Source organism: Streptomyces sp. NPDC090741 (genome assembly GCF_044769045.1).
Taxonomy (GTDB): Bacteria; Actinomycetota; Actinomycetes; order Streptomycetales; family Streptomycetaceae; genus Streptomyces.
The window spans coordinates 625,884-683,554 of sequence record NZ_JBIVXF010000002.1; the positions used below are offsets into that span (position 1 = coordinate 625,884).

Below are 57,671 nucleotides of genomic sequence, written 5' to 3' on the forward strand. Positions count from 1 at the left end.
GCGCTTGTTCTCGACGTGGCGCGTGACGCGCTGCGCCAGGTTGGTCTCGAAGCCGGCGCTCTCGACGGGATACGCGCCACCGTGGGTTCGGCGGACGAGCCCCCGGCGCTCCAGTTCGCTCAGGTCCCGGCGGATCGTCTCCGGAGCCACCCCGAGGTCCACCGCGACACCGGCGACCTCCAGTCGACCCTGCTGCCGGGCCAGGGTGAGCAGCCGCTGGTGGCGTTCCTCTGACCGCATCGGACGTACCTGCCCTTCCCCAGCCCGTTCGGGCACCGGCGGCCCGAACGGGCCCGCCAGAGATTTATACCGCCGGGCGTGAGTCGTGCACCGGCCCGTTCAGGGCATGAGATGGCCTGGATGCGCCCGTTCCGGAAGGGGCCGAACAGCACGTCACAGACGTGTACTTGGTCATTCCGGGCGCCGGAGGTGCCCGTTTGGCGCGTTGGGGTGCCGGATCGGGTGCGGGCCCGGCCCCGCGTTGAACCAGTTGCGGGTTCCGCACGTCAGCCAGGCGTCGTACACCCACCCACCGGCCGGACCCCTGGAGAGACTCATGACGCGCAGATGGTCGCTCATCGCTGTGATCGTGGCGTTGGCAGCCGCACTCGCCTTTGTGATCATCGACATGAGCGGTGACGGATCGGCCGGTGGCGAGAACAAGTCCGCCTCCGGCCCCAAGCTGTCGTCCCCCACGCCCAAGACGCCCCCGCCCGGCAAGAAGAACCCCCCGGCGAAGGGAACCGGACGGGACCTGAAGGGGGTGGGCTGGTGGACCACCGACGACAAGGCCGGCACGGTGGCCGCGGACGTGGTCGGCAAGCACGACGGGGTGCTCAAGGGCAACGTGACCTGGTCGAACGCGCCGCACGGCGGGGCCCTGCAGTTCGACGGCTCCACCGGGTACGCGGACACGGGCGCACCCGTCCTGGACACGGTCGGCAAGGACTACTCGGTCGCGGCGGCGGTCCGCCTCGACGCCGACGGCTTCCGCACCGCCGTGTCCCTGGACGGCGCCCAGGCCAGCGTCTTCTTCCTCCAGTACGTGGCCGACCAGAAGCGGTTCTCCTTCAGCTTCTCCAACGCGCGGGCCATGGCCGACTCCCTCGGCGTCCCCCAGTTCGGCCGCTGGTACCACCTGGTCGGCACGTACGGCCACGAGGACAAGACGCTGCGGATCTACGTGGACGGCAAACTGGCGGGCCAGGCCTCGGCGCCGGTCAATCCTGAGCAGCCCGCCGGAAATCTGGTGATCGGCCGCGGCAAGTACCAGGGGAACCAGGTGGACTTCTGGCCCGGAGGGATCGGCAACGTCCACGTCTACGACCGGGCGCTGACCGCCCCCGAGATCGCCTCCCTCGCCGCCAACGAGCCTTCCGTTTGATCCGGTTCGGGCGGCCGGGCCCGACTCCCGGGCGCGGCCGCCCGGACCGGCGGATCCCTATCGGAAAGAAATGCCCGTACCGGACACGGATCCGCAACCCCGCGGGTCTCAATCGGATCGGCGAAACCCGCCGTTCGGGCACCCGGTACCGCCGCCAGGTCCCGCGTACCCGCTCCGAACTGGTGATTCGCTCCCGTCCGGGCGGTCGGACTCGGGCGCGATCCGCCCCGTAACGGGCCCGGTCCGGCTGTCCGTTCGGGACTACAACTGCATCAGAGATCAGCTACGGCAGCCTCTTCTGCCGGTGCCGGACCGGAGGGAACCGTCTTGCACGACTTACTGATATCGAGCCCACAGGCAGCCCGGAACCATTCCGCGGAGCCGAGCGACGAATTCCTGAGAGCGCTCTACGAAAAGCACGGATACGTGCTGATGCGTTTCGCGGCCCGACTGCTCGGCGGCGACTGGCACCGGGCCGAGGACGTGTTCCAGGAAGCGGCCATCCGCGCCTGGCAGCACGCCTCGGAGCTCGATCCGAGCGCCGAGGCGCTGCGCCCCTGGCTGTTCGCCGTGGTCCGCAACCTGGTCATCGACGGCTACCGGGTCCGCCAGGCGCGCCCGCCCGAGGCCGACGACGAGGGCCTGCGCCGGCTGCCCGTACCGGACGGGGTCGACCGCGCCCTCACCACCCAGGTCGTGGTCGACGCCATGCGCGACCTCGCGCCGTTCCAGCGGGAGGTGCTGCTGCACATGTACTACATGGGGCGCAGCGTGAGCCAGACCGCGAAAGTGCTGGGCGTGCCGCCGGGCACGGTCAAATCGCGGACGCACTACGCGATGCGCGCCCTGCGGGAAGGCCTCAGCAGCCGGGGCCTCCACGCGGCCTGACCCCGCCGCCTGCGCGCCGCCGGCGTGTCGCCGACGCGGAGCCGAAGTGCCGTTGCCCCGCCGGAGCCGGCTGCTCCGGCGGGACGGCCGCCGGGTGGGGGAGACGCCCGGGAGCCAGGCGGAGTCAGGCAGGGTCTGCGAGGGACCGTCAGGACATCCGGCCCGCGTGCGTGTCGACGCGCAGCCCCAGCGCCCCGGTGTCGAGCGAGCCGTCCGCCCCGACGGTGAAACGCCAGCCGAATCCGGGGGCGTCCCCCAGCACCACCACCGCGTCTGCCGCGTGCAGTCCGGCCATCGCGGGCTCCTCCTCCGGGAACTGCGCCGCGTCGAGCACGAACAGCCGCGGGGTACGGCCCTGCAGCCCGACCGGGCCGCCGCCCTCGATCATCCGGAACACCTGGGTCGCCTGGGAGGCCGGCGCCGACCCGGTGGCCCCCCGCCACGCCTCCATCGCGCCGTCGATCAGGGCCTCCTCCAGCGTGGCGACCGTGTGCAGCCGGGCCGACATCAGACCCAGCCCCACCGTCATCTCGGCCCGGGCGGCCGAGCCCACCAGCGTCACCTCGGCACGCCGCCCCACCGGCCCGGTGACCAGCTCGGTGATCAGGGCCCGGACCAGCTGGTCGACGCCGTCCCGGCCACCGGTCACCGCGATCGCCGCGGAGGCCCGGGACAGGTCGACCAGGACCCGTTCGCCCTGGTCCAGTCCGATGGTGACGGCCAGCGGGTAGGGCTGCGCCGGCGCGGCGGCGTCGGCGGAAGCGCCGCCCAGCCGGGCCACTTCCGCCGTCCACTCCTCGCCGGACTCGTCCGCCTCCCAGGGGGTGGGGGCGCTGCGGTCCACGCCGGCCAGCCGCAGCCGCAGCCGCTCCCCGGCATGGACGACGGCGTACACGTCGGGCAGGTCGCGGCCGATCCGCAGGCACTCGGCGGCCAGCCGCCGCAGGGCCAGGTCGACGGTGTCCAGGGCCTCGCGGCCGGTCGTACCGGTGGGGCGGGCGGCCGGCGGCGCGGACTTGGAGCGCAGCTCGGTGCGGACCAGCACGGCGACGGCGCCGATCAGTGCCAGGCCGAGCACCACGGCCAGGACGACGGACGAGTTCATGGCGACCACCTCTGTCAGGTCACGGAAGTGCGGGAAGTTGCCGGAAAGGGGCGAGCGCCTGCTACGGGCCCGGGGCCCGGATGGTTCACGGCGCCCGTGCACGGCCGGCCCGCGCGGCGTCGGCGCAGGGCGGCCGGCGTCGGGTCGGCGTCGGGTCGGCGTCGGGTCCGTGACCGGTCCGCGCCACCGGCCGTGAACCGTACCGGCGGCTTTCCCGTAGGCCCGGGGCAGGCGGTGCGGCCGTACGCGCGCCGGCCGCCCCCTCCCCCGTCGTCCTCGTCCCGTCTGGAGAGTCCCGTGCCACTGATATTCACCGTGGTCGACGATGTCGGCACCGCCTTCGACGTCCACCTCGACGCCGATCCGGACACGCCCGTCGGCGCCATCGCACAAGCCCTCGCGGAGAGCGCCGGCACCGCACTGCCGCTGGCCGGCTCCGGACTCCAGGTCGACGGAGCCGACCTGCCCGAGGACATGCTGCTGCGGGACTCCCCGCTGCGCGACGCCGTCGTCGTGGGGCTCGGCCGGCCCGTCGAGGCGGCCACCGAGGAGCCGCGCGGGCTGGTGGAGGTCCGCGCGGTCGGCGGCCGGGGCGCCGGATCCGTACACCGGCTGGACATCGGGGAGTACCGGATCGGCCTCACCGACGACGGGCTGCCGCAGATCCTGCGCGGCGCCCCCGCCCGGCTGTACGCGCTGCTCCGCGTCGGGCCCGGCGGCCGCTGCGTCCTGACCCCGCAGGCCACCGCCGGGCAGGGCTCCGGCGTGGCGCTGCGGCTGGACCACGAGGACGTGGAGGAGGAGCGGACCTGGCCGCTCGGGGGCCAGCTCCTGGTGGGCGGCTGCCTGCTGGAACTCGTCCGGCCCGAAGCCCCCGACGCTGCCGTTCAGCGCTCCGAGGACGGGGCCGGCTGGGACTACAACCGCCCGCCCCGGCTGCTGCCGCCGGAGTCCGTCACCAAGTTCCGGATCCCCACGCCGCCCGTGAAGCCGGCCAAGCGGCCGCTGCCCTACATCGCCGCGATCACCCCGCTGGTCATGGCGGCGGCCGGAGTGCTCGTCTTCCACCGGCTCTACGCCCTCCTGTTCGGCCTGCTGTCGCCCGTCGCGATCTTCGGCAACTACCTCGTCAACCGCCGCGCGGGCCGCGACACGTATGCCGAGTCGCTGAAGAAGTACGAGGAGAAGAAGGAGCGGATCGAGACCGAGGCGGAGGAGGCCGTGGTCGCCGAGCGCATCGCCCGCAGGCAGGGCTTCCCCGACCCGGCCGCCGTCCTGCTCACCGCCGTCGGCCCGCGCCGCAGGCTGTGGGAGCGGCGCCGCTCGGACGCCGACTTCCTCGAACTGCGCGTCGGCACCGCCGACCAGCCCTCCGCGGTCGTCCTCGAGGACCCGACCCGCGACGAGCACCGGCGTACGTTCACCCGCGCGGCCTTCGACGTACCGGTCACGGTGGCGCTGCGCGAGCACAAGGTCCTCGGCATCGCCGGCGGCGGCCCGGCCGCCCGGTCGGTGGCGCGCTGGGCGCTCGCCCAGGCGGCCGTCCTGCACAGCCCCCGCGACCTGCAGATCTACGTGCTCAGCGCCGGACACGAGGCCGAGGCCGCCTGGACCTGGATCCGCTGGCTGCCGCACGTACGCCAGCAGAGCGGCGACACCCCGGCCAACATAGGTACCGACACCGAGAGTTCCGCCCGACGCGTGGCCGAGCTGACCGGGCTGATCGCCGCCCGCGCGGCCGCTGCCCGGGACCACCGGACCTCCCGCGACCCGGACGTCCTGGTCGTCCTCGACGGCGCCCGCAGGCTGCGCTCCCTGCCCGGCGTCGTACAGATCCTGCGCGACGGGCCCGCCGTCGGTGTGCACGCCATCTGCCTCGACAGCGAGCAGCGCCTGCTGCCCGAGGAGTGCCAGGCCGTGGTCACCGAGGAGCCGGGCGGCACCCTGCGCGTGGGGCTCTCCCGCTCGGGGACGCTGACGGGGGTCCGCACGGACGCCGTCTCCCCGGAGTACTGCCGCTCGCTGGCCCGGGCCCTGGGCCCCCTGCGCGACTCCGGCGGCGCCGACGAGGAGGGCGCCGTCCTGCCGTCCTCGGCCCGGCTGCTCGACGTACTGGCCCTCGATCCGCCGACCGCGGAAGGCGTCGCGGCCCGCTGGAAGGCCGGCGGCCGCAGCACCTCCGCCGTGGTCGGGGTCTCCCTGGACGGCCCGTTCGCCCTGGACATCCGCCGGGACGGGCCGCACGGCCTGGTCGCCGGTACCACCGGTTCCGGAAAGTCCGAGCTGCTCCAGACCCTCGTCGCCTCGCTCGCCGTCGCGAACCGGCCCGACGCGATGACCTTCGTCCTCGTCGACTACAAGGGCGGCTCCGCCTTCAAGGACTGCGTGGACCTGCCCCACACGGTCGGCATGGTCACCGACCTCGACGCGCATCTGGTGGAGCGCGCGCTGACCTCCCTGTCGGCGGAGCTCAAGCGCCGTGAGCACATCCTCGCCGAGGCCGGAGCGAAGGACATCGAGGACTACGTCGACCTGCTGCGCCGCGAGCCGCGGCGCACACCCATGCCCCGACTCCTCATCGTCATCGACGAGTTCGCCTCGATGGTCCGTGACCTGCCCGACTTCGTGAAGGGCCTCGTCAACATCGCGCAACGGGGCCGTTCCCTCGGCATCCACCTCATCCTGGCGACCCAGCGCCCCGGTGGCGTGGTCTCACCGGAGATCCGCGCCAACACCAACCTGCGCATCGCGCTGCGCGTCACCGACGCCGGCGAGAGCCAGGACGTGCTGACCTCGCCCGAGGCCGCCGGGATCTCCAAGAACCACCCGGGGCGGGCCTACGTACGGCTCGGACAGTCCTCGCTCGTGCCCTTCCAGGCGGGCAGGGTCGGCGGGCGCAGGCCCGGCGCCGTGGCAGCCTCCGTCCCGGCGCCCTGGGTGGTGCCGCTCGGCTGGGATCAGCTGGGGCGGCCGCTGCCCGCGCGCCCGCGGGCCGTACGGCACGACGGCGACGAGGCGGTCACCGACCTGCGCGACCTGGTCGAGGCGGTCCGCGCGGCCAACACCGACCTGGACATCGCACCCCAGCACAGTCCCTGGCTGCCCGCCCTGCCCGTGAGCATCGTCCTGGACGACCTGCCCGCCGTCGCACCCGGCGGCTACGACCTCGCCCCGGTCGCCTACGCCCTGGTCGACCTGCCCGCGGACCAGGCGCAGCGGCCCCTCGCGCTGGACCTGGCCACCCTCAACCACCTGCACGTCGTCGGCGCACCGCGCGCCGGACGCTCGCAGACCCTGCGCACGATCGCGGGGGCCCTCGCCCGCGCCCACTCAAGCGCCGATCTCCACCTGTACGGGATCGACTGCGGCAACGGCGCCCTCCTCGCCCTCGACGCGCTCCCGCACTGCGGGGCGGTGGTCCAGCGCACCCAGCCCGAGCGGCTCGCCCGGCTGCTGTCCCGCCTGACCGCTGAGGTGACGAGGCGCCAGGAACTGCTGGCGGCACGGGGCTTCGCCGACCTGCCGGAGCTGCGCTCCGCCCTGCCCGCGGCGCAGCGGCCGCCGCACATCATGGTGCTGCTGGACCGGTGGGAGGTCTTCGAGAAGACCCTCGGAGAATACGACGGCGGGAACCTGCTGGCCGGGGTGCTCGCCCTGCTGCGCGACGGCGCGAGCGTCGGCATCCACCTGGTGCTCGCCGGAGACCGGTCGCTGTTCTCCACCCGGATCAGCTCCAGCACCGAGGACAAGCTGGTCCTGCGCCTCAACGACAAATCCGAGTACAGCATGATCGGCGTCAACTCCCGCTCGGTTCCCGACGACATCCCCTCCGGACGGGCCCTGCGAGCCGGCGACAAGGCCGAGGTGCACATCGCCCTCCTCGGCCCCGACGGCAGCGGACAGGCTCAGGCCGGTGAACTCCAGAGGATCGGCGCGATGTGCGCCGAACGGGACGCTCATGTGGCGGGCAGTGCACGGCCGTTCCGCGTGGACGTCCTGCCCGACCGGCTGGGCTACGAGGAGGCGCTGGAGCGGCTGCCGCAGCCGCACCCCGGGCCGCTGTGGGCGATGGCCGGCGTCGGCGGGGACGAACTCACCGCCCTCGGGCCGGACTTCGCGATGAACCCGACCTTCATCGTGGGCGGACCGCCGCGCTCGGGCCGCAGTACGGCGCTCCTCACCATGGCGCTCTCCCTGCTGTCCTGCGGGACCGCGGTGGTCGTCGGTGCCCCGCGCCGCTCCCCGCTGCGGGGCCTGGCCGGGACGCCCGGGGTGCTTGCCGTGTTCGACGGGCCCGACATCGGGCACGAGGAACTGACGGAGGTGCTCGCCCAGGCCCCCGAGCGGGTGGTCGTGTTCCTGGACGACGCGGACCTGCTGCTGAAGACCAACGCGGAGGCCGTGCTCAACGGCATCGCGCGCTCCGGCGCCGAGACGGGCCAGGGGCTGGTGCTGTCGGGCCAGATCGAGCGGCTGTCCTCCGGCTACTCGGGGTGGCACACCGACGCGCGGCGCAACCGCCAGGGCATGCTGCTGAGTCCGCAGAGCGTGGGCGACGGGGAGCTCATCGGGGTCAGGATCCCGCGCAGCCGGCTGGGCGGCGGCCGGGCCGGCCGGGCGATGGTGCACCTGGCGGACGGGGTGCTGCGTACGGTGCAGGTGCCGGAAACCGCGGTTCCGCCGGCGCCCGTTCCGCCGGCGCCCGAAGCGCAGGATCCCGCGCCCGAGGCCGTCGTACCCGAGGCCGTCGTACCCGAGGCCGCCGAGGCCGCCGCTCCCGCCGCACCGGGGGACTGAGTACAGGTACGGCGGAGGGCTCCTGCGCCGGACGGTTCGGCGCGGGAGCCCTCCGCCGTACGGGGCCGGGCCCGGTCGGTCAGGTGCCGTCGGTGTTGGTGTTCCCGACCAGCGGCTGCCCGTGCACCACGGCCCCCGGCGCCTGGCCCGCGGTCGCGATCGGCCCGTAGAACGTACCGGCGAAGGCACAGAGGGCGCCGATCGCCCCGGCCGTCCCGTTGCGGACCGCGTCCACCAGGCTCTGGAGGTACGCGCTGACCGCGCCCGGGTTGTTCGCCAGTGCGGCCGCCGGCGGCGGGACCGGCAGCGGCGGGGGCGTGGGCGGCGGCGGGGAGCCGGGCGGCGTGGGCGGCCGGGAGCCGGGGCCCAGGTGCGGGATGTCGTCCAGGAGGTTGCCGGTGGACGGGATCTCGACGTCGATCCGCGGCGGGCCGTCCGGGACGCTGGAGGCGCCCGAGCCCCGGGAGGGCGGCAGGGGCGGGAGGTCCCGCAGCGGGATGTCGTCCGCGGCGCCGCCGATACCGCCGCCCCCGCCGCCGGTGGGTTTGGGCCCTTTCAGGATGCCGCTCAGCGCGGAGCCCGCCCCCTTGATGATGGAGAACCCGCCGAAGGCGGTGCCCACCACACCGAGCACGATGCCGACCACGTCCCAGTCGCCCGTGACCACGCCTCTGGCGATGTTGATGCCGAGCGGTACGAGGCCGGTGACCAGGCTGATGCCGCCCAGGATCAGGCCGAGCGGCTGGAGCCCGGGGATCAGGAAGGAGATGACCCCGAGGACGGCGCTGATGATTCCGAAGATCGAGCCGATGGTGTCCCAGAGCTTGTCCCAGAAGTTCTTCTTCTTGACCGCCTCGTCCTCGGCCAGGCCGATCGCGGTGGCGGCGGTGGAAGCGTCCGTCTCCCGCAGGGACTTCGCGTCCATGGCCATCTTGCGCGCCGCGTCCAGATCGGAGCGGGCCGAGTCCACGGCGGCCTGGGCGGTGCGCTCGGCGGCCTTCGCGTCGTCCATGGCCTGCCGGGCGTTGCGCCTGGCGGTCTCGTCGTCGGGCGGCGGCGGGGCGGCCCGGTCCAGATCCGATACCGCGGCCGAGGCGCCGCCGGCGGTCGCGATGGCGCTCGCGAGCCGGGACGCCGCCGCCTTGCCGTTGGCCAGGGCGATATCGGCCGTATTCTGATGATCCCTCAGCTTCGGTATGTAGTCCTTGACCGCCTGCGTCGCCATCTCGTACGAGTCGCGCAGCGCGCCGATCTGTTTCGGCAGCTCGTCGAGGGTCTCCTTCAGCTTCTCCATCGACTTGCCCGCGCCCGCCTCCTGGTTCTGCACGCGGGTGACGACGCCGAGCGCGGATTCCGCGTCGTCGGAGATCGTCTGGTACTCGTCGGCCAGTCTCTGGAGGATGTCGGGCTCGCCGGGGGTGGGGTCCTCGGTGAGGTCCAGGGTCTCCCACTCGGTCAGTGCCGGCCGCGTCATCGCGGAGACCTCGCTTTCTCGGAGGGGGGATTCACGACGGGAACCGCAGCGTGCCGCTGATGGCGTCGAAAACGTCGAAGAACTCCGTCAGCAGGCTCAGGTTGGGAGTCGCACTCGAAATCACAAGGAAATCCCGGGTGTTCGGCAACGGCACGACGGTATGCATGATCGCGGTGCGCACGGTGCCCCGGCCGGAGTAGTCGAGGTCCTCGATCACCGTGACCCGTCCCGCCGGACCCACCCCGGGCAGGTCGATGACGGCGGCGGTGTTCGCCTCGGTGCCGCGCCCCAGCGGGTTGTTCGCGTTCTTCATGGCGACCGGGATCATCAGCTCGGCCAGGTCGGCCGAGGAGTCCTCCGGGGTGTTCACCCGCAGCACGACCGTGGTGGCGCTGAGCGAGGAGCCGCTGTCGGTGAACTGGACCATGCCCGCCGCCTGGAGCGCGCCGCGAGCCGCGGCCTCGCGGGCGATCTTGCGGGTCGTGCGGACCAGGGCGTCGAGCTCCTCGCGCCCGACCGCCTCGTTCCCGTACGCCTGGGCCTCGATCAGCCGGCGGATCGTCACATCCAGTGAGCTGGAACCGAGTTCGAGATGCCACCAGGAGTCCGGGATCCGCAGGGTGTACCGCTCGGGCGCCGCCGCGGGTGCTGCCGTACCGGCCGGGTGCGTCATGGAACGCCTCCCCTTTCCTCAGGTTTCCTCGGAATCGAGCCTCGGGATCGAGTCGGGTGACTCGGTGGTCGGGGTGACTCAGTGGTTCAGCGCGTTGCCGAGCTCTTCGTCCGTCCCCTGGAAGTTGTCGACGATCCCCTGCGCGGCATCCCGGAATGTGTCCACGTTCTCCTGCACCCGCTCATGGCCGCCCTGCCAGGCCGAGTCGAAGCTCTGGATCGCGTCGACCAGGGTGGAGTCCCCGACGTCGCTCCCGGTGCCGACCTTCTCCAGCCCCGTCCTGTTCTCGATGCGGCTGCGGATGTCGGCGAGCATCGCCAGGGTGTTCTTGAGGTCCTCGATCGGGATGCTGATCTCGGCCATGTGCTCCTCCGTCGCGTCATGGGAGGGCGGCGGCCGGGTTCCGGACCTGCGTACGGGCCCGGAACCCGGCCGCTGCGCCGGTGGGTCAGCCGATCCCGCTGGTGGTCTGGTCGTCGGTGTCGACGAACGCGGCGGCCACCTTGTCCAGGAACTCGCTGACGCCCTGGAGGCCCTCGATCGCGTCGCCGGTGCCCTTCTTGTACTCCTCCCAGAACGGCTTGAACTTCGTCTCGGAGCCGGGAGTCGCGTAGGCCGCGGCGACGACCTCGTCCATCTTGGTGTTCGCCTCCTGGAGGCTCTGCTGCATCATTTCCTTCTGATTGCGCAGCCAGTTGGCGGCTTCCTCGATCTCGCTCGGATCGATGTTGATGGTGCCGTTGGGCATGTCGGTGCCTTCCGTCCGTAGGAGTGCGCGACGGGCTCTGCCGGCGTCGTGCAAGTGGCCCTACGGAGCCCCCGCCTGAACGGTTCACCGAGCCCGGTGGTGGTGATCGTTCCGCCTGATCTCCCCACCGCTGTCCGACAGTTGGCCTATCCTTCCCTCCGTGGACCAGCTGATCGCCGAAGACCCGACCCGTATCGGCCCGTACCGACTCATCGCCCGGCTGGGCGCCGGCGGGATGGGCCTGGTCTATCTGGGGCGCTCCGAGGCCGGCCGTACCGTCGCCGTGAAAGTCGTGCAGGCCGAGTACGCCGGCCACCCCGAGTTCCGCAGGCGCTTCGCCCGCGAAGTGGCCGCCGCGCGGCGGGTGGGCGGCGCTTGTACGGCGGCCGTGCTCGACGCCGATCCCGAGGCCGCGATCCCCTGGGTGGCGACCCAGTACATCCCCGGCCCCGACCTGCACGCCGTCGTCGCCGAGCACTTCGGGCCGCTGCCCGAGCACTCCGTCCACACCCTGGCCAACCGCCTCGCCCTCGCCCTCCAGGCCGTGCACGAGGCGGGCCTGATCCACCGCGACCTCAAGCCGTCCAACGTCCTCGTCACCGTCGACGGCCCCCGCGTCATCGACTTCGGGATCGCCCGGGCGATGGACAGCCTGGCCGAGGAGCACAGCCTGCACACCCGCACCGGCATGCTGATCGGTTCCCCCGGTTTCATGTCGCCGGAGCAGGTCCGCGGGCTCGAACTCACCCCTGCCAGCGACGTCTTCTGCCTGGGCGCCGTCCTCGTCTACGCCGCCACCGGACGCCTCCTCTTCGGCGCCACGGACACCGGTCTGAACGCCCACCTCTTCCGGGTCGCCGAGGAGGAGGCGGACCTGACCGGCGTACCGGAGGCGCTGGTCGACCTCGTACGGGCATGCCTGCACAAGGACCCGGCGCAGCGGCCGAGTCCCCGGGAGGTGGCCGAGCGTACGGCTACGGAAAAGGCAGGGGAGTGGCTGCCGGGCGCCGTGCTGGCGCAACTCGGCCGCCATGCCGCCGAGTTGCTCGACTACGCCCCGGTGATCCCCGCCCAGGCCACGGCCCCCGCCGAGCCGTCCGCTCCGCGGGACCAGCCCCGGGACCAGCCGCCGCCCCTGCCGCCCGCCTATGCCCCGGCGCCTGCGGCGCCCTTCGATCCCGCGCAGGGATTCGGACCGCCCCCGGGCGCGCCCGCGAGCGCCTGGCCGCTGACCCCGCCCGTGGCCTCCCTCCCCGACCCGGCGCCCGCGCACCCCAAGCGCTGGTGGGGCCTGGTGGTGATCGCCCTGGTGCAGCTGATGGTGTTGCTCCAGGCGGCGAACTTCAGCGTCGCGCTTCCGGCCGTTCAGGCCGCCCTGGACCTGCCCGCCGACGGCCTGCGGACGATGTCCGACGCCTACGTCATCGCCTTCGGCGCGGTGCTGCTGATCGGCGGGCACATCGCGGACCTCGTGGGACGCAAACAGATACTGATCGTCGGCCTGCTCGGCTGCGCGGCCGCCTCCGCGCTCGGCGGATCGGCCGGCGACTCCGGCACGCTCGTCTGGGCCCGCGTCCTCCAGGGCGTCTTCGGCGGGCTGCTGACACCGGCCGCGCTGTCCCTGGTTGCCACCGGCTTCACCGACCCGAAGGAGCGGGGCAGGGCCTTCGGGATCTACGCCGCGATCGCGGCCGGAGGTACGGCGCTCGGGACCGCCGAGGGCGGATGGCTGGTCGATTCCCTGAGCTGGCGCGGCTCGCTGTACGTCGGCACCCCCCTCGCCGTGATCGCCCTGATCGGAACGCTCGCCCTGGTGCACGAGCGCCCGGGCCGCACCGCGGGCCACTTCGACGTACCGGGCGTGCTGCTCGGCTCCGGCGGGGTCGCCGCCCTGATCTACGGACTGGGCGAGGCCCGGCCGCACGGCTGGGCCACCCCCTTGGTGCTGGTCCTGCTCGTGGGGGGCGTCCTCCTGCTCGTCGGATTCCTGTGGTGGCAGTCGGCGGCATCGAACCCGCTCCTCCCCGCGTACGTCTTCACGGACCCGAACCGCGCCGGCAGCCTCCTCGGCATGCTCCTGGCCGGCGCCGGCGTCTTCGCCCTGTACCCGGTCGTGGGCTACTACCTCCAGGTCGTCCTGCGCTACGACCCGGCCATGGCCGGAGAGGCCTTCCTCCCCATGGTCGCCGCGATCCTGATCGGCTCCACCCAGGTCTCCGCCCGACTGCTGCGCCGGGTCGCGCCGCGCGTCCCGATGCTGGCGGGCCTGGCGCTCACGGCCCTCGGGCTGTTCCTGCTGACCGGCCTGAGCTTCGAAAGCCCGTACGCGACCGGGGTGTTGCCCGGCATGCTCCTCGTCGGCCTCGGTGTCGGCCTGGCCTTCGTGCCGATCTTCGCCACCGTGACCGGCGGAGTCGCGGCGGAGCATTCCGGTGGAGCCGCGGCGGCCGTCTTCACGGCCCAGGCGCTGGGTACGGCGATCGGCGCGGCAGTGCTCGACACGGTGCTCTCCGGCCCCGTGGACCGCCTGCGCGCCGGGTCGGTGATGCCGCAGATGATCGAGAAGGAGCTGCTGCGCGCCCAGACCGCCGGCTTCTGGTGGGCGGCCGGCAGCGTGCTGCTCGCGGGCCTGATCGCCGGTCTGACGGTCCGGTCCCGCGCGCCCCGGGACAGCGCACAGCCGGCCCCCGCGGCAGGCGGGTGATCCGGCCCGCGTTCACCCACGCGGTGGAGGTGGCCGGACTTCCGGTGGAGGGGGGGACTTACCAGGACGTCCAACATGTGTTCGTGACCGAGCCCGCGGTGCAGGGCAAGGCGATGGAACTCTGCCTGACCGGACGGACCATGGACGCCGTCGAGGCCGAACGGGCCGGCCTGGTCTGCCGTATCGTCCCGGCGGACGAGCTGCTCGCCGAGGCCCTCGCCGTCGCCGGAACGGTGGCCGCCATGTCCGCCCCCGTCGCCATGATGGCCAAGGAAGCCGTGAACCGGGCCTTCGAGACCACCCTGGCCGAGGGCGTCCGCTTCGAACGCCGGCTGTTCCACGCCGTGTTCGCCACCGCAGACCAGAAGGAGGGCATGAGCGCCTTCGTGGACAAGCGCGCCGCGGACTTCACCCACCGCTGAGCCGACTGTGATCCCTCCCTCGCCCGGCCGGATCCCGACCCCCCGCGCGGCTCGTCGACGTACCGTGTGATCAAGGAGTCGGCATGCCCACGCGGGCCGGGAGGGGGAGGAGCGGGAGCCATGGTTCCGGGGACGGTACAGCAGCTCGCGATCCTGCTGATCCTGGTGCTGCCCGGGGTCTTCTACCAGGCGGTCCGGGAGCACCTGCGCGGCGCCGTCGCGGCCGAGCAGGAACCGCAGAACCGCCTCGTGCGCGCGATCGCTGCCGGGGCGCTGCTCGACACCGTGTACGCGCTCGCCGCCGGGCCGTGGCTGGTCGGCCTGCTCGCCGGTGACGGAGCCGGGCCGCTCGCCGGGGTGATGCGGCGCCCCCGGCAGGCGGGCCTCGCCGCGCTGCTCCTGGTGGTCGTGGTGCCGGCGGGCATCGCCTGGGTGGAGGCCGCCTGGGGGAGGCGGCGCAGGAGGGCCCGGTACGAGCCGACGCCGACGGCCTGGGACGCGCTGTTCCGCGACCGCGGGTCGTGCTTCGTCCGGGCCCGCCTCAAGAGCGGGCTGTGGGTGGGCGGTTGGCTGGGCCCGCAGTCGGCCGTGTCCGCCTTCCCCCAGCAGGGGGACCTCTACCTGCAGTCCCAGTACCGGATGGCACCCGATGGCCGGTTCCTCGGCCGGGTGGCCGACACCGGCGGGGTCTATCTCCGGGCCGCCGACATCGACGTACTGGAAGTCCTGCTGCCGCCCGCACCGCAACAGCCGCAGACACCCACCGACGAAGGGGAAGCCGTAGATGACACCGCATCGTGACGGGGCGTCCGACGAGGAACTGGAAGCCCTCGTGGAGGAGTTCTCCGATCGCCGGGTCTACCGGCCGACCGGCGACGCGGCCGAACCGGAGGACCTGCCCCAGGAGGGGTCGGGCACCGCGCAGGCCGAGCCGACCCCGTCCGCCGAACCGCCCGCAGGCTGAAAGGGCAGGTCAGGGACCCGCATGGATGTGCGCGGCCCACAGGTGCGGGGCGCGGGCGAGGCGCCCGCGCAGGGCCCGGACCGGCCGGTGCAGGGCCGCCGCCGGATCGATGGGCCGGCCGTGGGCGATGTCGTCGGCGAGCGCCGTGTAGAACTCCTCCGCCAGCCGCGTCGCCAGCTTGTCGGAGACCGGCCACAGCGTCCCCACCACATGGGGATATCCGGCCAGTTGGAACGACGCCGACAGGTGCACCGCCTCGTCGGGCAGCAGGAACCCGCCCTGGGACGTGGAACAGGCCGACAGGACGGCGAGGACCGCCGCGCCCGGGTGCTGCGCCGCGACGTCGAGCGCCGTGAGCCGCCCGTCGTGGAGGATCAGGCCGCTCTCGAAGAGGGACATCGGGTCGCTCACGCCGTGACAGCTGAAGTGGACCCACGGGTGGTCGGGCAGCGCCCGCCGGACCGCGTCGACGGTCGCCGCGGCGCCCGCGAGTTCGACCCCCGCCGGGAACAGCTCCCGTAGCAGCCGAGCCTCGCGCGAGGCTCCGGGCAGGGGCGCGGCGCCGGGCGTCTCGGCGAGCGCGACCACCAGCGGGGCAGGGGAGGACTGCGGCCCGGGAGCGGTGCCGGACGCCTGACGGGCGCGGACGAGCGCGCCCAGCGTCGGCGTGTACGAGGAGATGGCACGGTCCATGACGTTCTCGGCGGAACGGCCCTCCCGGCGGCCCGCGGCGTGCAGCGGCAGGAACGACAGCCAGCCCGTGGGACACCACCACAGCCGCGTCCACGGTTCGCCGTCGATCGGGACGGTACGCAGCCCCAGCCGGTCGAGGACCGGCCCGGCGACGGAGTCCCACAGCCACTCCAGCGTGTCGGAGAGCATCCGCATGGCGCTCACGGCCTCCTCGGCGCCCAGGTCTCCGTACGCCGCGTCGACCCCCGTGGCGAAGGTGACGGCGTGTTCCAGGACGGCGTCCGGGGTGAGGGCCGGGAGCGGGACCACCTCGACGCCCCCGCCGGCGGTGACGACGAGGGCATCGGAGCGGTACCGGCTGACGTTCACCACGACCACCGGTCCGGCGGACGCCGCGGCGATCAGGTCCGCGACCCGCGGCGGACGCAGGAAGTCCTCCAGCCCGGGCAGTTCCCGGATCCGGACCAGCAGCTCCTCCCAGCTCCGCGCCAGGGCGTACCGTGACTCGGCCAGGAGACCGGCATCCTGCTCGGTGGCCGGTGCGGCCGGTGACCCGAGGTCGGTACGGATGACCGCGGCCGGCGCCGGATCGGTGCTCAGCGCCTCCCGGATCCGCTCGAACTCGGCGGCCAGGGCCGCGGACGCCGCGCGCAGCCGGGAGAGGTCGCCGCGCATCTCCAGACCCTGGGCGAGCAGTACCCCGCGGCCCTGCTCAAGGAGGGTGAGGGCCGATTCCGGGTCGCCCACGCGCAGCGCCATTGCGGCGGCGTCGCAGGCGAGGCCCAGCCCGGCGCCGAGCCGGGCCGCCCGGTCGGCGCGCCCGAGGGTGTGCGGGGCGAGCCGGGGCAGCAGGCCGACGGCGTACGCGTATCCGGTGCGGGCCTCGGCGTCCCGGCCCGCGGTCGCCGCGACATCGCCCCAGGTCCGGGCGGCGAGCACCCGCACGGAGAGCGATGCCGCCTCGTTCCGTGCGGACCGCCGGGCCAGCCGGGTCGCCTCGGCCAGGTCGACGCTCTCGCCGAGCAGGGCGCGCCGCCACTGTGCCCGGGCCAGGACCCACTGGGTGCGGGCCCGGACGCGATGGCCCTCGGGCGTGAGGTCGAGCGCCTCCCGGGCGGCGGACACCGCGCGTTCGAGCGCCGCGCGGACCGCCGGTCCGGATTCCTCCTCGGCCTGCTCCGCGGTTTCCACGGCGGCGCCGGCCAGATTCGCCAGGGCGAGGGGCCGCAGCGGGTCGCGATCGCCGAGGCGGGCGACGGCCTCCTCCAGGGCCTGCCACGATGCGGCGAGGGTGCCCGGGTCCGGTTCCCCGTCCGGTCCCGGCTCCAGGGCGAGGTCGTGCAAGAGGACGCCGAGGTTGACGCGGGCCAGGTCCGGACCGTGCCGCACACCGTGCTCCAGCGTGCTCGCCTCACGCAGCAGCGCGACCGCCTCCTCGGCCGCGGCCCGGTCCTCCGTGACCCCGTACCAGGCGCGCAGCGCCTCGGCGAGGTTGGAGAGCAGGCCGGCGCGCTCGAAGACGCGCGGCGGGCTTTCGTCGACCGCGCGGCGCAGTACGGTCACGGCCTCGGCGAGCCAGACGCGGTCACCGGTGATCCTGGCCCGCTGCATCAGCACGGAACCCAGGTTCGTGAGCACCATGCCGAGCTGCGCGTGGCGTGCGGGCGCGGTGGCGACGGCCTCGCGCAGTGTGCCGACCGCGGTGTCCATACGGGCCTCGTCGCCGGTGTCGACGGCAGCGCTCCACAGCATGTGGCCGTAACTGCTGAGCATGGCATGGCGCTCGCCGGAGACCCGGGGAGCCGCCGCCAGGGCCGCCCGGTAGTGCTGCAGGGCCTCCTCGCGGACCGTTTCGTCGTGCGTGAGGCGGAAGCGCTCACCGAGGACGTTCGCCAGCCCCAGCAGGGCGCCGGGGAGGCTGAGGGCCTCGTCGCCCGTGCCGTGCCCGCCCGTGCCGTTCCCGCCCGTGCCGTTCCCGTCCGTTCGGGACAACGCGGCGACGGCTCTGCGGTGCCACGAGACGGCCTCTTCGAGGGGAGCGCCGTCTCCGGTGAAACGGGTGAGTGAGCGCAGCGCGTTGCCCAGGCGGCTGTAGCTCGCCGCGCTGCCGGGCACGGTGGGCGCACCGGCCCGGGCCGCCTCGCGCAGCACCTCCACGGCCTCCACGACGAGGGTCGCGTCGGAGCGGAACTGTGCGAGCTGTTGCAGGGCGTCCCCGAGATTGCCGAGCCGGTGCGGCCGGTAGTGGTCGTCCGGGGCGCTCACGGCCACCGCGTCCCGGTGCGCTTGAACCCCCTCGGCCAGCAGTTCCTCGTCGACGGCCAGGGAGGCGAGCCCCACGAGGGCGACGCCGAGGTTGGAGCGGCTCACCGCCTCCTGGCGCGCGTCCCCCTCCGCGGCCGAGGCCACCGCCTGGCGCAGGAGGCGTACCGCCTCGGAGTACTCGGCCGGATCGTTCTCCTCACGGGCGCGGTCCAAGTGCACGCCGGCGAAGTCGGACAGGTACTCCGAGCGGCGCGCATCGTCGGCGCCGAGCAGGTCGACTCCCTGCCGCATCAGGGAGACACCCTCGGTCCACTGCCTGTGCCGGGCCACCACGGCACCGAGGGCGAACCGCACCGTGGCCTCGTAACCGGTGCTCTCGCCCGGCAGCGTGAGGCACTCCCGGAACACCCGTACGGCCTCGTCGGTGGCGGCCTCCGCGACCGCACCCGTGCCGTGCCCCACGGCCGCGAGCGCCCGGGCCAGCTTGAGCAGCACCTCGGCCCGCTGCGGAGAGCCGGGCGGCGTGGCGGCGGCCAGAGCGCGCAGCATGGCGAGCGCTTCCGCGAGCGCCTCGGGCGCGGCGACGGCGTCGGCGTGCAGACGCAGCAGGTCGGCGAGGTCCACGGTCCGGGTGACATGCGGCGGGGTGTCGGGCGCGGTCGCCTCCAGTGCGCGTCGGGCGCAGTCGACCGCGGCCTCCAGGTCGTCGAGGCGGCCCCGCTCGACGTAGCGGGAGCGCAGGACCTGGCTCAGCACGTACTGCGCCTGGGTGTGCGCGGGATGCCCGGGAGGGGCGGCCTCCATGGCCTCGCGCGCGGCGGTGTACGCGCCGTCGAGGGCACGGGGATCTGCCGTGTTCACGTTGCGGCCGCTGAGCACGAGGGCGAGATGGCCGAGGTACACGGCCCGTTCGAGGGGGTTGAGGGCCGTGGCGGACGCCTGGCGGAGGGCGTCGACCCCCTCCTCGAAGAGGGCGGTGCGCTCGCCCGGCTGCAGGGGCCGGTCCGCCCGCCCCGGTGGCGCGAGCGAGAGGGAGACCAGTGCCATGCCCAGGTCGGAGAGGTACGCGGCGGACGGCTGACCGGATCCGGACGCGGCCGCCACGGCGCGGCGCAGGAGTCCGACGCCCTCGGACAGCAGTGCGGGCTCGACGAGCGGGACCGCCGCCGAGGCGAGGGCGGCACCGAGCGCGGCGAGGTGCAGTACGTAGTGCGGGTCTTCCGGTTCGCTGGTACGGGTCGCCAGCCGCAGCTCGGCCACGCTCTCCCGTGCGGCCGCCGGGTCGCCCGTCGCCTCCGCCCAGTTCCTCAGGACGAACCCCAGGTTGCCGTGCCGGCGTGCCTGCTCGGCCCGGTCGCCGGGTGCGGCGGCCACCGCGGTGCGGCTGCGCTGCACGGCGTCGGCCAGGAACTCCCGGCCCGCGCCTTCCCGGAACGCGTACAGGAGCACGAGGCCGAAATCGGAGAGAGCGGCGCCCTGTTCGAGGCTGCCCGCGGGGAAGGCGTCGACCGCGTGGCGCAGCAGGATGCCCCCCGCCTGGAGCTGCACGGGATTGCGCTCCTGCTGGTACAGGGTGAGAACCGCAGTGCCGGTCAGGTACACGTCACCGGGATCGGTGTCCGCCCCCGCGGGCTCGCCCGCGAGGATCGCGACGACCGGCCCCAGCGGTGCCGGGACGCTCTCGGGATCGGCGCGGTGCACGTCGTGGAAGCAGAGCACGGCGCGGCCCAGAGCCGCCGGATCCGTTTCTCCACTGGCGAGATAGCGGCAGAAGCTGTGCCATGCGAAGGCGTGGACCGCGATCAGCAGGACGCTGCCGTCCGGCCGCAGGGCGGCCCGGCGCAACTCGTCGGCGGCTTCCGCGGCCGCGTCCGACAGGAACCAGCTCATTGCCTCCGGGTCGTGGGACTCCTGAGGGACGTGGGCGAGGATCCCGTTCGCCAAGTCCTCCACCGTCATGCCTGTGCGCCTTTCGCCTTGGCTCCGGGTGCTAACGCTCGCCCGGAATGTCGTCCGCGAGCAGCAGGACGAGCTCCTCGCGCGTCGGCTGCTCGTGCGCGGCCAGCCGCCCCGCCTGCCGTTCGACCATGCCCTCGAACAGGGTCCGTGCGTCCCGCCCGTTGACCGGCTCACCGCGCCGCGCACGCCGCTCGAAGCGTTCCGTGAGCAGCTCGCTGACCTCCGGGGCGAGCACGTACGCGAGGGCCCGTGCCTGGAGTTCGACCATCCGGGTCAGCTCATCGGGCTCGTACGCGACGAACTCGATGGTGCGCGAGAAGCGTGAGCGCAGACCGGGGTTGGAGTTCAGGAACGTCCGCATTTCCTCCGTGTAGCCGGCCGCGATCACCACGACGTCGTCGCGCTGGTCCTCCATGAGCTTGGTCAGCACGTCGATGGCCTCCTGGCCGAAGTCGGACCCGGCGCCGAACCGCCGCGACAGGCTGTACGCCTCGTCGATGAACAGGACGCCGCCCCGGGCCCGTTCGAAGACCCGCTGCGTCTTCTGCGCGGTCTGCCCGAGGTATTCGCCGACCAGATCGCCACGGGCCACCTCGACGAGGTGTCCCTTCTTCAATGTGCCGAGTGCGGCCAGGAGTTGTCCGTACAACCGGGCGACGGTCGTCTTCCCGGTGCCGGGCGGACCGGAGAAGACCAGGTGGTGCGCGAGGGGCGGAGCGGGCAGGCCCGCCTCCTTGCGCCACTTGGCCAGCCGGATCAGGTCCGCCTGGACACCGACCTGCTGTTTGGCCGCATCGAGGCCGATCATGGCGTGGAGCGCGGCGAGCGGGCCTGCTCCGGGCCGCTCGACGTCCGCGTCAGTGGCGCCCGTACGGACGTCGACGAGGGGGACGCGGTCGTTCCCGGAGACGGCCTCGCCGCGGAAACCGGTCACCTCGCAGTCCTCGAACCGGCCGATGACCGACTCCGCGAGCCGGATGCCGTCCTGCCCGCCCCCGCGCAGTACGGCATGGGCGACGGTCACCCGACTGTTGCCGTTCGCGATGACGGCGCATTTGGCCGAATCGGTGACCGTGAGCCGCTCGGCGTCCACGGTGGCGTTCGACACCGCCAGTACGCCGGCTTCCCCGGCGCCGGTCACGGCACAGTCCTGCGCCGAAAGGTTGGTGTTGTCACGGCAGTTGAAACCGAACAGGCCGGCCCGTTCGATGGTGCAACGCTCCGCCCGCAGCCGTGCCTTGCCCTCCAGGCAGACTCCGGAGGCGGCCAGGTCGACGATGGTCGCCCCGGCGAGGGTGACGGAGACCGCGTCGCCCCGGATCACCAGTCCGTCGTCACACTTCTCCAGGTGCACGTCGCTCAGCTCGGCCGTCGATTCATCGCGGATCAGGATCGCGGTCGCGCTCTGGTCGCTGATCCGCAGCCCGGTGAAACGTCCCTGTGCCTTCTCCGTGAGCAGCCCGACCCTCCCGCCCCGGACCACGCAGTCCTCCAGGACGGGAGCGCCGCCGTCCGACACGCTGATGCCGGTGTCACCGGTGGCCTCCCATGCGCAGCCGACGAACCGGCCGCGCCCCTGCTCACCCACGCTCACCCCGGTGACGCGGCAGTCGCGGAACCGGACCCGGCGCACGACGGGGCCGGCGCCGCGGGCCACGTACATCCCGTGCTTGGCGCCGGAGACGGTGGTGTCCTCGACGGTTCCGCGGGCCTGATCGACGTACGAAAGGGCCGTCGACGCGATGTCGCGGATCTGGCAGCGCGCCATGTCGACCTCCGCGTGATCGCGGGCGAGCACCGCGTGGCTGCCGGCGCCGTACAGCTCGCAGTCCTCGATGACGGCGGAGGACGCGATGACGCTCACGGCCGAGCCCCGGGCATCGGACACCTGGCAGTCACGGAGCTCGGCGCGGGCTCCCTCGGTCAGGGCGATCGCGTCGGCCTTCGCTTCTTGGAACCGGCTCCGGCGGACGATGGCGCGGGCCCCGGCCAGTGCGGTGCGGCCCACCCGGACCTCGCAGTCCTCGACGGTCAACTCGGCGCCGTTCACCGCCTGTACGGCGTCCTCGGCCCACCCTTCGACGGCGCAGCCGCTCAGCCGCAGCCGGCCGTCCGCCCGTACGGCGGCCATCGCCCGGCCGACGATGCGCAGCCCGGTGAGGGTGACGTGCCCGGAGCAGTCGACGGCCGCCGCGCCCGCCGTCCCGGCCGGCACGTCGATCACCACGGTGTGCCCGCCCTGGGCGGCGCACAGTTCGACGGTGCCCGACGGCCGGAGGGCCTGCGGGTAGGTGCCGGGTTCGATCACGACCCGTACCGGCCGGGCCCCCGCCTCGACCCTCAGGGCGGAGGCGATGGTGCGGTGGGCGCCCGGCGCGGTCGGCGAGACGTACAGGGTGAGCGTCTCTCCGGTGGCGGCGGCGGATGCCGACCCGCCGTGCGCGGCGCCACCGCCACCGCCACCGTCACCACCCCCGTCCCCGTCCCCGTCGGATCGGACCCGGTCGAGCGCTGCGGCCAACTGCTGCGGGAACACGTCGAGTCCGTGCCAGTACTGCAGGCCGGGGGAGTGCAGCGGCGCGATCTCGACGAGCCGCGGATCGGTCCGTACGGGGAAGGCCCGGCCCGCCAGCGGTGCGGGCGGCGCGGCGTGGGGCGCCGGCCGCGCCAGGACCGCGGTGGCCGATCCCGGGGACCCGCCGCGCCGGCTCAGGGCCGGACCGATCGTGACCTCGCTCAACTCGCCCCAGTTCACCAGGCGTTCGGCGCCGCCCACGCCGAGTCGCAGCCCTTCGCCGTCCAGGCGCAGCCGACAGCGCCGGCACAGACGCCGGGCCAGCCACCCCGTACCCGCCACGGCGCAGACGACCCCCGCTGCCGCGGTGGCGGCCCGCGTCGGGAACCCGACTCCGTGGCCCGCCGACCCCGCACCCGCGGCGAGCATGCCGGCCACGATCACCAGCCACCGCACCCGCAACACGAGGACCGCCGGCCAGGTCAGCAGCCGCCCCGGTACGGTCACTCCACCGGTCCGGTCGAAGGGGAGCGCGGCGGACCCGTGCCAGCGGCTTCCCGCGTACGGAACGAATAGCTGCTCCAAGCGCGACGGAGCCTGCTCCGAAGTCCCCACCTCCACGTGCCGGAGGTCGAAGGAGACGGCCTGCCAGTGCCGGTCCCACTTCGGCGAACCGCGCAGCGCGAGCCCTGCCGGACTGCCCGCACGCGGCCGGATCACGAGTCGCCCCTGAAAGGCCGCGACCGCGGCCGCCGCGGCGGAGGTGCCGACCGCGGAAGCCCCTTGGGCGGCCGGACCGGTCTTCCGCGAGGGCAGCAGGAACAGCGCCTCCACGTCGTCCCACGCAAGCCGCACCCGGCGCCGCCCGCGCCGCAGTTCGACGCCACCCGGCCCCACGGTGAGGACGTCCGGGGACAATGCCTCCACGAGCAGCGGCACCAGCACCACGGCCCACACGGCGGCGCCGGCCCCCAGTACGGCCCGCTGCGCCGGACTGCCGGCGCTCCGCACGGCACCGAACGCACAGAGCGCGAGCGCCACGGCCGCAAGCACGCCCAGGGCAACCACCGCCGGCCGGGCCCCGGTCGAGGCCCCGAGGCGGGTGGCCTCGGGAGGCCCCCCGTCCTGGACATCGGACCCCACAGACTGCGTCGCCATCACACCCCCGTCGGCATGCGTTCGCATGTCCGTTCAAGCTAATGCAGGGGTGCGAGGGCGACGTCAGTGATGATTTCCTCAGCGACCGGTTTCGGCCAGGGCGATCGTGGTCAGAGTGTCGTGGTCAGGCAGTCAGATCCCCAGGGCCCTGCGGAGGCCGAGGCGGTCGGTGCCGAGCTTGGTGAAGACCGCAGAGAGGAGTTCGGAGACCGCCTGGGGGTTGCTGTGCATCTTCGCCGCGATCGCCGCGTTGTCGAGGCCCAGCGCGGCGTGCTCGGCCGCCGCGCTCTCGGTCACGGTCAACGTGTCCTGCTCGAAGGTGTGCAGCCGGCGCGGGCGCAGTCCGGCCGACACCAGCTGGGAGCGGGCGCGGCGCGCGAGGCCGTCGGCGCCGCAGGCCGCGGCGGTCTCCATGCCCCGGTAGAGCTGCTGCGCCGCCCGGTGGGGGTCACCGAGGATGTGCAGGGCCGTGCCGTGATCGACGAGCGCGTGGGCGAGTTCGCAGGCGGCCGGGGACTGTTCGAGGTGGCCCACCGCCTCCTGCAGCAGGACGGCCGCCTGCGCCGGATCCGTGACCGCCGCCGACACGCGCAGGGCGTGGCCGATGGCGCTGGACGTACCGAACGCGTTCGCCCGGGCCACCGCTTCTGCCGCCGTGGCACGCGCCTGCTCGGGCGCGCGGGAGAACTGTGCCAGCGCCAGGTCCAGTTGCCACGGACTCCACGACGGATTGCGCGTGCCGCGCAGATCGAGCCGCTTGCCCGCCGCGGCCAGGTGCCGCAGCGCCTCGTCGGTCCGGCCCTGGGCCAGCAGCAGCTTGCCCCACACGGCCTGCGGGTCGGGATAGACGACGGCGTTCGGGAAGCCCTCGCCCAGCTTGTAGGCGTCGGCGACCCGCTGCGCCTCCTCGGTGTTCCCGCGGGCGAGCAGTGTCTCGATGAGCGTTCCGATCGCGTACCACTGCGCCGGGATCCCCTGTCCGACACGGTCGGCGATCTGCAGGCCGTTGCGTACGAAGTCCTCCGCCTCGGCGAGCCGCCCGCGCCGGTAGCGGACGTACCCGAGCAGGGTGTACACGAACGACAGGTGCGCGCCGCGCCAGCCCTTCGCCTCGAACTCGACGATGCCGGTGTTGAACAGGTCCTCGGCGCGGCCCGGCTGGTCGCAGTACATCAGCGTGACCGCGATGACCGCCGGCACTTCGAACCCGAAGTCCTGGTCGGTCCAGCTCATCCCGCCGTCCAGCGCCTGTTCCGCGAAGTCCAGGGCCGTGGTGGCGGGCTCGCCGCGCATGGCGGCGTCCCAGGCCCGCAGGCCCAGGATGTGCCGCTCGGCCAGACCGCGGCCGGTGATCCGCTTGGCGAACTGGGCGAGGAGCCGGGAGCGGGCGGGCGAGTTCTCCTCGTCGACCCGGACCGAGTTCCACTTGAACTGCTCGGCCTGCATGCGCAGCCGGGTGCGGGAGCTGGTGGCCTGCTTGGCCTCTTCCTGGAGGAGCCCGGCGGCCTCCGCCAGCTGACCCGTGTGGGCGAGGGCCTGGGCCAGCCGGTACGTGATCGCCTCCCGCAGGCTCTGTTCGGCCTTGGGCTCTTCCAGCGCGGCTCTGAGCTGGTTGATGGTGGTCGCGGGATCGTGCAGGAGGTTCGCGGAGCCGAGCTCGAACAGCACCTCGGCCCGGTCCTCCGTGTCCGGAGGCTCGCGCAGCGCACGGGCCAGATAGCGGCGTGCGGCGTCGGGCGCTCCCGCGGAGAAGCTGTCGCGCGCGGCCTGGCGCAGCTGCTGTACGACCCAGGGGTCGCCGTCGGGGTGCATCTCCAGCAGGTGACGGGCCGCGGCCGCGGCTCCCTGCCCGTCGTCGACCAGGGCCTGCGCGGCCATGCCGTGCATCGCGACGCGCACACCGGGCGGAATCGACCGGTACACGGCGGTGGCCACGAGCGGATGGAAGAACTCGACGACCTCCTTGCGGCGCAGGCCCGTGAGGACGGTCAGGATGCGCGCGGACCGCAGCTGGGTGATGGCGTCGGCGACCTGTGCGTCACCGAGGGCCGCCACGCTTCCGACGATGCCGGTCGGGACGGCGGTGCCGAGAACCGCTGCGGCCCAGGCGAGCCGGACGATGGACGGACCGAGCTGTTCGAGGCGGTCGATCAGGCCGCTGCCCTTGACGGCGGAGGCCAGATCGCGCAGCTCGGGAATGCTGTCCTGGTGCGGCTTCAGCTCGCGGTCGCGGCCCTTCATCGCCAGTTCGACGACCTCGAAGGGGTTTCCGCCGGTGATCGCCCAGCATTCGCGGCAGAACACGTCATCGGCGCTCTGGCCGAGGGCCGCACTATGCGGGCCACCGCGGTCGTGGTGAGCGGAGCGAGCTCGTGCGGACGGGTCCCCTGCCGGCTCATCAGGGCGCGCAGCGCTCCCGCGCCGGCGGGGATCTCGTCCGGTCGGCAGGCCACCATGATGAGCATGGCGAGCTCCTCGGCCCGCGCCGCGAACGCGGTCAGCCAGGCCAGGGACTCGGCGTCCGCCCAGTGCGCGTCGTCCAGGATCAGGACGACGGGCGCGCTGCGCACCGTCAGGTGGGTGACGACCCAGTCCAGGCCGTCGCGCACGCCCTGCGGGTCGGGTGCCGTCGGGCCTTCCGGGGCGGCGGTGAGTCCGAGCGCCGGGGCGACGATGCTATACCAGGTGCCGAGGACGTCACGGCGTTCGTCCTCGGTCATGGCGGCGAAGGCCGGCTGGATGAGCTGCCGCATGACGTGGAACGGAACCTGCTTCTCCTGCTCGCCGCCGCGGGCGAACAGTACGGTGCACGAGCGCTCGGCCGCGTGCCGGCGGGCCTCGCCCAACAGGGTGGTCTTGCCGATGCCGCCCGATCCCGCGAAGGTCAGGACACCTCCGCGGCGTGCGGTGGGACCGTTCTCCGAGGTGCCGCACAGCTCGTCCACCGCGCGGTGGATCGCGCGAATCTCGGATTCCCGTTCGAGCAGCGGCTGGGTCGCCCACCCTTGCGGTTCCGTGACATGTGACATTCTTGCCCCCTCCAGCGCGTGCGGCCGAGTGTACGACCCTGGGGACGAGAAGTTGCTGCTTAAGCACATTATTGCGGGATCACGTCACCCGTAAGGGGACAACGCTGTATCCTCTTCTGGCTTTACGCGGGCCGTGACGGCGGGTGATCCCTGAACTCGCCTTGAAATGAGCGGAATCGATCAGATTCCGTCAATGGCGTGAAACGGGGATCATCGGAAGCTCGCTGGGCTGGGGCATCCCCGCCGGGAGTTCCCGTACCGTCACCCCCGGAGCGGGCACCAGCCGCCACCGCGAGGCCACCGTCGCGACGGCGGTCAGGATCTCCGCCACGGCGAACGTGTCCCCGATGCACTTGTGCTGGCCGGCGCTGAACGGGATGTACCGGTGCGCGCGCGGCTGCTCGTCCGCGTTCTCCTGCCACCGTTCCGGATCGAACACCGTGGGATCGCGGAACAGCGCCGGGTCACGGTGCAACGCGTAGGGACTGTAGGCCAGTTCGGCTCCGGCCGGAATCGAGACGCCGCCCAGCGTGAGCGGGACCAGCGCCCGCCGGGTGAACAGCAGTGGCGAGTGGAGACGCAGGGCCTCCTGGAACACGTGGTTGGCGTACGGCAGTTGCGCGATGTCGGACGGGCGGACGCGGCGCGTGCCCACCACCGCGTCGACCTCTTCGTGGAGACGCTTCTCCACCTCGGGATGGCGGCCGACCTCGTGGAAGACCCAGGACAGGGTGGTCGCCGAGGTTTCCGTACCGGAGAACAGGATGGCGATGACCTCGTCCCGCACCTGCTCGGGGCTCATCGTCGTGCCCGTCTCCGGGTCGACGCTCGACAGAAGCAGGGACAGGAGGTCGTGGCGCCCCTCCTCGGCCTCCTCGGCGTCGTACTGCGCGATCACCTGGTCGATGATCCCCCGCAGCCGGGCGGCCGCCGCGTCGAAGCGCCGGTTCAGCGGGATCGGCAGCCGGTCCAGGGACTTGGGCATGACCGCCCGCAGCAGCATCCCCTCCAGGACGATCGGCAGCGAGCGGTGCACCTCGGCGATGGCGGGCCGGCTCAGGTCACCTGAGAAGATCATCTCGGCCACCGAGGACAGCGCGTACCGTCGCGCCTCGGTGACCATCGAGACCTCCCGGCCCGCCGTCCACGACGCCGTCATCTCCTCCGCCGCCCGGCTCATCACCTCGGCGTACTCGGTGATGTGGCTCCGGTGGAACGCCGGCTGGATCATCCGGCGCTGCTTGCGGTGGAACTCGCCGTCCGTCGTCACGATGCCGTTGCCGAACATCGGCCGCAGCCTGTCGAAGATCCGGCCGCGCCCGAACTTCTGCGCCTGCTGGACCAGTACGGCGTGGACGTGCTCCGGGCTCGTCAGTACGTGGACGGGCCAGGTGCCGATGTCGAGCCGCACGATGTCGCCGTGCTCGCGCAGCGATTCGAGGAAGGCGATCGGCTGCCGCCACAGGGGGATGGCGTGGCCCAGGAGCGGTAACCGCCCCGGAGCCGCCGGTGCGTGGACCGCAGGGCCGAGTTGTTCCGTACGGGCCATGGGTCGACTCCCTGTCATGCCGTCATGCCACCGAAACGAGGTCCGGGCGGGTGTACGCGGACTCCAGCCCGGCCGCGAACCGTTCGTCGCTGTACCGTGTGCACTCGTAACGCTGCCACAGATCGGCGCCGATCATCCAGTCTTCGTAACTCCGCACGCAGCGGGTGACCGCCACACGCGCGGAGGGGTCCATCTCGCCCTGGGCGTCGATGACTTGAAACAGTCGGCGCTCCGCCGCCACGTAGTCCTCTATGCGGACTTGGATGCGGGCCTCGACCGACCGGACCGCCTCCGGAAGCGAACGTCCTTCCCAGGAGGCGATGAGGGAGACCAGGTTGTTGTTGTCCCCGCAGGCGTGCTCCTTCGGCAGCGAGAACAGGTCGTTGCCCCACGAGATGATGTCCACGGCGCTCTCCACGACCGCCTGGAAAGCCGGGAGGTCGTGGACGTGCTGCGGCAGGTCGATTCCCAGTCCGGCCTCCACCATGTCCATCATCGGCAGCAGTTGGGAACTGTGCCGGCGCATGAGCACGTAGTCCCGGATCGAAGTGCGCCTGACGGCGCCGCGATTGCCCGCCTCCTGGTCCAGCGAGTGCAGCATCTGGGGGACATGTGTTCGGTATCGGGTCGCCGTGCCGGTGGACATGCCGTCCAGGATCCGGTCGCACAGCTCGATGAATCCGCCCACCAGTGGATTGTGGCGCGATGACGACCGTGAGGTCCTGCCCGTGGCCAGGTACTCGGTGATGGCATCGGTGACGGGCCGCCAGGCGGCAAGTTCACCCGTCCGGATGAGGTGGTCGTGCTGATCGTCCAGGACGAACGACCAGGCCATCCACTCGGCGAGCAGCACGATGGTCTCGTACGGCACCTCGCCGCTCACGCGGCCCGCGAGGTGTCCGCAGCCGATCGCCGTGAACTGTTCGGCGGCATCGGTGACGAGCTCGTGGCCCAACGCCCATGACGTGGCCTCGGCGTTGGCCCGTGCAGCCAGTGGATGCTTGGAGTTCCCGAACGGAAGGTGGAAATCGGGAACAGGGAAAGGGTCGAGCCGGGCCATTGATCCCCCCACGGAAGAGTCGGATTCGCCAATACCCGCTCAATGTACGATCGTCATGACACGTGCGATTTCGGAGCGCCCCCGCCGCCGCGGCGTCGTCACGGCCGCACACTCCGCAACTGCCGCAAAGAACCGGTCGGGATCCGACCAGAACCCGTCCGCGCACGACTACATCAGGCCACCCGTGAAGTAATTAACCCTCAGGGCGCAGCGCACTGTCAATGTAGAAAGTGGGGAGATGCTGCATTCTCCCTGCTATTACACAAGGAATATCCCCAAAGGATATGCGGGTGGCATAGTCCCGGCTATTCGGAGGAGGAGCCTCCGGATCGGCCGGCCGCCATGGACGTCTTCCGGCCACTCATCGAACCGTTGGAACGGCCGCCCGCGAACTCGGTTGGCCGTCGCCCCCGTTGAAGGTGGGGCTGGGGTGCCGTCCGCCGGTGGCCGAAGAGCGCCGTGGAGGTGCGGGGCACTCCCTACACTTCGGGAGGACGTGGCCGTCCGGGAGGGGCGGGGAAAATGATCGAGCACCATGCGGCAGACTCGGGCGACGGCGAGGAGGCCGATGTCCTGGGTCCCTACCTCGAACTCCTGCGGGGGCGCCTGAGCGGCGAGCGGTTCGAGGTGCTCATCCGGGCCGTCCAGACCACCTGCGCGCTGCTCGCCGACGGCCGCGATGCCGTTCTCGAAGTGCCGGGAGACACCGATCTCGCCCCCGACCTGCAGTGCGAGTACCTGTCCCTGATGGCCGTGATGATCACGGGCCACCTCGACCACCGCCTCGTCGAACTGGCCGCCCCCGACGGCGGCAAGGGCTGGGCGGTCGTGGACAACACCCGCCCCCGCCAGGAGCCCGCGCTCGCGGGGTCCTTGTCCCCGTGCGATGCCGCCGAGCGGGCGTGGATCGCCAAGGAGCTCGACGGCATCGCACGCGCCTCGGACGACCCGGGCGGCGGGAGCGCACGGGGCTGACGCAGCACGCAGGCCGGGCCGGCCGGCCTGCTGGTGTTGTTGCCGGTGTCCGGGTCGGCCGTCAGCGCGCTCACGGCTCTCCCGGCAGCCGCACCGCCCCTTCTCCTACCGGCCGAAGGAAAGGATGGCGTGCGACACCTCCGACGGCTTGGGGCTGTACACCCGGCCGTTGAGCAGGAAGAGCCGTCCGCCCGCCCAGGCCATGCGCACCAAGTTGGGGTAGAAGACGGATTGGGCGCCCTTGGTGCCTTCCGGGCTCGCCAGGACCACCTGCGGTTCGCCGCCGGTCGCCACCGGGAGCGCCGCGACCGCGCCCGCCGCTTGGGCGCCGGACTGGACGTAGACGAGGAGCTTGCCGTCCTCGACGGCCAGCGGCCACATGGCACGGTCCTTGGGCGCGGCCGCATGCCATTTCTCGGCACCGCTGTTCAGATCGACCGCGACGACCTCGTCCGTCGTGTCGATGCCGAGGCTCGTGCCGGGCTTGCCCGCGGCGATGTAGAGCGTGTCGGCGTCGACGACGGCGCCGACGCAGCCGTGCAGGTCACCGCTTCCGTCGCCCCATCCGTTGCACCGGCCGGGGACCCCGAACTTGGACTCGGTCTGCGAGCGGATCTTGCCTTCGGCCGTGAAGGCCGTGATGTTCCAGATCTTCCGGTCGGAGTGGTACGCGGCCACGACCAGGGGGTCCACCGAGTAGATCCGGCCGAGGTTCCAGCCCTTCTCGTACTGGTAGTTCCACTTGGGCGCGCCCGTCGCCGGGTCGGCCTCCTCGATCATGGTCTGGGACTTTCCGGCGTCGTTCGGGTCGGGGCAGCTCCGTACGTTGATCAATTTGGCACCGCCGCCGCCGACGGCCGCCGGATAGCACGCACCCGTCATCGACGTACCGAAGAGCTTGCGGCCGTCGGTGACCGAGAAGCCGCTGACGACGGCCGACCGGGCGACCGCGACGGTGTCCCCGGCGATCGCCAGCCTGAACTCGACTGCGGTGTCATAGGACTTCTCCTGCGGCACCTCGACCTTCCAGCCCGCCTTGCCCGTGGTCAGGTCGATCTGCTGGAGGTGGGTGCAGCGGGCGCTCTCGCTGTCGCTCGACTTGACGCCGACGACGAGTTTTCCGTTCGCGGACGGGGCCGGCGCGACTGCGCACAGCGGACTCTCCAGCGCGACCTTCCACTTCTCCCGGCCATCGGTCACCGCGTGGGCGGTGACCTCCTTGAACATCGCCCTGACCACCACGTCGCCCACCCGCCACGGGCCGTACTGCGAGGTCCCGGAACCGGGAACTTCGCTCCTGTTCTCACTCAGCCAGACCGGCGCCTCGCCCGGCTTGATCCCGGCGTTGAGGTCGGACACGTCCGGGCCGCCGCCCGGGCCCTTGCCGTCGCCCTTGTCGACCGAGGGGGAGCCGGACGGCGTGGCCGATTCCGTACCCCCGGCTCCGGCCCCGGCCACCGGCTTGTCGCGGCCGGTCCCCACCAGGGCGTACACGCCACCGCCGATCACCAGCAGGCCCGCGACCAACGCCGCGATCAGCGCGGCGGGCCGGCCCCGGAGCGGGCTCCTGCTCGCCCCGCCCGGCGTGGGCGGCAACGGGCCGCCGACGAGCGGCTGTTGCCCCGGACGGCCATGAACACCAGGTGGGGGAGGCGGCAAGGGCGCGGGCTGCGGCTGCGCGTAGGGGTTCCCCGGCAGGGGTCCGGAACCGGGCGCCGGCGCACGGTAGTCGGAGCCGTAGCCGGGCTGTACGGCAGGCGGCGGAGTGGGGCCTGCCGTCTGCCCCGCGGGCCACGGCTGGTCAGGGTCGGGCAGTTCGTCGAGGTCGTGACCGGTCATGGTGCAAGTGTTGCCGGTGAGCCAACCCGGCCGGAACACGTTTCTGGACGAATGGCTGTCCGGTTCATCCGTCCAATCGTGCGTGCAGGAACGCGGTGACCTCCGCGCGCGCCCTCAAGGCCGGGTGATCCCGCGGGGTTTCGCGGACCTCCAGGGTCAGCACCGCATGGGCCTGCCGCCCGAAGCCGTCGTCGTTGCCCGGCGCCGAGCTGAGCCGGATGACCTTGAAGGCCTCGCCGAGCCGGGAGCTCAGGGTGTCGAACCGCTCCTCGGGGGCCATCCAGTCCTCGCTGAAGCGAAGCCCCATGACGCACAGGCCGTTGTTCCGGGTGCGCTCGACGACGCGCTGCAGCTCGTCCTCGGAGACACCGGCGTCCGCGCGCCGGGTGGCGGTCAGCGCGATCGGGGCCGACGGCTGGCTCATCACGGGGGCCAGAACGACGTCGTCCACCGCCGCGGCCAGGGCGAAACCGCCCGTGAAGCAGAGACCGATGACACCGACCCCGGCGGCGGGCGTACGGGCGGCGAGGTCGCGGGCGAGGGCCCTGAGGTAGTCGGCGACGGGCCGGCGGGCGTTCGTGGCGAAGGCCCGGAACTCCGCGGACACGCAGATGCGGGCGAAGACCGCCGCCGTCCGGGCGAGTGACAAGGGCTTGCCGGGCGTGCCGAACAGCGAGGGCATCACGACGGTGAACCCCTCGTCCACCAGGTGTTCGGCGAGGCCGAGCACCTCGGGCGTGATGCCGGGCAGCTCCGGCAGGAGCACCACGCCCGGCCCTTCGCCCTTCTCGAAGCAGTCGTACGTGAGCCCCTCGGCGGAGAAGGGAGCCCGGCTCCAGCCGGCGAGGGTGGAAGTCGGTGCGGTGCCTGTCATTGCCCCTGCTCTCGGTCGGGTCCCGGCGTCGGCAGCCGACTGTACGCCGCGTCCATGCCAAGCGGGCGGCCGGACCGGTCTGCGTCAACAGCGAGGGGGCCCGGTCATCCTCCCGGAGCCGCCCGACCCCGTCGGGTGAACCGGGCCTCCACCGGATCCGCCAAGGCCCGTGGGCACTGGTCCGGCAGGGGCCCCGGGGCCGGATCCGCGCGGGGGCGAGAGGCGCGAACGGAGCTCCGGCCGCGCGGAAAGGATCACATCCGATGCCACGATTCCCCCGCACACAAACGGCAGGCAAGGCTGCGAAGCCGTTCACAGGGATGAGAGGTACGAAAGTGGCGCCCCAGGTGGTCGACGAAACGACTCAGCGTCTCCCCGCGCGGAGGGACCCCGGGACCGCCGCCCCGAGCGCGGCCCCGGCCGCACCCGCACGGGTACCCACCCCCACCGCACCCGAACCGGACCCCGGGCGGATCGACGCCGAACTCCTCATCGCCGCCTCGGTCCTGCTCGCCGACGCGGCCCTCACCGCGAAGCAGTCCGGCGCGGAGCTCACCGGCGCGATGTTCAGCTGGCGGTTCGGGCTGGAGGCGCTGCGGCGCCCCGGCTGGGCCCTGGGTACGGCCGTGTCCTGCACCCGGGCGCTGACCGGGTCGGCCGGCCTCGGGTTCGGGGCGAACGGCGGCTTCATCGGCGAACTCATCCGGATGGCCGGGAACATGACGTACCGTCGGCCCGCCAAGGTGGCCATGGCGGTGGACGCCTTCGCCCTGCGGATCAAGGCGGCCGCGATCGACCACCCCAACCTCGGTGCCCCGGCCGCCCGCCGCCTCACCGACGCGATGGTGGCCGGGAACCGGCTGGAGGCGGCGCGGGCGATGCACGCGCTGATCGAGCTGCTCGGAGTGACCCGAGCCCTGACCACGGTGAGCCCCGTGATCATGGAGCTGATGGCCCTGCTCGGCATGCTCGACGAGAACCCCGTCAACGACGACTTCTCGTGGGTGACCCTCGCCGGCGGCGTGCCGACCACCGACCCGGTCCTCGGACTGCCCAGCTCGGTCCTCAAGTTCCTCAACCCCGGGCCGGGCCGCGCCGAGCGCACCGAGCCGGACCCGATCCTCGCCAAGGTGCTCGCCACCTCCCGCAACGACATCGTGAGCTACGTCAACGACATCGGGGCCCTCGGCAACCACGGCCTGGTGCTGCTGCGCCGCGTCGAGTGCACCGACGGCGCCGTACGGTACGTACTCCTGCTGCCCGGCACCAGCTTCGGGCTGCTCAGCAACAGCACCCCGCAGGACCTGGTCGGCGCGCTCGACGGACTGCTGCGCACCGACACGACGTACACCCGCGCAGCGAAGAAGCTGCTCCGGCGGGCCGGGGTGCCCACCGGCTCGGAGCTCATGATCGTCGGGCACAGCCTGGGCGGGATGACCGCGATGAACCTCGCCTCCGACGTGGAGGTCTCCGCCACCTACCGGGTCACCCACGTGATCGCGATCGGCTCCCCGATCGACAGCAAGCGGCCCGCCGACCACACCACCCGGGTGATCAGCCTCGTCAACAAGCACGACGTGATCCCGGGACTGGACGGGCGCGGACCGGCCTCGCCCCACGACATCCCCGAGAACTGGGTCGAACTGGCCTGGCTGGACGAGTCGTACGACTACCCGCTGTCGCACGCCCCGCAGGCGTACTCCGACGCGCTGCGCGGGGAGTTCACGCCCTACCGGGACCGGGTCAACAAGCTGATCACCGAGTACGACGGCGAAGTCGTCGGCAACCAGCCCTACATGCTGCGCGACAAGTGACCACAAGGGAGACCGACCGATGACCACTGCCGACAGCCCGGCCACCGCGGCGCGACGTCCCGCCACGGCCTGGCCCCTGGAGAACGCCGTGTTCAGCGCGGCGATGGTCGCCCAGCGGCTGCCCTGGGTGGACGCCCCGGCCCGCGCCCTCGGGCTGGACATGCTGACCCGGGACGGGGTGACGCGCGGGCTGCTCGCGCTCCTGCGGCGCACCCGCTCGGGCCGCCCGGTACAACTGAGCACCCCCTTCGGGCCGTTCCTCCTGCCACTGGCCGCCGCCGACGCCGCGGGCCTGCTCGCGGCGGCGGACGAGGCGGGGGCCCTCGCGCCCGCGGTCGGTCTCACGGCCGGCGGGCAGCGGTACGGCCTGTCGCCGCACGTGCCGCTGCCCAGCGACGCGGCCGTACCGCCCGCCGAGCTCGGCGCCCTGCTGGCAGAGGACGTGGACCGGGTGATCGCGGCCCGGCGCGGGGACGGCACGCTGGAGTGGCACGACTGGCAGCGGGGCATGCAGCGCCTCGGCCGGCGCGTGGTGGCGGGCGCCGCGGCCGTCGAGGACACGCTGCTCAGCGAGGTGCTCGCGGCGGCGACGACCGCCGCCGACAGCAGGTCGTACGCGGGCCGGGCCGAGGCCCTGTGGCGCCGGCTGGCACCGCACCTGGCCGACCCGGACCCCGCCTCCCTGGCGGGCCGGCTCCTGGCCCAGGGTCCCGGGCACAAGGGAAGCGATCCGGACGCCGCAGGACCGGCCGTCGCGCACGCGCTCGCGCTGCTGTCCCGGGCCGCCGCCGAGACCGTGCTCCAGGCGCTGGCCCTGCTCGCCGTGGGCGCCGCCGCCTCCCCGGAAGCAGCCGTGGCCGAAGCGCTGCGCCGCTGGCCGCCGGTGGCCGCGGCCGTGTACCCCGTACGCGCGGACTTCGTCTGGCAGGACCTGGCGGTCGGGGCCGGGACCGAGATCCTGCGGGTGCCCGGCTGGCTGCGCGGCCTGGACGGCGATGACCGCCCGGACCCGGCGGGGAGCTCGGGGATGCCGCCGCTGTGCGGGGCCCCGACCGGGTGCGCGGCGACGCGGTTCGCGGCACTCGTGGCCGAGCACGTCGTGCGCGCCGTCACCGAGGCGGCCCGCCCGCTGCTGATCGCCCCGACGTTCACCGCGGACCGGCTGCCGGACACGCTCGATCCGCGGACGCTGGTGGTGGCGCTGGAGGACCTCACCGCCCGGCAGGGCGACGGGCGGGTGACGGTGACCAGGCCGACGGCGGTGCCCGTCTCGGCGTTCGGCTACGCCCCGGCCGCGTACGGGGCCCTGGCGCACGCCAGCGCCGACCGGCTGGAGCGGCACGCGCAGAGCCTCGCCGCCTGCGCCGGGAACAGCGGCTGGAACACCGACGAGGAGGGCGAGCGGTTCCGCGTGATCCTGCTGGACCACGCCGAGCGGTGCGCCACGGCCGCCGACGGCGTACGGCATGCGGCGAAGCGGCTGACGGACTGACGGACCTGGCGGTACGGGCCGGCCGGCCCGCGCTGACGGCGGCCGGGGTGACCGCGGCCGGGGTGACCGCGGCCGGCGCCGGGAAGCGGCCCCGGGCGGGCAGGGTGACCATGGGGGTGTGGAAGGTGCGCCATGACCGAGCAGACGCCCATCGAGGATCTGATCAGCGGCGCCGCCCAGGACGCCGGAGGCTGGCTCGGCACCCTGCCCGTGGCGCAGCTGGCCACCGGCGCCGACGGGACGATCGTCCGCTGGAACCGCACGGCTCAGGAGCTGCTCGGCTACGCCCCGCCGCAGATCGTGGGCCGCCACATCGCCGACCTCCTGCACCCCGGAGCCGACCGCAGCCTCGGCCGCGCCCTGTGGGAGACCGCCGTCACCGGGCGCGGGGTGATGGGCACCGTGACCGCCTGGCACCAGGACGGGCACCCGCTGGAGCTGGAGATCTGGGCCTGCCCGGTGCCCAGCCGGCGGCACGGCACCTCCGCGGTCCTGGTCTTCGCCGCCGACGCCCACGCGGCCCGCCGGATCCGGGGATCGTCGGCGGTCTGGGACGGATTGTTCGCCCGCTCGCCCGTCGGCATCGCCATCCTCGACACGCAGCTGCGATTCCTCCAGGTCAACCCGGCCCTGGAGGAGATGAACGGCCTCCCGGAGTCCGCCCACATCGGGCGGCGCCTCGTGCAGGTCCTGCCCGAGGTGAACGCGGAGGACATGGAGGACGCGATGCGGCAGGTCCTGGCCACCGGGGAGCCGGTGCTGGACCGCCGCCGCTCGGGGCGCACCCCCGCGGAACCCTCCCGCGACCGGGTCTGGTCGTGCTCGTACGTCCGGGTCGAGGATCCCGGCGGCCGCCCGATCGGCGTGATCGCCTCCCTGCTCGACATCACCGAGCAGCAGCGCGACCACACCGAGGCGGAGGCCGGCCGCCGCAGGCTGGCGCTGCTCAGCGAGGCCAGCGCCCGCATCGGGGCGAGCCTGGAGCTGGAGCGCACCGCGCAGGAGCTGGCGGAGCTCGCCGTACCGCAGCTCGCCGACGCCGCCACCGTGGACGTACTGGACACCCTCGCGCGCGGTGACGAGCCCGGTCCGGGGCTGGCCGGGGGCGTGGGCCTGCGGCGCCTGGGCAAGGCCCCGCTGACCGGCTCCGCCGTGATCGGCATCCTGGCCCCGCTGGGCAGGACCCTCGTCTTCCCCGCGGCGGCGCCCTACACCCTGGCCCTGGCCGCCCGCAGGCCCTTCCTGATCGCGCACCTGGACGAGCAGGCCGTCGCCTCCGCAGCCCGCCACACGAGCAAGCCCGCGCAGCTCCTGCCCGTCGGCGTGCACTCGTTCATGATGGCGCCGCTGATCGCGCGGGACCTCGTACTCGGCGTCGCCACCTTCTACCGCACCAGCCCCGTCGGCCCGTTCGGACCCGACGACGTCACCCTCGCCGGCGAGCTCGCGGCCCGGGCCGCCATCAGCATCGACAACGCGCGCCTCTACCACCGCGAACACGAGACCGCCGTCATCCTCCAGCGCAGCATGCTGCCCCAGCACATCACCGCGCCGGCCGGCATCGAGGTCGCCCACCGCTACCTGCCCGCCAGCGACGTCAACGAGATCGGCGGCGACTGGTACGACGTCCTGGGGCTTCCCGGCGGCAAGGCCGCCCTGCTCATCGGCGACGTCATGGGCCACGGCATCGCGGCCGCGGCGGTCATGGGGCGGCTCTCCGCCAGCGTGCGCGCCCTCGCCCGGCTCGACCTCGCCCCCGAGGCCCTGATGCACCAGCTGGAGGCGACCCTCGACGACCTCGCCGATCCGATGATCGCCACCTTCCTGTACGCCGTGATCGACCCGGAGACCGGCCACTGCCGCATCACCCGTGCCGGGCACCCGCCGCCCGCGACCGTCACCCCCGACGGCACGGTCCGCCTCCTCGACCTGCCGCCCGGCACTCCGCTGGGCGTCGGCGGGACCGCGTACTCCACCACCGATCTGACCCTGTCCCCGGGCAGCCTCCTCGTCATGTACACCGACGGCCTCGTCGAGGCCCGCGGCAGCGACATCGACGAACGCCTGGCCGAGCTGACCCGCCTGCTCGCCGAACCCCCGCACTCGCTGGACCACTTGTGCGACTCGCTGATCACGCACCTGGTCCCGGCGTCCGCGGACGACGACATCGCCCTGCTCGTCGCCCGCGTCGGCACCGCCCCCCACACGCCCCGGCCTCCCTGACGGGCAGGATGAGGGGATGGAGTTCACCGAACTGGAGGAGCGGGCCCGCGCGCTCGCGGCCTCGGGCGAGCGAAGGATCCTCGGCATCGCCGGACCGCCCGGAGCCGGCAAGTCCACCCTCGCCGCCCGCCTCGCGCAGGCGCTCGGGCCCGAACGGGCCGTGGTCGTACCGATGGACGGGTTCCACCTCGCCCAGGCCGAACTGGAGCGGCTGGGACGGGCCGGCCGCAAGGGCGCCCCGGACACGTTCGACGCCGCCGGGTACGCGGCGCTGCTGGCCCGGCTGCGCACGCCCGCGGCCGCCGCGGTCTACGCCCCCGCCTTCGACCGGGCGCTGGAGGAGCCCGTCGCCGGGAGCATCCCCGTCGACCCGGCGGTGCGCTTGGTGATCACCGAGGGCAACTACCTGCTGCACGAGGCGGGGGAGTGGGCGGCGGTACGGGCGCTGCTCGACGAGGTCTGGTTCCTCGCGCCCGACGACACCCTGCGCGTACGGCGGCTGGTCGACCGCCACGTACGCCACGGGAAGGCGCCGGCCCGTGCCGAGGAGTGGGTGGCGCGCTCGGACGAGGCGAACGCCCGGCTGATCGCCGCCGGTCGGACCCGGGCCGACCTGGTGGTCGACTAGGGGCGTACGCGGCGGCAAGGGGGGCGCGCAGCGGATCAGATGCGCCATTTCCCGAAAGATTTCCGTCGACAGCCGTGCACATTCGGGCGTGTTTTCCGATGGGGTGGTGTTGGGGGAGCGGCCGGTCCGACCGGCCGCTGGATGTGGGGGGCAGGCATGCCCGTTCCGTTCACTCACCGGAAGGCTTCCCGCCGACGTGATTCCTGTCCAGACCTTCACTCCCGTGCTGATACTCGTCGCTTCCGACGCTTTCGACGCCGTCCGGAGACACCCACGCCTGCCGGGTGCGAGGACCCGGGCAGCAACCGCTCGTACCGGCGACGACCGGCATCCCTGGAGGAGCGCATGAGTGAGGGCGAGTTCGACCCGTCCGGGGACCGGGCGGTCTCCAGCGAGCTGGCCGGCGTGCTGCCGGTGGAGTTCAGCGCGTTCCACTCCCAGCACCACCGCGCCTACCTGCGCTACGCACACCTGCAACTGGGCTCCCGCCAGGACGCCGAGGACGTCGTCGACGACGTGTTCACGTTCCTGCTGAAGGTGTGGCGCCAGGCACTGAAGGAGGCGAGCCTGCACGGCTTCGCCTGGGCGGTGCTGCGCGAACACGTCGCGCGCCGGCTGGCGCTCCTCGGCCGGCCGGCCGCCATGGTCGAGACGGCCTGGTTCGCCGCCCTGCGCCGCGTATCCCGGCACCGCATGGAACTGCTGGAGGCCAAGCTCGGCCTGTACGCGGCGATCGCGTGCCTGCCCGAGCGCCACTACGACGTGGTGTTGCTGGCCTTCCTGCTGGGGTACGACAACGGCACCGTCGGCCGGATGATGGGGATCTCGCCCGCGGCGGTCCGTTCGCACATTCGAGGCGCAAGCCGAATCCTGTCCCAGAAACTCGGGGCGGACTGGGCTCCTGGAGAGGAGAAGGGCCAGTGAGCGACATGACGGCCGACTACGACGCCGTGCCGGGGGAGAAGCTGGCGGCGGCACTGGAGGAGGCCGAGGTGCTGGTCGAGGAGTACGCCGGCTACGACGAGGACGCCGCCCGGCGGCGCATCGCCCGCCGCATCGCGGCGGACCGGGCCCGCGCGGCGACCGGCGCCACCGGCCGGGGCGGCTTCCCGGCACCCGCCTCCCTCGCCGGCCGCGCGCCGCTGCCCCGGCCCGTGCCCACCTTGGCGGACGACCTCGTGCTCGACGCCGCCTGCCACGTACGGGCCGCCCGGGCGCTGGACGACCTGGCCTGGTCGCTGGCCGAGAGCCGGTCCTTCGCCGAGCTGGCCCTGGCCGCCGGCACCTGGCCGCACGGAGCGGAAGCGGCCCTGCTGTTCGGCTGCCTCCTGCACCTGGCCGACCGGATGGAGGGCGCGCAGTTCTGGTTCCAGTACGCGGCCGGGGCCGGCTCGCGGACGGCCGCGCGCCTCCTGCACCTCCACCACCTCGCGCGCGCCGAGGTGGACACCGCCCGGCACTGGAAGGCACTGGCCGAGGCGCTGCCCCCGGACGAGGGCCTGCCGCACCTGCCGGAGGTCCCGGAGAACCTGGAGGAGGCCCTCGGCGCCTCGGTCATCTGGACCTCGCCGCCGATCAGCACCCAGGACCTCACCGCCCTCACGGCGGTGAGAGGGTACGGCGGGCGGCCCCCGTACCGGCTGCCCGCCCGCCTCCGCCGGGCCGTGACGGCCCTGAGCTGGAGCGAAGACCAGGACCAGGGGGAGGTGTACCTCCTCGGCCCGCACGTGGCGGTGGCCATCGCCCAGCACGCGCGGCTGGACATCATGCACCTGACGGACGAGGCGAACGCCTGGGCGCTCGAAGCCCTCAGGCACCCGCAGCTGACCGGCGCCGCGCGCGGCTCGACCCAGGGGCAGCCGGCTCCGGTCGCGATGGAGGCCGTCCACCGGGCACTGCGCGTCCTGGAGGTCGTGGGCCGGTACTCGGGCGGGGTGGGCCTCGCCCAGATCGCCCGCGAGACGCGGATGCCGCAGCTAGTGCTGGCCCGGGTGATGGAACAGCTCGTACGGGCCAACCTGGCGTCCCCGGCCGGCCCCGGAGCGTACATCGCGGGCCGGGCGCTCTTACTGACCGAGGCGGCGTCCGGCGACGGGCGCGGACACCTGCAGGAGACCCTCGCCTGGGTCCGGGACGCGGTCGGCGCCGCCGTCTACGTGGCCCGCTACACCGACGGCGAGGTGTGCATCACCCAGTACGCCGACGGGCCTGCGACACCGCTCGTGGACGAGTGGGTCGACTTCCGGGCCGCCGCCCACGCCTCGGCCGTCGGCAAGGCCCTGCTGGCCCAGCTCGGACCCGACGGCCGCAAGGACCACCTGTCCCGGCACCGGGCGGCGCGGTTCACCGCCCACACCATCACCCGGCAGGACGAACTCTTCCGGCAGCTCGACACCCGCCGGCCGGGCACACCCCTGCTGGACCTCCAGGAGTACGCCGTGGGCACGGTCTGCGCGGCCGTCCCGATCACCTCGGGCCCCAACGCCGAGTGCCTGGCCCTGTCCATCCCGGCCCCCGACCCGCACCGCCTCGTGCAGGCCGCCCGGATCCTGCAGAGCGAGGCCGCTGCGGTGTTGCTCGCCCTCATCGTGGCGGGCACCGGCCCGGGCGCCTCCCGTACGGCGCCGCACAGGGAGGAGGGAGCGGGCGAGCCCGGCAGCATCCTGATCACCGCCACCTAGGGACAGGGCTGTGGCGGTGACGGTGCCCAGGCGGACGTAGCGGCGCTTGTCGTAGCGGGTGGCTACCGCCCTGTGCTGCTTGAGCCTGTTGATGGCGCGCCCGATGGTGGTGCGTTTCTTGTACCGGTCTTCGTCGAAACCTGCCGGCCGCCCGCCGCGTGAGCCTTTGCGCAGGCGGGCGGCCTGACTGCCGGTCTTCTCCGGCACCGGCTTGAACCGGGTGCAGTCCGCCTGCCGGCCTGGTGCGACGATCAGAGACAGCGGGCGGCAGCGGCCGTCCGCGCTCAGGTGGAGCTCGGCGAAACGCCGTGGCAGAGCCTGCACGCCCGACTGACCTGATGTTCTGGCCCTTCGGCCCCTTTGAGCCGGGCGTCGGCGGCGGGTCGGTGCGGGCACCCCCCCCGCACCTGCTGGAGCAGACGCTCCCACGTCCCGTCGGCCGGCCACAGCCGGTGGCGTTCGTACACGGTCTTCCCCGGGCCGAACCGTTCGGGCAGGTCACGCCGGTGAACACCGGTCCGCACCCGGTGCAGAATCCCGTCGATCACCTGCCGATGATCCCGCCACCTGCCACAACGCCGGTTGCTGACCGGCAGGAACGGCCCCCTCGGGCGGCTGGACACTGTCCGGCGGATCATGTTCCCCTGACCGCTACCGGAACTCCCGCGCTGTCGCTACCCGTTACGACAAGCGACGCGCTTACGTCTTCCATGGCACCGTCACCCTCGCCTCGATCGGACTCTGGCAGGCAAAGGTCTCGTGGACGGTGTGCCCGGCCGGGAGTTCAGCGGGTCGAAGGCAAGGCCCCATCCGTCGGGGTACTCACGGACGGCGTCCCTCAGGTAGCTCGCCGACGGGCCCAGCTCCTCCAGCAGCGCGGCCCGGGTCGGTGCCCGGTGCGGCCAGGACATGCTGAAGGAGAGGCCGTCACCGACCTCGGCGCCGATATCGTCAGTATGCGGGCCTCGCTCCCGCACTCTGGGGTCTGGGCGGGGCATCGGCATTCAGCAGCCGATGCAGCACAACTCCGCCCGTGGCCCGCCCCGGGCGTCACCCGACCGCGCTGCCCCACTGGCACGAGGGCCCGGCGGGCGGCTTGCTGGAGATATGACAGAGCGAGCACCGGGGACCCGGCAACAAGCCCTGAGCACCCCCAAGGCCGCGGGGCTGGCGGGGGTCGTCTTCGCCGTCCTGCTCGCGACGGCGATCGTGCTCGCCCGGATCGCCCTGCCCGAAGGGGGCGGAGGCGAGGAGATGATCGCCCCGGGCGGGCGGGGGCCACTGCAGACGGCGACCGAGCTCGTCCCGTTCGCGGGCATCGCCTTCCTGTGGTTCATGGGCGCACTGCGCGAGCACACCGGCGACGCCGAGGACCGGTTCATCGCGACCGTGTTCCTGGGCAGCGGACTGGTCTTCGTCGCCTGCCTCTTCGGCGCCGTCGCCGCCGCCGGGACCGTGCTCGACGCCGCGGACCCCACGGGCTTCGGCCGGCATTTCGCGTACACGCTGCTCACGACGTACGGGATGCGGATGGCGGCCGTCTTCGTCCTCGCGACCTCGACCATCGGGCGCAAGCTCGGGGTCCTGCCCAGATCCCTGGTCGTGATCGGGACCCTGGCCGGGGTGGTCCTGCTGGCGGTGGGCTCCAGCGTGCCGTACTGCGAGCTCGTCTTCCCGGCCTGGGCGCTGCTCATCAGCCTGTACATCCTGCGCGCCGCCCGCCGCTCCGCGTGACGTCCGGTCGTCGATGCCTCCCGTCACCCCAATGGCCTTGCCGGACGGGCCGTCCCGGTTCCCGGGCCGCACGCTGGCCGGGGAGCCGGAGGGCCAACGAAAGGACTGGACCTTGCTGAGGCTTGTCGTCGATCTCAACCGGTGCCAGGGATACGCGCAGTGCGCCTTCCTCGCACCCGACGTCTTCGCGATGCACGGAGACGAGGGCCTGCTCTACGACCCGCAGGCGCAGGACGCCCACCGCGAGCGCGTGGCCCAGGCGGTCGCCGCCTGCCCCGTGCAGGCGATCCTCGTGGACGAGCTGGACATGGCCGCCACCGCGCCCGCCACCGCGCCCGCCACCGCGCCCGCCACCGCGCCCGGCGCCCCGGGCGGCGCCGCGCGGGCCGCCGGGGAGGCATCCGATGGCTGACACCGCCACGGACCGTCTCAAGGCGGACGGCCGGATCGTCGTCGTCGGCGCCTCGCTCGCCGGGCTGCGCGGCGCCGAGACCTTGCGTGAGAAGGGCTTCAAGGGCTCGCTGACCATGATCGGCGACGAGCCCCACGAGCCGTACGACCGCCCGCCCCTGTCCAAGCAGGCGCTGCTGGGCATGGGTACGGCCGAGGGCACCGCGCTGCCCCGCCGCCGCGACATCGACGCCGAATGGCGCCTCGGCGTACGGGCCAGCGGCCTCGACATGGCGGCCCGGCAGGTCAAACTCGCCGACGGGGACGAGGTTCCGTACGACCGGCTGCTGATCGCCACCGGCGTCCGGGCCCGGCCCTGGCCGAACCCGGCCGAGGGCGAGCTCGACGGCGTGTTCGTGCTCCGGACCCGCGACGACGGCGCGGCCCTGGCCCGGCGGCTCGACGCGGGCCCGCGCCGGGTCCTGGTCATCGGCGCCGGGTTCACCGGCTCCGAGATCGCCTCCGCCTGCCGCGAGCGCGGTGTGGAGGTCACCGTCGCCGAGCGCGCCGACGCGCCCCTGGTCGGCGCCCTCGGCGGGGTCATCGGCGCGGTCGCCGCCGAACTCCACCGGGAGAACGGTGTCGACCTGCGCACCGGCATCATGGTCACCGCCCTGGAGGGCGACTCCACCGGACGCGTCCGCGCCGCGCACTTCTCCGACGGCACCTCGCTGGAGTGCGACGTCGTGGTCGTCTCGCTCGGCGCCCAGCGCAACACCGAGTGGCTGAACGGCTCCGGACTCGGCGCCGGCCCCCGCGGCATCGCCTGCGACGCGGGCTGCCGGGCCTTCGACATCCGCGGCATCGTCACCGACGACATCTTCGTGGCGGGCGACGTCGCCCGCTCCCCGCACCCGCTGTTCGGCTACCAGTTCCTGTCCCTGGAGCACTGGGGCAACGCCGTCTCGCAGGCGCAGACCGCGGCCCACAACATGCTCAGCGAGAGCACCGAGCGCCGCCCGCACATCTGGGTGCCGGCCTTCTGGTCCTCGCAGTTCGGGGTGAGCATCAAATCGGTCGGCGTGCCCTCGATGGGCACCGAGATCATGATCACCCAGGGCTCGCGTGCCGAACGCCGCTTCACCGGCGTCTACGGATACCAGGGCCGCGTCATCGGGGCGGTCACCTTCGACAACTCGCGCTGGCTGCAGTTCTACCAGCAGCAGATCGAGGCCACCGCTCCCTTCCCGCCGCCGTTCCCCACGGTCGACCGGCGCCCCGAGGGGCAGAAGCCGCTTCCCGCGGACTTCCCGGACCCGTCCGTGCCCACGCACGGACCGACCGTCACCCTCAGCGGGTACTCGCCGGCCGACCGGCGCCTCACGTTCACCCCCGCCGGGCACCGACCCGCCCGCCCCCCGGAGGACCCGGCATGAAGCAAGGCATCCTGAGCGACATCCTCGACTACTCGAACCGCGCGAACCCGTACCCGCTGTACGCGGAGCTGCGCAAGACCCCGGTCTACCACGACGGGGACGGCCCGTACGTCATCAGCACGTACTACGACATCCAGAGCCTGCTGCACGACCCGCGGCTCAGCTCCGAGGCCCGCAACCTCGCCGCGGGCGCCGGGGACCCGCTGGCCGGCGCCGAGGACGAGGGGGCCTCGGCCCTGCCGCCCAGCTTCCTCAAACTGGACCCGCCGGAGCACGACCGGCTGCGCCGGATGACCAACCGCCCCTTCGGGCCGCCGCACTCCCCGCACCGCGTCGACGACATGCGCGACTTCCTCGGCACCACCGTCACCGGACTCATCGACAACCTCGGAGACCCGGAACGGATCGACCTGGTCGACCAGGTCGCCTACCCGTTCCCCGTCACCATGATCTGCCGGCTGCTCGGCGTACCGCGCGAGGACGAGGCCCGCTTCCACGTCTGGGCCGACACCCTGGCCGCGAGCCTGGACCCCGACCCCGGCGCCGACCAGACGGAGCGGGAGAAGAAGACCCACGACGCCCGGATGGAACTGGGCATGTACCTGGCCGGGCTGATCGAGGAGCGCCGCAAGAACCCCGGCGAGGACATGCTCTCCCAACTGGCCGTCGGACACGGCCAGGACGAGACGATGAGCACGATGGAGCTGCTGAGCACCGCCGCCCTGCTGCTCATCGCGGGCCACGAGACCACCGTCAACCTCATCACCAACGGGATGCTCACGCTGCTGCGCAATCCGGACGTCCTGCAGCAGCTGCGCGCGACGCCCGACCTCGCCGTGCCCATGGTCGAGGAACTGCTGCGGTTCGAGCCGCCGGTGCAGCTGCTGCCGCAGCGCACCCCGCTCGTGGACATCGAGGTCGGTGGGGTCACCATCCCCAAGGGCTCCTCGATGTGGTTGATCCTCGCCTCCGGCAACCGGGACCCGAACCGCTTCGAGAACCCGGACCGCTTCGACCCGTACCGCAAGGACATCCAGCACCTGGGCCTCGGCAGCGGCATCCACAGCTGCTTCGGCGCCCCGCTGGCCCGGCTGGAGGCGCAGCTCGCGCTGAGCGAGCTGGCCCGCCGCCTGGAGAACCCGCGCCTGGTCGAGGACCCGCCGCCCTACCGGCAGAACGCGGTGCTGCGCGGCCCGCGCCACCTGCGGATCACGTGCGACGGGGTCCGTCCCGCCTGAAGCCGCGGCCCGGATCTCCGGCCCGCGGCTCCTCGCTTGAGCGTGGGAACGCCGTTCGATCCGTCAGGACCGTTCCGGAAGCGCGGATTTCGCCGCGGAACTCGCGGACCGGCTAGGAGAGCTTGCCTTCGTAGTCCGGGAGCTTGAAGGTGCGCTCCGCGTGGCCGCCGACCAGGTCGCTGTTGTTGTTGCCGATGTTGGCGATGATCGTGTAGCCGCGGCCCTCGATCTCGGCGCGCTTGGCCGTCTTGTAGGCGCTGACCTCGCTGAAGAGGGCCGGCAGGTCCCGGACGTACAGGTCCGTGACGGGGTAGCCGACGGCCTTCAGGTTGTGCTCGGTGAGGGAGTGGATGATCCCGGGGCGGGCGGTGACGAAGATGATGGCGACGCCGTGCTCGTCGGCGTACTGGGTCAGGTCGCGGACCTCGGAGATCGCCGGGGTCGGGAAGGTCCAGAACCAGTGGAAGTCCGTCTCCAGCGAGGAGTTGTCGATGTCCAGGACGATCGCGGGCTTCTCGCCGGCGGGCGACTGGGCGATGCGCTGCTCGACGTACGGACGGGCCGTGGCCATGACGGCGGCGACATCCCGCTTCCACGTGCCGTAGTCGATACCGCGCAGGAGGGCGTTGCCGCCCGGCGCGGAGGCGGTGGCCGCGGCCGGGGCGGTCACCGGGGCCGGGGCCGGGACCGGGGCGGGGGCGGCCTGGGCGGAGGCGGCAGGGGCCAGCATCAGGACGACGGTGGCCGTGGCCGTGGCCGTGGCGGTGGCGGCGCCGAGCAGGCGGACGCGGGCGCGGGTGCTGCGCATGTGGGGGCGCTCCTCAGGGGGGTTGGCATGGGGATTGGCATGTACGGTGCCAGAATTCGAAAGATCGCCCCGCCTGTCTACTGACCGGTAGTTAAATTCAGGTGGCCGTCCAGCCACCATCGAGGGGGAGTGAGGTGCCCGTGAGGTAGCCGGAGTGGGGCCCGCACAGCCACACCGCCGCCGCCGCGACCTCCTCGGGCTCGATCAGCCGCTTGATCGCGGACCGGGTCAGCAGCACCTCGGACAGCACGTCGCCGGGGCCGATGCCGTGCGCGGCGGCCTGCTGGTCGATCTGCGCCTCGACCAGGGGCGTACGGACGTAGCCGGGGCTGACGCAGTTGCTGGTCACCCCGTACGGGGCGCCCTCGACCGCGGCGACCTTGCTCAGCCCCTCCAGCCCGTGCTTCGCGGCCACGTACGCGGACTTGTACGCGCTGGCCCGCAGCCCGTGGGCGCTGGAGATGTTGACGACCCGCCCCCAGCCGGCCGCGTACATGTGCGGCAGCACGTGCCGCAGCAGCAGGAACGGCGCGGTGACCATCACCTGCTGGATCACGGCGAAGCGCTCGGCCGGGAACTCGGTGATGGGGGCGACGTGTTGCAGGCCCGCGCTGTTGACCAGGATGTCCACCGCGGTCGGCAGCCCCTCGATCGCGGCCGGGTCCGCGAGGTCGACGACGTGCGCCCGCCCTCCGACGAGTCCGGCGACGGACGTGGCCGACTCCTCGGCGATGTCGACCACGTGCACGGTGGCGCCCGCCTCGGCCAGGGCGATCGCGCAGGCCCGTCCGATGCCGCTGCCGCCGCCGGTCACCAGCGCGACGCGCTCCCGCAGGAAAGGAAGTTGGCTCGTCATGGCTGAACCCTAGGGAGGGCGGACAGTCGCGCCCATGGCCCCGTACACCACACTCGGGGGCCGGGCTGTGGTGTACGGCGCCATGAGCGGCGCGGGCGCGCGGCGGCGGCCGCCGTCAACGCCGCCCGGTGGAAAGGAAGTCGAGCAGGGTGGCGCTCGCGTCCAGTGCGGTGCTGACGGAGCCGAAGCCCGCGGGCGGGGGAACGGCCGAGCCGGGCCAGGTGTGGCCCGCCCCGTGCATGACGAGCAGCCGCACCGCCGCCCCCGCGGGGCCGGCCGGCCAGGTGACGGAGTCGTAGCCGGGCTTGCCCTCCTCGGCAGGACTGCCGGCCCCGCCCGCGGCGGCGAACGCCTCCGCACCGGCCCGGGCGGACATGGTCGCGGTGATGGGCTCCTCCCCGGGAGCGGCCGGCCCGGGACTGGGCAGCCCGGCCAGGGGCCGTACGGGGTCCTCGGCCCCGTAGACGATCAGGACGGGCACCGGCCCGGTGGGCTTCACGGCGGCGGCCCCGGTGGGGAGTTCACCGGAGACCGAAGCCGCGCCCGCGACCAGGTCCGGACGCTGCGCGGCGATCCGCAACGCCATGGAGCCGCCGTTGGAGAACCCGGCGACATAGACCCGGTGCGGGTCCGCCCGGCCGGTGCGCACGAGTTCGGCGACCAGCGCCTCGGTGAACCGGACATCGGCCTCCGGATCCGGGCGCCGGTCGGTGGGAGCGGTGCCGGCGCCCCAGGCCTTGCCCAGGGCCTCGGGATACACGAGGAGCATGCCGCGGGCCTCGGCGGCCCGGTCCAGGCCGCTCTGCTTGCGCAGGTTCTCGGCGTCGGCCCCGCGCCCGTGGAAGGCGATGAGCAGCGGCCGGGGTCCGCCGCCGTCCGCGGCGGGGCGGTGCATCAGGTACTCCCGGGTGCCGCCGCCCACGGTCAGCCGCTCCCGGCTGTCGACACCGGGGACGGCGGGGACGGCGGGGGCGGAGGCGCTCGGCGTCGAGGTCGACCCGGCCGCGGCGGGCGGCCGCGCGGCCGTCGAGCAGCCGGTGAGCCCGGCGGCGGTCAGCGCGAGGCCGAGGGCGAAGGCGGCGGCGTACGGGGAGAAGGGATTCGAGGACATGCCGTGAGCACAACACCGCCGCCCGCCCTCCGTCCAAGTTCCCTATGGATCTAGGATCGATCAAACTCCGATATCGTTGCTGGCCGTGGACCTGATCCGGCACCTGCAGTGCTTCGTGGCTGTTGCAGAAGAAAGACATTTCGGCCGTGCCGCCGAGCTGCTCGGCATGGCCCAGCCACCCCTGTCCCAGCGCATCCAGCGCCTGGAGCGCGAGCTCGGCGTCCGGCTCTTCGAACGCACCAGCCGCCAGGTGACGATCACCGCGGCGGGCACGATGCTGCTGGAGGACGCCCGTCTGCTGCTCGCCCGCGCGGACGCCCTCGCGGCCACCGCCCGCCGCATCCGCGACGGCGAGAGCGGACTCCTGCGGGCCGCGCTGCCGCCCGACCTCGCCGGCGAGGCGATCGCCGCGATCCTGGCCGCCTTCCGGCAGCACCACCCGGGCGTGGAGCTGGAGCTCCACGAGCTGTCCACCGCCGAGCAACTGGCCCGGTTCACCTCCCGCGAGCTCGACGTCGGGTTCGTCCGGCACCCCTGCGACATCGCCGGCCTGGAGCTCGGGCCGGTCCTGCGCCGCGAACTCGGCGTGCTGCTGCCCCGCGAGGCCCCGGCCGCCGCCCTGGACGAGGTACCGCTCGCCGCCCTCACCGGATACGGCCTGGTCCTCTTCCCGCGGGCCGAGGCACCCGCCCTGCACGACGACGTACTGAACACCTGCGCCCGGGGCGGCTACACACCCGCCACCGTCCGCCAGGGCCGAGGCCCCGGCTTCGTCCGCGGCCTCGTCCTCTCCGCGAACGCCGTGGCCTTCGCCCCGCGCGACACCGGGTCGGCCGACGCCCCGGGCCCGCAGGCGGACATCGTCTGGCGGCCCCTCGCCGGCGCCCCGCTGGCCTGGCGCCACAGCGTGGCCTGGCCGCAGGGCCGCGGCGACTCCGCCGTCGGGGCCTTCGCCGAAGCGACCACGCGCGCCCTGTGGAACACTGCGGCGGTGACCGCCGACGCACCCGCGCGGCCGCTCCACCTGCGCCCGGCAGCGGAGTACTGGCTGTGAACCACGCCCTGCGCCGCATTGCCGCAGCCTTCGCAGAAGCCGGCGTCAGCGGCCGGCTGCACGCCGTCGACATCGATTCCGGTACGGAGATCGACGCCGGTGCGGACCACCCGGTCGTCACCGCCAGCGTGCACAAGCTCTGTCTGCTCGTCGCCCTCCACCAACACGCCGCGGCCGGCCGCCTGGACCTCACCGAACTGGTCGAGTGCCCGCCGGCCGACCGCACCGCCGGTCCCACCGGACTGGCCGCCATGCTGGATCCGGTACGCATGTCCCTGCGCGACGCCGCGTATCTGATGACGGCCGTCAGCGACAACGCCGCCGCGGACCTGCTCCTCGCGCGCATAGGCCTCGACGCCGTCAACGAGGCCACGGCCCGGCTCGGCCTGACCCGCACCCGCGCCGTCCACACCTTCCGCTCGCTCTTCGCCACCGTCCGGGAGGACGCGGGCCCCGACGCGGCCCGGGCCCTCGCCGACCCGCAGGTCCTCGGCCGGCTCCGCGCCCTCGACCCGGCCCGGAGCAACCGCAGCACCCCCCGCGACATGACCCGGCTGCTGGCCGCCGTCTGGCGCGACGAGGCCTGCACCCCCGAACACGGCGCCGCGATCCGCCGCCTGCTCGGACTCCAGGTGTGGCCCCACCGGATGGCCGCCGGATTCCCCTTCGACGACGTCCACGTGGCCGGGAAGACCGGAAGCCTGCCGACCGTGCGCAACGAGGTCGGCGTCATCGAGTACCCCGACGGCGGCCGCTACGCCGTCGCCGTCTTCACCCGCGCCGCCAACCCCGCGGCCACCCTCCCCGCGGCCGACGCGGTGATCGGCACCACCGCCCGCATCGCCGTCGACGCCCTGCGCGCGAGGCAGGCTCCGCCGGAACCTGCCTGATCCGGGCGTACTCCACCGGGAGTACGCCCGATCGGCCCGCCCGGCGGACGACGGCGGCGGGCCCGGGCGTCTAGCGTGGCCGCATGGCGGAGCGGCGGTGGGAGTACTGGGCGGAGCGCACCCGCGGCGGGCGGCTGCCGTGGCGGTCCTCGCTCCTCGTGGCCGTGTTCGCGCAGGCGGCCACCGGGTGGGTGCAGCAGGTCCAGCCCGGCCGCGAGCCCATCGGCGTACTCGGCCGGCTCCTGCTGCTCCTCGGGCCCGCCCTGCTGCTCCTGCGCCACCGGTACCCGGTGCCCGTCCTCTACGGCGTCTGCGCCGTCACGCTCGGATACCTCGCCGCCGGATACCCGTACGGCCCCGTCTTCATCAGCGTCGCCGTGGCCTGCCTCGCCGCCGTCGTCTCCGGACACCGCTACGCAGCCTGGGGCGCGGTGGGCGCCCTGTGGGCCGGCCATCTGCTCATCGCGCACTGGCTGTACCGCTGGCTGCCGCCGCCCGGCGACGGCCCCGCCCCCTGGGGGACGGAGGGCGGCATCACCGCCTGGGCGATCGCCGTACTCGCCGCGTCCGAGGTGGTCCGCGTACGCCGGGAGCAGTGGGCCCGGGACCGGGCCGAGCGGAAGGCCGCCGAGCGGCGCCGGGTGGACGAGGAGCGGCTGCGGATCGCCCGCGAGCTGCACGACGTACTGGCCCACAGCATCTCCGTGATCAACGTGCAGGCGGGCGTGGGCCTGGCCCTGCTCGACACGGACCCCGAACAGGCCCGTACGGCGCTCACCACCATCAAGGCGGCCAGCAAGGAGGCGCTCGGCGAGGTCCGGCAGGTCCTGAACACCCTGCGCGCCCCCGGTGAGGCCCCCCGCGACCCCGCCCCCGGACTCGACCGGCTCCCCGAACTGGTAGCCCAGGCGGCCTCGGCCGGGCTCACCGTCTCCGTGACGGGAGAGGCGCAGGCCCGGGGACTGTCGCCGGCCACGGATCTCGCCGCGTTCCGGATCCTCCAGGAGGCGCTCACCAACGTGGTGCGCCACTCGGGCTCGCGGACCGCCCGGATCCACCTCACCCGCCCGCTCGGTGCGCTGGAACTGCAGGTGGACGACGACGGGCCCGCCACCGGCGGCGACGCCGGCGGCAGCGGCACCGGCCTGATCGGGATGCGTGAGCGGGCCGCCGCGCAGGGAGGCACCATCGAGGCCGGCCCCCGGCCGGACGGCGGCTTCCGGGTGCTGGCCAGGCTCCCGCTGACGGACACCGGATCGCCGGGGAGACCGGCATCGAGGGAGGACCAGGAGTGATCCGCGTACTGCTCGCCGACGACCAGGCGCTGGTCCGGGCCGGCTTCCGCGCGCTGCTCGACGCGCAGCCGGACATCGAGGTGGCCGGCGAGGCCGCCGACGGGGCCGAGGCCGTGCGCCTGGCGCGCGGACTGCGCCCGGACGTCGCCCTGATGGACATCCGCATGCCCGAGCTCGACGGCCTCGCCGCCACCCGCACGATCACCTCGGACCCCGGACTGGCCGCGGTGAAGGTGGTCATGCTGACCACCTTCGAGCTCGACGAGTACGTCTTCGAGGCGATCCGCTCCGGTGCGTCCGGGTTCCTGGTCAAGGACACCGAACCGGAGGAACTGCTGCGCGCGGTACGGGCGGTGGTCGCGGGCGACGCGCTGCTCTCACCCGGGGTGACGCGCCGGCTGATCGCGGAGTTCGCGGCACGGTCGAAGGCCCCGGAGGCGGCGGCCGGGCTGGACCGGCTGACCGAGCGGGAGCGGGAGGTGATGGCCTTGGTCGGCCTCGGGCTGTCCAACGCGGAGATCGCCCGCAGGCTGGTGGTCAGCCCGCTGACGGCGAAGACCCACGTCAGCCGGACCATGATCAAGCTCGGCGCCCGGGACCGCGCCCAGCTGGTGGTGCTCGCGTACGAGTCGGGGCTGGTCAGGCCCGGCTGGCTCGGCTGAGGCCGCTCCGGCCGGGAGCTACTCCCGCAGCCGTACGCACGGTGCCGCCGGCCGTACGACGACCCGGGCACCCTCCCGGGGGGAGTCTCGGAAGCGACAAGGAAACCGCACCCCTTCCGAGGAGCTGAACCGAGATGAACACCCTGGCCTACGACGGGCCCGGCCCGTGGATCCTCTTCGTACCGCTGATCTGGGCGGCCGTCGTCTTCGGCTTCGTCACGGTCCTGCGCCGCACGGTGTGGCGCGGCGGCCGCGGCCCGCGCGGACCGTGGGCGACCCGGGGCTCGTACGGCGAGAACTCGCCGATCGCCATCCTGGGCCGCCGGTTCGCCACCGGCGAGATCGACGAGGACGAGTACTGGCGCCGGCTGTCCGTCCTGGACGAGCAGTTCGGCCGGACGACCCTGGACGGCAAGGGCGGGGCCGGCTGACCCCGCCGGACTTCCGATATCCCGCCCCGCACCCGGGCAGGGGAACCGGAGGCGGGGCTACCGTCCTGCGATGGATTCGAACGCACGGATAATGGACACCCCTTCGCCCAGCCGCCGCGGCCTGCTCCTTGCCGCCGCGGCGGGCTCGGCGGCCGTGGGGTCCGTCCTCCCCCTCGCCTCGGCCTTCCCCGCCTCGGCCTTCCCCGCCTCGGCCTTCCCCGCCTCCGCTCCCGCCCCGGCGCCGCCCGCCGAAGCGGAGACCGTCGCGGGCCCCGTCTCCCCTGAGGAGGCCCTGCGCCGGCTGAGCGCCGGCAACCGGCGCTGGCGTACGTACGGGCAGGAGCACCCGCACGAGTCGGCCTTCATACGGCTGCGACTCACCAGGGCCCAGCACCCCTTCGCGATCGTCCTCGGCTGCGTCGACTCCCGCGTGCCCCCGGAGCTCGTCTTCGACCAGGGCCTCGGCGACCTCCTGACCGTACGCTCGGCCGGCGAGGTACTGGACGAAGCCGTCCTCGGCAGCGTCGCGTTCGGGGTCCTGGAACTGGAGATCCCGCTGCTGCTGGTGCTCGGCCACCAGTCCTGCGGGGCGGTCGGCGCAGCCATCCGCGCCGAGGAGACCGGTGAGCCGCTGCCCGCGCACATCCAGTACCTGGCCGACCAGATCCGGCCGTCCATCGACCACACCCGGCAGGGCGAGGCCCGGATCGACGCCACCATCGACGCGCACGCCCGGCGCACTCGCGACCGGCTCGTGGCCGAACCCGACATCGCCCGGCGCATGGCCGCCGGCAAGCTGGCCGTCGTTGCCGCCCGCTACGACCTCCGCGACCAGAGAGTGCGCACCTTGGCATAGACCGGGCTCCCCGGGGGCGCTGGAGCGCCGCTGTGCGCCCCTGGTGGAGACGGACGGCCGCCCGCCACGCTGGAGTCCGGTACACCCACCAGGACGGGGGTCATGGTCGATGTCTACGTCGATGGAGAACCAGGGAAAACCGATCACCACGCACGACATGGTGGTGGTCCACCGGATGTTCCGGCGCGAGTTCGGGGAGGCGGCGGGCCGGGTGCGCGGAGTGCGCCACGGCAGCCGTGCCCAGGTCAGGCTGGTCGCGGAGCGGCTGGAGCTGCTGCTGGACACCCTGCATCACCACCACGAGGGCGAGGACCGGCTGTTGTGGCCCAAGCTCGCCGAACGCCGGCCCGAGCAGGGCGAGTTGTGGAAGCGGATGCAGGGCCAGCACGCCGAACTGTCGGCCCACCTCGCACGGGCGGGCGCCCTGCTCGGGACGTGGGCGGCCGCCGGCGGGAGCACCCACCGGGAGGAGCTGGCCGAGGCGCTCGACCAGGTGTCCAAGGCCGCCGGGGACCACTTCGACCAGGAGGAGCACGAGGCACTGCCGCTCGTCCCCGGGGCGGTGACGCAGGCGGAGTGGGACGAGATCGGCGACGCGGCCAGCGCCGCCGTACCCAAGAGCAGGCTGTTCACCGTCCTCGGGATGATCCTCAAGGAGACGGACCCGGGCGAGCAGATCCTGATCATGGGCCACCTGCCGCTGCCGCCCCGGGTGCTCTGGCGGGCGGTGGGTGAACGCAACTTCCGCCGCCTGGAACAACGCCTGGAGGCGGCGGTCGGCCACGGCTAGGGGGTGTCCGCTAGCGGGTCTCGCACTCCTTCAGCCCGGCGATCGCGAGCGCGCGCGCCGTGGGGTACGCGCCGGCGCCGGGCGCCGCGAGTACCGTCCGGAACTGCTGGCCCGCCTCGCGGACCCGGCCCGCTGCCGAGTAGGCGTGGCCCAGCCTGCTGCGGATCTCCATCTCCATCCGGGTCTGCTGGGGCTCGTTCAGCGGGGACAGCGACTGGATCCGGGCGAGGGCCTCGTGGTGGAGAGCCATGGCCGCCTCCAGGTTCCCGGCGCCCAGCTCCGCCGTGCCCAGCATGCTCAGCGTGATCGCGGTCAGCGGGATGTCGCCTGCCTGCTGCACCAGGTCGGCCGCCCGGCGCAGGAGCTCCTTGGCCTCGGCGAACTGGCCGAGGTCGAGGTGGACATCGGCGGCGCAGCTCAGGGCCCTGCTGATCATGGCGGGCCGCCCGTTCGCCTCGGCGCGGACAGCGGCCTCGGCCAGGCACAGGAGCGCGTCGCCGGTCCGCCCCAGCGTGCGGTAGGTCATGCCCAGCAGACAGAGCACCATCGCCATCAGCCAGTCGTCCTCCAGCGGCCGGGCCAGGTCGACCGCCGCGGTGAGGGGGGAGAGGGCCGGCTCGAACCGGCCGGAGTTCAGCTCGGCGGCCCCGATCCCGCTCAGGGCCCGGGCCTCCTCGCGCCGGTCCGCGCGATCGCGGCTCAGGCGCAGCGCCTCGGTGAACATCGCGCGAGCCCGTGCGGCGTCGCCCTGGTGGATCTCGACGATCCCCAGGCAGTTGCGCAGTGCGGGCGCCATCCGCCGGTCGGTGGCCAGGTCCGCCTGGGGGAGGGCGACTTCCAGGGCCGTGCGGCCTTCGTGGTAGCGGCCCCGGCGCAAGAAGTGGTCGGTCAGCGCCTCGGCGATCCAGCAGGCGTGATCGGCTTCGCCGAGGCCCGCCGCATGGCCGACGACGTCGGCGAGTTCCGCGTCGGCGGCGTTCAGCCAGGTACTCGCGTCGGCCCAGCCCGAGAAGGCTCCCGTCGTGGGCGGCCCGGTGGGGAAGCCGTCGGAGCCCCAGTCGCTGGCGGTCCGGCCCGCGTCCACGTAGAGGCGGAGTACGGCGGTGCGCGCCGCCCCCGCTTCGGCCGGGCCGGCCTCCGCGAGTCGCCGGGCATGGACCCGTACCAGGTCGTGCAGTCGGTAGCGGCCCGGCCGGGGCTGTTGCACCAGGCTCGTATCGACCAGGCTCTCCAGGAGCTGCTCGGCGTCGCGGGCCGGCCGGCCCAGCATGGCCGCCGGCGTCAGGGCGTCGAATTCGCTCGTCGGCGTCAGGCCCAGGGCGCGGAACCCCTGCTGCTGCGAGGGAGTGAGCTGGTCGTACGACAGGCGGAAGGCCGCCTCCAGGCTGCGGTCCCCGGCACGGAGCTCGCCGAGCCGCTGGTCGTCGTCCGCCATACGGTCCACCAGATGGGCGAGGGTCCAGACGGGGCGCGTCTGCAGTCGTGTCCCGGCGATGCGCAGAGCCAGCGGCAGTCCGCCGCACAGCCTTGCCAGCTCGCGTGCGGCCGCCCGTTCCCCGGCCGTGCGCTCCTCCCCGACGAGATGCCCGAGCAGACTCTGCGCGTCTTCCGTCTCCAGGGGCTCCAGCGTGATGCGACGGTCGGCGTCGAGTCCGGCCAGTCGCCGGCGACTGGCCACGATCACCATGCTGCCCGGTCCCGCCGGGAGCAGTGGCCGGATCTGCGCGCTTCCCCGCGCGTCGTCCAGTACGAGGAGCAGCCGCAGCGAGCCGGTCGCCGCGCGCCAGGCGGCGCCGAGTTCGTCCAGATCGGCCGGTACCTCGCTGTCGGCCGTGCCGATCGTGCGCAGGAGCCGCCGCAGTACGCGCTGGGGCGAGAGCTTCTGCCGCCCCGGGCTGTGGGCGCGCAGGTCGACGAAGAGGCAGCCGTCCGGATAGTGGCCGCGTAACTCCTGGGCCGCGCGGACGACGAGGGCGGTCTTGCCGACCCCGGCAATGCCGTCGACGGCCGCGACCCCCACGGAGTCGGGTGGGAACGCGGTGGCCAGCAGGGCCCGTTCGTGCTCCCGCCCGATGAGGACGCCGGTGACGCCGGGCAGTTCGTTGACGGGAGGGCGGGGCCGGGGCGGGGCGGAGAGGTCGGCCGGGCCGGCCGCGGGGAGGGCGGCGAGGCGGGCCGCGGCCGGGCCGAGGAGGAGTTCGTCGTCG

General features: G+C 73.4%; 42 protein-coding genes and 3 pseudogenes (2 of these 45 cut by a window edge). 26 read left to right on the forward strand and 19 right to left on the reverse strand.

What is annotated here, in order from left to right; genetic code table 11:
- Window positions 1-240: the start of a DeoR/GlpR family DNA-binding transcription regulator gene (locus ACIQU4_RS07930; protein ID WP_403727184.1), read on the reverse strand. It extends 519 nt beyond the left edge of the window; 240 of the gene's 759 nt are visible here — the first part of the coding sequence; it begins with the start codon at window positions 238-240; the stop codon falls past the left edge of the window.
- A gap of 316 nt (window positions 241-556) precedes the next feature.
- Between ACIQU4_RS07930 and ACIQU4_RS07935 the strand changes: the two genes are divergently transcribed.
- A complete protein-coding gene (locus tag ACIQU4_RS07935; protein WP_403727186.1) occupies window positions 557-1,384 on the forward strand; it encodes a LamG domain-containing protein in 828 nt (275 codons plus the stop codon).
- A 327-nt stretch (window positions 1,385-1,711) separates the two neighbouring features.
- Window positions 1,712-2,272, forward strand: coding sequence for a sigma-70 family RNA polymerase sigma factor (locus ACIQU4_RS07940; protein ID WP_403727187.1), 561 nt, complete (start codon window positions 1,712-1,714; stop codon window positions 2,270-2,272).
- Window positions 2,273-2,420: 148 nt separating this feature from the next.
- Here ACIQU4_RS07940 and ACIQU4_RS07945 read toward each other — a convergent pair whose 3' ends face one another.
- Window positions 2,421-3,377, reverse strand: coding sequence for a hypothetical protein (locus tag ACIQU4_RS07945; RefSeq protein WP_403727189.1), 957 nt, complete (start codon window positions 3,375-3,377; stop codon window positions 2,421-2,423).
- Window positions 3,378-3,674: 297 nt separating this feature from the next.
- On the opposite strand from ACIQU4_RS07945, the gene ACIQU4_RS07950 reads away from it, so the two are divergent.
- Window positions 3,675-8,174, forward strand: a complete 4,500-nt coding sequence (locus ACIQU4_RS07950; protein WP_403727191.1) for an FtsK/SpoIIIE domain-containing protein — start codon at window positions 3,675-3,677, stop codon at window positions 8,172-8,174.
- 79 nt (window positions 8,175-8,253) lie between these two features.
- Here ACIQU4_RS07950 and ACIQU4_RS07955 read toward each other — a convergent pair whose 3' ends face one another.
- From ACIQU4_RS07955 to ACIQU4_RS07970, 4 genes are all read right to left on the reverse strand, one after another.
- The gene (locus ACIQU4_RS07955) at window positions 8,254-9,648 is read right to left on the reverse strand and encodes a hypothetical protein (RefSeq protein WP_403727193.1); all 1,395 of its coding nucleotides are present in this window, start codon (window positions 9,646-9,648) and stop codon (window positions 8,254-8,256) included.
- Window positions 9,649-9,679: 31 nt separating this feature from the next.
- A complete protein-coding gene (locus tag ACIQU4_RS07960) occupies window positions 9,680-10,321 on the reverse strand; it encodes a hypothetical protein (RefSeq protein ID WP_403727194.1) in 642 nt (213 codons plus the stop codon).
- A 78-nt stretch (window positions 10,322-10,399) separates the two neighbouring features.
- Window positions 10,400-10,684, reverse strand: a complete 285-nt coding sequence (locus ACIQU4_RS07965; protein WP_403727196.1) for a hypothetical protein — start codon at window positions 10,682-10,684, stop codon at window positions 10,400-10,402.
- An 85-nt stretch (window positions 10,685-10,769) separates the two neighbouring features.
- The gene (locus tag ACIQU4_RS07970) at window positions 10,770-11,069 is read right to left on the reverse strand and encodes a WXG100 family type VII secretion target (RefSeq protein ID WP_403727198.1); all 300 of its coding nucleotides are present in this window, start codon (window positions 11,067-11,069) and stop codon (window positions 10,770-10,772) included.
- A 160-nt stretch (window positions 11,070-11,229) separates the two neighbouring features.
- On the opposite strand from ACIQU4_RS07970, the gene ACIQU4_RS07975 reads away from it, so the two are divergent.
- The 4 genes and pseudogenes from ACIQU4_RS07975 (at window position 11,230) to ACIQU4_RS07990 (ending at window position 15,159) form a co-directional block, all read left to right on the forward strand.
- Window positions 11,230-13,773: an MFS transporter gene (locus tag ACIQU4_RS07975; protein ID WP_403727199.1), complete on the forward strand. Its 2,544-nt coding sequence runs from the start codon at window positions 11,230-11,232 to the stop codon at window positions 13,771-13,773.
- Window positions 13,774-13,877: 104 nt separating this feature from the next.
- A pseudogene (locus ACIQU4_RS07980) lies at window positions 13,878-14,195 on the forward strand (enoyl-CoA hydratase-related protein); the annotation flags it as partial.
- Between the two features lie 120 nt (window positions 14,196-14,315).
- The gene (locus ACIQU4_RS07985) at window positions 14,316-14,996 is read left to right on the forward strand and encodes a DUF6338 family protein (RefSeq protein ID WP_403727201.1); all 681 of its coding nucleotides are present in this window, start codon (window positions 14,316-14,318) and stop codon (window positions 14,994-14,996) included.
- Complete coding sequence (locus tag ACIQU4_RS07990) at window positions 14,980-15,159, forward strand: hypothetical protein (protein WP_403727202.1); 180 nt, start codon at window positions 14,980-14,982, stop codon at window positions 15,157-15,159. The genes ACIQU4_RS07985 and ACIQU4_RS07990 overlap by 17 nt, the downstream gene beginning before the upstream one ends.
- A 9-nt stretch (window positions 15,160-15,168) precedes the next feature.
- Here the strand turns inward: ACIQU4_RS07990 and ACIQU4_RS07995 are convergent, their stop codons facing one another.
- From ACIQU4_RS07995 to ACIQU4_RS08020, 6 genes are all read right to left on the reverse strand, one after another.
- Complete coding sequence (locus ACIQU4_RS07995) at window positions 15,169-20,076, reverse strand: CHAT domain-containing protein (RefSeq protein WP_403727204.1); 4,908 nt, start codon at window positions 20,074-20,076, stop codon at window positions 15,169-15,171.
- 31 nt (window positions 20,077-20,107) lie between these two features.
- Window positions 20,108-23,749 (reverse strand): right-handed parallel beta-helix repeat-containing protein, encoded by a 3,642-nt coding sequence (locus tag ACIQU4_RS08000; RefSeq protein ID WP_403727205.1) that lies wholly within the window; start codon window positions 23,747-23,749, stop codon window positions 20,108-20,110.
- A 132-nt stretch (window positions 23,750-23,881) separates the two neighbouring features.
- The gene (locus tag ACIQU4_RS08005; RefSeq protein WP_403727206.1) at window positions 23,882-26,053 is read right to left on the reverse strand and encodes an ATP-binding protein; all 2,172 of its coding nucleotides are present in this window, start codon (window positions 26,051-26,053) and stop codon (window positions 23,882-23,884) included.
- On the reverse strand, window positions 25,987-26,778 hold the full coding sequence (locus tag ACIQU4_RS08010; RefSeq protein ID WP_403727208.1) for an AAA family ATPase: 792 nt from the start codon (window positions 26,776-26,778) through the stop codon (window positions 25,987-25,989). The genes ACIQU4_RS08005 and ACIQU4_RS08010 overlap by 67 nt, the downstream gene beginning before the upstream one ends.
- 190 nt (window positions 26,779-26,968) lie before the next feature.
- Window positions 26,969-28,327, reverse strand: coding sequence for a cytochrome P450 (locus tag ACIQU4_RS08015; RefSeq protein WP_403727210.1), 1,359 nt, complete (start codon window positions 28,325-28,327; stop codon window positions 26,969-26,971).
- Between the two features lie 22 nt (window positions 28,328-28,349).
- On the reverse strand, window positions 28,350-29,282 hold the full coding sequence (locus ACIQU4_RS08020; protein ID WP_403727211.1) for a terpene synthase family protein: 933 nt from the start codon (window positions 29,280-29,282) through the stop codon (window positions 28,350-28,352).
- Between the two features lie 627 nt (window positions 29,283-29,909).
- Here ACIQU4_RS08020 and ACIQU4_RS08025 point away from each other — a divergent pair.
- Window positions 29,910-30,362, forward strand: coding sequence for a hypothetical protein (locus ACIQU4_RS08025; RefSeq protein ID WP_403727212.1), 453 nt, complete (start codon window positions 29,910-29,912; stop codon window positions 30,360-30,362).
- 105 nt (window positions 30,363-30,467) lie between these two features.
- On the opposite strand, the gene ACIQU4_RS08030 is transcribed toward ACIQU4_RS08025, so the two are convergent.
- Window positions 30,468-32,201: a PQQ-binding-like beta-propeller repeat protein gene (locus tag ACIQU4_RS08030; RefSeq protein ID WP_403727214.1), complete on the reverse strand. Its 1,734-nt coding sequence runs from the start codon at window positions 32,199-32,201 to the stop codon at window positions 30,468-30,470.
- Window positions 32,202-32,265: 64 nt separating this feature from the next.
- Window positions 32,266-33,075 (reverse strand): dienelactone hydrolase family protein, encoded by an 810-nt coding sequence (locus tag ACIQU4_RS08035; RefSeq protein ID WP_403727216.1) that lies wholly within the window; start codon window positions 33,073-33,075, stop codon window positions 32,266-32,268.
- Window positions 33,076-33,410: 335 nt separating this feature from the next.
- On the opposite strand from ACIQU4_RS08035, the gene ACIQU4_RS08040 reads away from it, so the two are divergent.
- The 6 genes from ACIQU4_RS08040 to ACIQU4_RS08065 all read left to right on the forward strand — a co-directional run bounded on the left by ACIQU4_RS08040 (window position 33,411) and on the right by ACIQU4_RS08065 (window position 41,913).
- Window positions 33,411-34,889 carry a hypothetical protein gene (locus tag ACIQU4_RS08040; RefSeq protein ID WP_403727217.1) on the forward strand — a complete coding sequence of 493 codons (1,479 nt, stop codon included), beginning with the start codon at window positions 33,411-33,413 and terminating at the stop codon, window positions 34,887-34,889.
- A 19-nt stretch (window positions 34,890-34,908) separates the two neighbouring features.
- On the forward strand, window positions 34,909-36,381 hold the full coding sequence (locus ACIQU4_RS08045) for a hypothetical protein (RefSeq protein ID WP_403727219.1): 1,473 nt from the start codon (window positions 34,909-34,911) through the stop codon (window positions 36,379-36,381).
- A 132-nt stretch (window positions 36,382-36,513) separates the two neighbouring features.
- Entirely contained in the window at window positions 36,514-38,604 is a 2,091-nt protein-coding gene (locus ACIQU4_RS08050; RefSeq protein ID WP_403727221.1) for a SpoIIE family protein phosphatase, read from the forward strand.
- A 16-nt stretch (window positions 38,605-38,620) separates the two neighbouring features.
- Window positions 38,621-39,232: a nucleoside/nucleotide kinase family protein gene (locus ACIQU4_RS08055; protein WP_403727223.1), complete on the forward strand. Its 612-nt coding sequence runs from the start codon at window positions 38,621-38,623 to the stop codon at window positions 39,230-39,232.
- Between the two features lie 345 nt (window positions 39,233-39,577).
- Complete coding sequence (locus tag ACIQU4_RS08060) at window positions 39,578-40,156, forward strand: RNA polymerase sigma factor (RefSeq protein WP_403727224.1); 579 nt, start codon at window positions 39,578-39,580, stop codon at window positions 40,154-40,156.
- A gap of 950 nt (window positions 40,157-41,106) precedes the next feature.
- Window positions 41,107-41,913: an IclR family transcriptional regulator gene (locus tag ACIQU4_RS08065; RefSeq protein ID WP_403727733.1), complete on the forward strand. Its 807-nt coding sequence runs from the start codon at window positions 41,107-41,109 to the stop codon at window positions 41,911-41,913.
- On the opposite strand, the pseudogene ACIQU4_RS08070 reads toward ACIQU4_RS08065, so the two are convergent.
- Window positions 41,911-42,551, reverse strand: a pseudogene (locus ACIQU4_RS08070) (transposase); the annotation flags it as partial. The gene ACIQU4_RS08065 and the pseudogene ACIQU4_RS08070 overlap by 3 nt on opposite strands.
- Before the next feature lie 8 nt (window positions 42,552-42,559).
- On the opposite strand from ACIQU4_RS08070, the pseudogene ACIQU4_RS08075 reads away from it, so the two are divergent.
- The 5 genes and pseudogenes from ACIQU4_RS08075 to ACIQU4_RS08095 form a co-directional block, all read left to right on the forward strand.
- A pseudogene (locus tag ACIQU4_RS08075) lies at window positions 42,560-42,658 on the forward strand (IS5/IS1182 family transposase); the annotation flags it as partial.
- A 362-nt stretch (window positions 42,659-43,020) separates the two neighbouring features.
- Window positions 43,021-43,647 (forward strand): hypothetical protein, encoded by a 627-nt coding sequence (locus tag ACIQU4_RS08080; protein ID WP_403727225.1) that lies wholly within the window; start codon window positions 43,021-43,023, stop codon window positions 43,645-43,647.
- A 115-nt stretch (window positions 43,648-43,762) separates the two neighbouring features.
- Window positions 43,763-44,059, forward strand: coding sequence for a ferredoxin (locus ACIQU4_RS08085; RefSeq protein WP_403727735.1), 297 nt, complete (start codon window positions 43,763-43,765; stop codon window positions 44,057-44,059).
- Entirely contained in the window at window positions 44,052-45,473 is a 1,422-nt protein-coding gene (locus ACIQU4_RS08090; protein WP_403727226.1) for an NAD(P)/FAD-dependent oxidoreductase, read from the forward strand. Before ACIQU4_RS08085 ends, ACIQU4_RS08090 begins: the two co-directional genes overlap by 8 nt.
- The gene (locus tag ACIQU4_RS08095; RefSeq protein ID WP_403727227.1) at window positions 45,470-46,711 is read left to right on the forward strand and encodes a cytochrome P450; all 1,242 of its coding nucleotides are present in this window, start codon (window positions 45,470-45,472) and stop codon (window positions 46,709-46,711) included. The genes ACIQU4_RS08090 and ACIQU4_RS08095 overlap by 4 nt, the downstream gene beginning before the upstream one ends.
- 112 nt (window positions 46,712-46,823) lie before the next feature.
- Here the strand turns inward: ACIQU4_RS08095 and ACIQU4_RS08100 are convergent, their stop codons facing one another.
- The 3 genes from ACIQU4_RS08100 to ACIQU4_RS08110 all read right to left on the reverse strand — a co-directional run bounded on the left by ACIQU4_RS08100 (window position 46,824) and on the right by ACIQU4_RS08110 (window position 49,486).
- Window positions 46,824-47,519, reverse strand: coding sequence for an HAD family acid phosphatase (locus ACIQU4_RS08100; protein ID WP_403727228.1), 696 nt, complete (start codon window positions 47,517-47,519; stop codon window positions 46,824-46,826).
- A 97-nt stretch (window positions 47,520-47,616) separates the two neighbouring features.
- Complete coding sequence (locus tag ACIQU4_RS08105; protein WP_403727229.1) at window positions 47,617-48,375, reverse strand: 3-hydroxybutyrate dehydrogenase; 759 nt, start codon at window positions 48,373-48,375, stop codon at window positions 47,617-47,619.
- A 115-nt stretch (window positions 48,376-48,490) separates the two neighbouring features.
- Entirely contained in the window at window positions 48,491-49,486 is a 996-nt protein-coding gene (locus tag ACIQU4_RS08110; protein ID WP_403727230.1) for an alpha/beta hydrolase family esterase, read from the reverse strand.
- Window positions 49,487-49,571: 85 nt separating this feature from the next.
- Between ACIQU4_RS08110 and ACIQU4_RS08115 the strand changes: the two genes are divergently transcribed.
- The 7 genes from ACIQU4_RS08115 to ACIQU4_RS08145 all read left to right on the forward strand — a co-directional run bounded on the left by ACIQU4_RS08115 (window position 49,572) and on the right by ACIQU4_RS08145 (window position 55,464).
- Window positions 49,572-50,540 (forward strand): LysR family transcriptional regulator, encoded by a 969-nt coding sequence (locus ACIQU4_RS08115; protein ID WP_403727231.1) that lies wholly within the window; start codon window positions 49,572-49,574, stop codon window positions 50,538-50,540.
- A complete protein-coding gene (locus ACIQU4_RS08120) occupies window positions 50,537-51,430 on the forward strand; it encodes a serine hydrolase (protein WP_403727232.1) in 894 nt (297 codons plus the stop codon). Before ACIQU4_RS08115 ends, ACIQU4_RS08120 begins: the two co-directional genes overlap by 4 nt.
- Before the next feature lie 83 nt (window positions 51,431-51,513).
- A complete protein-coding gene (locus ACIQU4_RS08125; protein WP_403727233.1) occupies window positions 51,514-52,725 on the forward strand; it encodes a sensor histidine kinase in 1,212 nt (403 codons plus the stop codon).
- Window positions 52,722-53,387 (forward strand): response regulator, encoded by a 666-nt coding sequence (locus ACIQU4_RS08130; RefSeq protein WP_403727235.1) that lies wholly within the window; start codon window positions 52,722-52,724, stop codon window positions 53,385-53,387. The genes ACIQU4_RS08125 and ACIQU4_RS08130 overlap by 4 nt, the downstream gene beginning before the upstream one ends.
- A 134-nt stretch (window positions 53,388-53,521) precedes the next feature.
- Window positions 53,522-53,818 carry an SHOCT domain-containing protein gene (locus ACIQU4_RS08135; protein ID WP_403727237.1) on the forward strand — a complete coding sequence of 99 codons (297 nt, stop codon included), beginning with the start codon at window positions 53,522-53,524 and terminating at the stop codon, window positions 53,816-53,818.
- A gap of 70 nt (window positions 53,819-53,888) precedes the next feature.
- Window positions 53,889-54,674 carry a carbonic anhydrase gene (locus ACIQU4_RS08140; protein ID WP_403727239.1) on the forward strand — a complete coding sequence of 262 codons (786 nt, stop codon included), beginning with the start codon at window positions 53,889-53,891 and terminating at the stop codon, window positions 54,672-54,674.
- A gap of 109 nt (window positions 54,675-54,783) precedes the next feature.
- Complete coding sequence (locus ACIQU4_RS08145) at window positions 54,784-55,464, forward strand: hemerythrin domain-containing protein (protein ID WP_403727241.1); 681 nt, start codon at window positions 54,784-54,786, stop codon at window positions 55,462-55,464.
- 10 nt (window positions 55,465-55,474) lie between these two features.
- Here the strand turns inward: ACIQU4_RS08145 and ACIQU4_RS08150 are convergent, their stop codons facing one another.
- Window positions 55,475-57,671, reverse strand: partial view of an AfsR/SARP family transcriptional regulator gene (locus ACIQU4_RS08150; RefSeq protein ID WP_403727243.1) — the 3' portion only. It continues 764 nt past the right edge of the window; 2,197 of the gene's 2,961 nt are visible here — the last part of the coding sequence; the start codon falls outside the window, past its right edge; the stop codon is at window positions 55,475-55,477.

Excerpts from the sequence above, each read along its gene's own strand:
- ACIQU4_RS07935 (WP_403727186.1), top strand. The coding sequence starts at position 557 with ATGACGCGCAGATGGTCGCTCATCGCTGTGATCGTGGCGTTGGCAGCC.
- ACIQU4_RS07945 (WP_403727189.1), bottom strand. The coding sequence starts at position 3,377 with ATGAACTCGTCCGTCGTCCTGGCCGTGGTGCTCGGCCTGGCACTGATC.
- ACIQU4_RS07955 (WP_403727193.1), bottom strand. The coding sequence starts at position 9,648 with ATGACGCGGCCGGCACTGACCGAGTGGGAGACCCTGGACCTCACCGAG.
- ACIQU4_RS07960 (WP_403727194.1), bottom strand. The coding sequence starts at position 10,321 with ATGACGCACCCGGCCGGTACGGCAGCACCCGCGGCGGCGCCCGAGCGG.
- ACIQU4_RS07965 (WP_403727196.1), bottom strand. The coding sequence starts at position 10,684 with ATGGCCGAGATCAGCATCCCGATCGAGGACCTCAAGAACACCCTGGCG.
- ACIQU4_RS07970 (WP_403727198.1), bottom strand. The coding sequence starts at position 11,069 with ATGCCCAACGGCACCATCAACATCGATCCGAGCGAGATCGAGGAAGCC.
- ACIQU4_RS07985 (WP_403727201.1), top strand. The coding sequence starts at position 14,316 with ATGGTTCCGGGGACGGTACAGCAGCTCGCGATCCTGCTGATCCTGGTG.
- ACIQU4_RS07990 (WP_403727202.1), top strand. The coding sequence starts at position 14,980 with ATGACACCGCATCGTGACGGGGCGTCCGACGAGGAACTGGAAGCCCTC.
- ACIQU4_RS07995 (WP_403727204.1), bottom strand. The coding sequence starts at position 20,076 with ATGACGGTGGAGGACTTGGCGAACGGGATCCTCGCCCACGTCCCTCAG.
- ACIQU4_RS08000 (WP_403727205.1), bottom strand. The coding sequence starts at position 23,749 with ATGGCGACGCAGTCTGTGGGGTCCGATGTCCAGGACGGGGGGCCTCCC.
- ACIQU4_RS08010 (WP_403727208.1), bottom strand. The coding sequence starts at position 26,778 with ATGTCACATGTCACGGAACCGCAAGGGTGGGCGACCCAGCCGCTGCTC.
- ACIQU4_RS08015 (WP_403727210.1), bottom strand. The coding sequence starts at position 28,327 with ATGGCCCGTACGGAACAACTCGGCCCTGCGGTCCACGCACCGGCGGCT.
- ACIQU4_RS08025 (WP_403727212.1), top strand. The coding sequence starts at position 29,910 with ATGATCGAGCACCATGCGGCAGACTCGGGCGACGGCGAGGAGGCCGAT.
- ACIQU4_RS08030 (WP_403727214.1), bottom strand. The coding sequence starts at position 32,201 with ATGACCGGTCACGACCTCGACGAACTGCCCGACCCTGACCAGCCGTGG.
- ACIQU4_RS08035 (WP_403727216.1), bottom strand. The coding sequence starts at position 33,075 with ATGACAGGCACCGCACCGACTTCCACCCTCGCCGGCTGGAGCCGGGCT.
- ACIQU4_RS08045 (WP_403727219.1), top strand. The coding sequence starts at position 34,909 with ATGACCACTGCCGACAGCCCGGCCACCGCGGCGCGACGTCCCGCCACG.
- ACIQU4_RS08050 (WP_403727221.1), top strand. The coding sequence starts at position 36,514 with ATGACCGAGCAGACGCCCATCGAGGATCTGATCAGCGGCGCCGCCCAG.
- ACIQU4_RS08055 (WP_403727223.1), top strand. The coding sequence starts at position 38,621 with ATGGAGTTCACCGAACTGGAGGAGCGGGCCCGCGCGCTCGCGGCCTCG.
- ACIQU4_RS08060 (WP_403727224.1), top strand. The coding sequence starts at position 39,578 with ATGAGTGAGGGCGAGTTCGACCCGTCCGGGGACCGGGCGGTCTCCAGC.
- ACIQU4_RS08065 (WP_403727733.1), top strand. The coding sequence starts at position 41,107 with ATGGAGGCCGTCCACCGGGCACTGCGCGTCCTGGAGGTCGTGGGCCGG.
- ACIQU4_RS08080 (WP_403727225.1), top strand. The coding sequence starts at position 43,021 with ATGACAGAGCGAGCACCGGGGACCCGGCAACAAGCCCTGAGCACCCCC.
- ACIQU4_RS08090 (WP_403727226.1), top strand. The coding sequence starts at position 44,052 with ATGGCTGACACCGCCACGGACCGTCTCAAGGCGGACGGCCGGATCGTC.
- ACIQU4_RS08095 (WP_403727227.1), top strand. The coding sequence starts at position 45,470 with ATGAAGCAAGGCATCCTGAGCGACATCCTCGACTACTCGAACCGCGCG.
- ACIQU4_RS08100 (WP_403727228.1), bottom strand. The coding sequence starts at position 47,519 with ATGCGCAGCACCCGCGCCCGCGTCCGCCTGCTCGGCGCCGCCACCGCC.
- ACIQU4_RS08105 (WP_403727229.1), bottom strand. The coding sequence starts at position 48,375 with ATGACGAGCCAACTTCCTTTCCTGCGGGAGCGCGTCGCGCTGGTGACC.
- ACIQU4_RS08110 (WP_403727230.1), bottom strand. The coding sequence starts at position 49,486 with ATGTCCTCGAATCCCTTCTCCCCGTACGCCGCCGCCTTCGCCCTCGGC.
- ACIQU4_RS08125 (WP_403727233.1), top strand. The coding sequence starts at position 51,514 with ATGGCGGAGCGGCGGTGGGAGTACTGGGCGGAGCGCACCCGCGGCGGG.
- ACIQU4_RS08135 (WP_403727237.1), top strand. The coding sequence starts at position 53,522 with ATGAACACCCTGGCCTACGACGGGCCCGGCCCGTGGATCCTCTTCGTA.
- ACIQU4_RS08140 (WP_403727239.1), top strand. The coding sequence starts at position 53,889 with ATGGATTCGAACGCACGGATAATGGACACCCCTTCGCCCAGCCGCCGC.
- ACIQU4_RS08145 (WP_403727241.1), top strand. The coding sequence starts at position 54,784 with ATGTCTACGTCGATGGAGAACCAGGGAAAACCGATCACCACGCACGAC.